This window comes from Streptomyces sp. NPDC100445 (genome assembly GCF_044759735.1).
In the GTDB taxonomy this organism is placed as follows: Bacteria; Actinomycetota; Actinomycetes; order Streptomycetales; family Streptomycetaceae; genus Streptomyces.
The window spans coordinates 1,023,821-1,078,283 of the sequence record NZ_JBIVZV010000001.1; the positions used below are offsets into that span (position 1 = coordinate 1,023,821).

Sequence of the window (54,463 nt, forward strand, 5' to 3'; positions counted from 1 at the left end):
TATCCGGGCCTCACCTCCTGCCCACAGGGACGATCGTCCGGCTGAAGCCCTGTGGAGCGTCTCGCCGCGAGGCGACCGCCGTGCGTACCCACCTCTGACCGCCCCGGTCGTGATTCCCCCGTCACGGCCGGGGCTCCTCACTGTCCGGCGTCCGGTCACCGGCCGGCGCGGCCGGCCCCGGCGGGTACGGCCGCCCGCCCGGCCACGGGGCCGAGGAACTCCCGCAGGTCCGCCGTGAGCAGCTCCGCGTGGGTGGTGAACAGGCCGTGCCCGGCGTTCTCGTACACCTTCAGCGTGCCGTCCGGCACCAGGCGTGCCGCGCGCTCACCGGTGAGGGCCAGCGGCGCCGAGGCGTCGTGGGTGCCGTGCACGACCAGCACCGGGACCCCGACCGTGGGCAGCTCGGCGGTGAGGTCCAGGCCGGCGACCACGGCCCGGACGGCGTTCGAGGCGCGCGGGGTGGCGGTGAGGCACCGGTCGATGAGGTGACGGACGTACTGGGGCGACACCTCGTTGCCGGGCCGGTGCGCGGCGAAGAAGTCGTCGGCCGACGCGGTGAAGTAGGCCGCCCGGTCGCGCCGGAACACCTCGTCGTCGGCCTGGACGAGCGCCGGGTCCAGGCCCGTCGGCAGGCCCGGCGAGCGGACCAGACCCGGACTGACGCCGGCGACCAGCGCGGCCCGGGCCACCCGCGCGGTGCCGTGCCGGGTCAGGCAGCGGACCACCTCGGCCGTGCCGACCGAGTGCCCGACCAGGGTGACGTCGCGCAGGTCCAGGTGGTCGAGCAGGGCGTGCAGGTCGTCGGCGAGGGTGTCCAGGTCGTACCCCGTCCAGGTGTCCTCGGACCGGCCGTGGCCCCGCCGGTCCAGGCCGACGCAGCGGTAGCCGGCCTCGGCGAGCGGCAGCGTCTGGTGCTCCCACATGTCGTGGCCGAGGTAGGCGCTGGCGGCGAAGACGGCGACGGGCCCGGTCGCGGGACCGTGGTCGGTGTAGTGCAGACGGGCGCCGTCGACGGGGGCGGTGAAGTACGGCATGGGGACCTCCTGGGGTCGCGGTGCGGACCGGCGGCGGGGCGGGGCGCCCGCCGTGCTCGGTGATCCGATCGTTCCGCGCGGAGGGTGGTGCGGTCGATTACCCGTGACGTCATGCCGACGTGTGCGGGCACGGTGCCCGGGTACCCGGCCGCTCGTCCCCGCCCCCGCCGTGACGACGAGAGGAGCCGAAGGTGAGCAGCTCAGTGGGCAGCAGGGTCGTCGTGACCGGCGCCACCGGCAATGTCGGGACGAGCGTGGTGCGCCTGCTCTCGGAGGACCCCGCCGTCAAGTCGGTACGGGGACTGGCCCGGCGCACACCCGACTGGTCGGCGGAGAAGACCGAGTGGTCCGCCGTGGACATCGCCTCGGACCGGGCGAACCTCGCCGAGCGCTTCGAGGGCGCCGACGCCGTCATCCATCTGGCCTGGGCCTTTCAGCCCACCCACGACCCGGCCACCACCTGGCGGACCAACGTCCTCGGCAGCATCCGGGTGTTCGAGGCGGTCGCCGCGGCCCGGGTGCCGGTGCTGGTGCACGCCTCCTCCGTCGGGGCGTACTCACCCGGCCCCAAGGACCGCGAGGTGAACGAGAGCTGGCCGACGCACGGCTGGCCGGACGCCGCGTACTGCCGGGAGAAGGCGTACCTGGAGCGCACCCTCGACGTGTTCGAGCGCGACCACCCCGAGGTGCGGGTGGTCCGGATGCGCCCCGCGTTCCTGTTCAAGTGGCAGTCGGCGAGCGAGCAGCGGCGGATCTTCGGCGGGCGGTTCCTGCCCGGTCCGCTGGCCCGGCCGGAGCTGCTGCCGTTCCTCCCCGACGTCCCCGGCCTGCGGGTGCAGGCGCTGCACACCGACGACGCCGCCGAGGCCTACCGGCTCGCGGTGCACACCGACACCGCCCGCGGCCCCTTCAACCTGGCCGCCGATCCCCCGCTCGACGCGGGCGTGCTCGCCGAGCTGCTCGGCTCACGGCCGGTGCGGCTGCCGCGTACGGCGGTCCGGTCGGCGATCGCCGCCGCCTGGGGGCTGCACCTGCTGCCCGCCTCACCGCACCTGTTCGACGCGGTGCTGCGGCTGCCGATGATGGACAGCGGCCGGGCGCGCGCCGAGCTGGGCTGGCAGCCCCGGTACACGGCGACCGAGGTCATCCAGGAGTTCCTGGACGGCCTCCAGAAGGGCGGCGGCATGGAGACCGAGCCGATGCGCGGCCGCAAGGTCGGCTGAGCGCGCGTCCCCCCGACCCACAGTCCGATACGAGAAGGAGCGGAGAACACGATGGCGGTGCAGGAACCCGGTGCCACTTCCGGGGACGGGCAGCGGCCGGTCCCCAGGGACATGCCCGATCAGCAGGCCGGTCCCGGCGAGGACCCGCTGGACGTGGCGCCCGGGCACACCCCCGGCGACACGCCGGACGAGGACGCCGTACCGGACACGGACGAGGCGGGCAGCGGCCCGCAGGGCGCGCCGCGGCAGGGCACGGTCCATCCGGAGCACCCGGGGGCGCAGGAACCGTCCGACTGAGGCGCCCGCGCGGGCGGCGGCTCAGCGCGGGGCGCGTTCCTGGAGCGCGGTGCGCCAGGCGGGCAGCCGGACCTCGCCGGCCGGCTGCGGACGCCGGCCGCCGCTGGCGAAGAACCCGGCCAGCGGCAGGATCGCGGCACCGACCGTCACCGCATCGGGCCCCAGCCGGCCCAGCTCGACGGTCACCTTGTCGGCCGGGTGCCGCAGGGCGTACGTCGCCGCGTGCTGGCGTACGGCGGGCAGGAAGCGGGCGCCGAGCTGGAGGCCGGCCCAGCCGCCGATGAGGATGCGCTCGGGCTGGAAGAGATTGATCAGGTCGGAGAGGCCGGCCCCGAGGTACTCGGCGGTCTCCTCCAGGACGGCCAGCGCGACCGGGTCGGCCGCGGCGCCCTCGGCCGGGTAGGCCGCGGCGAGCATCGCGGTGAGCGCGGTCTCCTCGTCGGTGTCCGCCGGCGGCCGGCCGCCCTCCTCGCGCCACCGGGCGAGCAGGGACTCCGCGCCCGCGTACGCCTCCAGGCAGCCGGGCGCGCCGCACCGGCAGCGGCGTCCGCGCACCCGCACCGTCAGGTGCCCCCACTCCAGCGCCCGCCCGTGCTCCGCCTCGGGGGTGACCAGGCAGGCCCCGACACCGGAGCCGAACAGCACGACCACGGCGTTGCGGGCCCCGCGGCCGGCACCGAACCACATCTCCGCCTGGCCGAGGGTCTTGGCGCCGTTGTCGATGAAGTACGGCACCTCGTCGGGGAGCGGCGACGCCGAGCGCAGCAGCAGCTCCAGCGGGACCGCGTCCCAGCCGATGGTCTGCCCGTGGACCACGGCGCCGCGGTCCGCCGAGTGCTCGACGATGCCGGGGACGCCGACGCCCACGCCGAGCAGCCGGTCGGGGTCGGCCCGCCCGACGGTGAGCACCTCGGCGATCCCGTCGCGGATATGACCGGCGATGACGTCGACGTCGTAGCCCTGGGGAGTCAACGGCCTTTCGGTACGAGCGAGTTCGGTGAGGGCGAGGTCGAACAGCTCGACCCGGACGCGGGTCTCGCCGACATCGACGCCGATCAGCTGGCCGCTGTGCGGGGAGACGCGCAGCAGGGTGCGGGGCCGGCCGCCGTCGGAGTCGACGCTGCCGGCCTCCTCGACCAGGCCGTCGGCGACCAGGTCGGCGACCACGTTGCTGACCGAGCCGGAACTCAGTCCGGTGGCGGGGCCCAGTTCGAACCGGCTGAGCGGGCCGTCGAAGTACAGGCGCTGGAGCACCGCCGTGCGGTTGCCGCGCCGCAGATCGCGTACCGTGCGTCCGTTCCGCCCCGTCATGTGGTTCCTTCCCCTCCCCTGCCCGACCTGCAACATACCTCCCGGCAGGGACCGGACGCGACTTCGCGCCACCCCTTATTTCAAACTGTGAGTGAAGCAGGCGGAGAGGGTCGGCGAGGGGCTCCGGGGCGCGTCCGTCCGGCGCGCCCTTCCCCCCGCGGCTCAGCCGGCGGCGTACACGTCCTCCAGATACCGCCCGTCCGCCCCCAGGTGTCGAGCCGGCGTCCGGCCGCCGTCGCGTCGCCCGCCCGACCGTCCCGCCGCCCTGTCGGCCGCACGGCGGCCGTGCACCGCCTGCTCACCGACCCCGCCCGCGGAGTGTGTGGATGCGGCCGGTGGAGTGGGTGGGGGCGGCGGGCGGAAAAGTGTTGGCCCGCCGACCCGCCCGCTGCCTAGGCTGAGCGGGAACCTAGACCCCTTAGGTTCATGGCACACCGAATCCGGAGGACTTCCCCCATGAAACCCGTCAGCGAGCAGGACATCCGCGCCTCGTTCGTCAACTGCTCGAAGGGCGAGGCCAAGCGGCTGGCGGTCCCGCGGGACCTGGAGGAGCGCCCCTGGGACGACCTCGACTTCCTCGGCTGGCGTGATCCCGGGGCCCCCGACCGCAGCTTCCTGGTGACCGAGCGGGACGGCCGGCTGATCGGCGTCACCCTGCGCTACCCCGCCTCGCAGCGCGGCTTCCTGCACCGCAGCATGTGCTCGTTGTGCCTGACGACGCACCGCGGTGGCGGGGTGTCCCTGATGACCGCCCGGAAGACGGGGACGGCGGGCCGCGAGGGCAACTCGGTCGGGCTGTACATGTGCACGGACCTGGCCTGTTCCGTGTACGTGCGGGGCAAGAAGGCGCCGGACTCCGGCGCCCGGTTCGAGGAGAGCCTGACCGTGGAGGAACAGATCGCCCGCATGACGGGCAACCTGGCGGCGTTCCTCGACAAGCTGTACGCCTGACCTTCGCGCGGGCACATCCGGTGCCGGTGCGGACGCCCGCCGCTCGGCCGGACGGCACAACGCCCGGCCCCCGAGGGCGACGATGTCCCGGGGGCCGTACCCGCGTGCCGGGGCTCACGAGCGCACCCGGAACTTTGCGGACAGGAACGGTCGGTCAAGCGATCATGTTCGAGGCGCCCGGTGAACGGGAACAGGCCAAGGGATGCTCGACGTACGGAAGTGGATCACGGGACTGCTGCGACTGGTGCAACGCCACCGGGAGCCGGTGGTCGTCCAGACGCTGCGGTCGGCCACGGCCGCGACGATCGCCTACGTCATCGCGCTCCGGCTGAGTCCGGAGCCCGCGCCGCTCACGGCGCCGCTGACCGCCCTGCTGGTCGTCCAGGTGACCTTCTACGCCACCCTGACCAACGGCATCCGCCGGGTGAACGCGGTGGTCGCGGGCGTGCTGGTGGCCATCGCCTTCAGCGTGCTGGTCGGCCTGACCTGGTGGAGCCTGGCGCTGCTGATCGTGGCCGCGCTGGGCGTGGGGCACCTGGTGCGCGTCGACGAGTACGTCGCCGAGGTGGCGATCAGCGCCATGCTGGTGCTCGGGGTCACCACGGTCGGTTTCACGGCGTGGGCGCGGATCGTGGAGACACTGATCGGCGCGGTCGTCGGCACGGCCTGCAACCTGTTGCTGCCGCCCCCTGTCTGGGTGGACGAGGCCGGGCGGTCGATCGAGGACCTGGCGCGCCGGCTGCGGCAGCTGATGCTGCGGATGGGTGAGGAGGCCGCGGGCCGGACACCGTGGGAACAGGCGGCCGAGCGGCTGCACGAGGCACGCCGGCTCGACCACGACATCGTCCAGGTCGACGCGGCGCTGCGGCAGGCGGAGGACAGCCTGCGACTCAATCCGCGCGTCAAGGAGGGGCTGCTGCACCGGGTGGTGCTGCGCACCGGCCTGGACACGCTGGAGATCTGCACGGTCGTGCTGCGGGTGCTGGCCCGCTCGTTCACCGATCTGGCGAAGGCCCGCACGTCCGACGAGATGTTCCCCCCGCAGGTGGGGGCCACCATGGAGCAGCTCCTGTCGGAGATCGCCGACGCGGTGGTCAGCTTCGCCGTGCTCGTGACCACCCATCTGAGCGAGAACGCGGAGTCGGCGGAGTCCCGGTTGACGGCCGAGCTGCACACCGCGGCCGGCACCCGCGACCGGCTGGCCGAGCTGCTCCAGGAGGAGATCCGCAAGGACTGGGAGCACTGGCAGCTGCTGGGCGCCGTACTGACCGAGACGACCCGGATCATCGACGAGCTGAACACCGAGCACCGCACCCGCCGGCTGCTGGAGGAGCTGGACCGGGTCTCGCGGGACCAGCGCAAGAGGCTGCCCCGGATGTCCCGGCTGCGCGAGCGGCTCGGCATCCAGGAGGAGCTGTGGCGGAACCGCGCGGGGTTCGGCGAACGTTCTGGGTGAGAGGGCGCCGGGCGGGCCGGGGCGGGAAGCGAGGGGCGGGCGGATGAGCGGTTCAGGGGTCCGGATCGAGGGGAACACCCTGCGGTTGCCGGGCGGGGTGGCGGTCCGGTTCGTGCGCACGCTGCGGCTGCCGGAGACGGGTACGCATCCGCTGCCGCCGGGGCTGGGCGAGTTCCCCGTCCGGCGGGTGGCCGACTACGCCGACCGGGTGCCGGAGCAGTGGCGGGCGCGCGGCGGTGTGATGCTGCCCGTGTATCTGCGCGAGGCGATGTGGCTGAGTTTCGCCGGTACGACGGAGCCGGCCGCCCTCCAGGTCGGTGCCGGCAAGGTGTGCGCGGTGTCCGGGGAGCGGTGGAGCGACCGGCTGGCCCGGCGTCCGCAGAACTACCTGGTGCTGCCCCGCCAGCCCTGGCTGGACGGCATCAACTCCGGGAAGGGCACCGTCCGCCAGTTCGTGGCCGTGCCCCTGGGGATGGGCGCGACGGTCGAGGGGCAGGTCACCGGCGAGGAGGTGTGGGGCGGCATCCAGCTCCGGTCGTTCCCGCTGCGGGACGACGCCCTCGCGCGGTGGCGGCGGGAGCGGGAACGGGAACGGCTGGCGCGGGAACGGACGTCCGGAGGGTTCGGCGTGACCGGTGGGTACGGCGCGGCCCCGCCGCCCATGGTGGGGGGAGCCCCCGGGGCGGCGGGGCCCATGATGTCGCCGCCCGCGCCGGGCGGCGCCGTACCGCCGGCCGCGGCCGGTGGCGCGCCACGGCGGGCCGCGGCCATGGGGCTGGGGGTGGGCGGGTCGATGCGGCAGGAGGTCTACCGGGACGACCGGCCGCTCTCGGACTGGTCCGAGGAGCCGGCCGGCCGGGTGTTCGTGCACCTGGTGACGCCCCCGGAGTGGCGCCGGATCACCGGCGAGGCCCCGCCGCCGTCGCCGGTGGACCGGGCGGCGTACACCCGGGCGGGCCTGCCCTGGTACGACTACTACGACGCGGACGCCGAGGACCTCGCCCCGACGGACACCCTGGAGTCGGTCCGGCCGGTCGGTGACTGGCTCGGCAGCGACCTGGACCCGTGGCAGGCGCCCTCCGCCGACCAGATCACCCCGCTGAAGGACCCGCCGGGCAAGCCGGTGGAGGACGGCGAGTGGTGACCTGCCGGCCGTGACCGGACGGCGGTGCCGGCACTCGTGAGACCGTCGGCACCGAACTCCGCCCCTCCCCCGCGTGCGTTGCACCACACGCAACGCCCGTTGCCGGTCTTGCCCTTGGGGGCGGGTGGGGGTCAAGGTGACTTGTCACGAACGGGAGACCGACGACCTGGGGTGCGGCATGGACACGGAGGCACGGGCGGCGCGGCGGGGTTCTCCCCCGGCCGGGAACGACGGTGGGCACGGGGGCGGCTGGAGCAGACGCCGGTTCGTGGGAGCCGCGGCCGGCACGGCGGCCGTGGTGGCGGTGCCCTCCCCGGCGGCCCCACCGGCGGACGGCCGGGGCGCCCCGCGCGAGCGGGCCGCCGCCCCGGTGCCGCCCGGGGAACCTTCGGGCCCCCGCCCGCTGTACGTGGGCACCTACACCTCCGCCGACGGCGGCGGCACCGGCATCGGACTCGCCTCGTACGACGCGAAGTCGGGGCTGATCACCGGCTCGGGCACGCTCACCGGGGTGCCCGACCCCTCGTACCTCACCGTGCACCCGGACGGCCGCACGCTGTACGCGGTGGACGAGCGGCAGGACGGTGGGGTGACCGCCGTACGCCTGCGGGACCGGCGGGTGCTCGGCACCCGGAGCACCGGCGGCGCCGCCCCCTGCCACCTGTCGGTCCACCCCGGCGGCCGCTGGCTGTTCAGCGCCAACTACGGCTCGGGGAGCGTCGCCGTGCACCCGGTCGACGCCTCCGGCGCGCTGGGCGCGCGGACCGGGCTGGTCACGCACTCCTCCCCGCGCCCCGGCCCCGGCCAGACGGGCCCGCACGCCCACCAGGTCGTGACCAGCCCCGACGGCGGCCACGTCCTCGCCGTCGACCTCGGCACCGACACCGTCTACACCTACCGGCTCGACCCGGCGAGGGGCACGCTCACGGAGGTGGCGCAGGCGTACACCAGGCCCGGCGCGGGACCGCGCCACCTCGCCTTCCACCCCGGCGGCCGGTACGCCTACCTGGCCAACGAGGTGGACGACACCGTCACCGTCTGTTCCTACGACCCGGGGTCGGGCCGGCTGAGCGTCGGCGAGCCGCAGCCGACGGGCGCCGACGGCGGCACCAACTACCCGGCGCAGTTCCTGGTGACGGCCGACGGCCGGTACGCGTTCCTCGCCAACCGGGGTCACAACAGTCTCGCCCGGTACGCCGTCGAGGACGACGGGGCCCGGCTGCGGCTGCTCGGCACGGTGCCGGTGGGCGGGGACTTCCCGCGGCAGATCGCGTTCTCCCCGGACGGCCGGCTGCTGTTCGCGGCGAACCAGCGCTCCGGCACGGTCACCGTCTTCCACATGGAGGACGGCGGTGGCCTGCGCTCCACGGGCGCCGCGTTCCCCTCACCCCTCGCCGTCTGCGCGCTGCCGCTGTAGCGCCGGGCCGGGGATCAGGCGAGGACGCCCAGCAGAGCGCGGGCGCACAGGTCGCGCACCTGGTCCCGGGTCGGTTCCCCCTCACCGCGCAGCCACTCCAGGCAGACGGCGGTGGTGAAGGCGAGCCAGCCGCGCACGGCCAGCCGCACCTGGGGTTCCGCCTCCCGCGCGGGCCCGAACTCGGGATCGGCGGCGAGCGCGGCCAGGATCTGCTTCTCCTGCGCGGCCAGCGCCCGCTGGTAGACGCGGCGCACGGCCTGGTCGCCGGCCGCGTCGGCGCGGTGGAAGGCGCGGAAGCCGTGGGCGTGGGCCTCCACGTAGCCGAGGTAGGTGTCGAGGCCGGCGGCGAGCTGCTCACGCACCGGCACGCCGGGGACGGCCGCGGTCATGCGCAGCATCCGCGCGCTCTCCCGCTCCACGACGGCGGCGAAGAAGTCCCGCTTGTTCGGGAAGTAGTGGTACAGGAGCCCGCGGGAGACCCCGGCGATCTCGGCGACGCGCTCGATGCGCACCTCGTCGTAGGGGCTCTCCGAGAACAGCCTCGCGCCGACGGACAGCAGCTGCTCACGGCGCTCCTCGGTGCTGAGGCGGCGCCGGGCGCGTTCCCCCTGGTTCGCGGGCATGGCGTCACTTTACTTGACGCCGGTTCAACAAGAGCACCACACTGGAAGCGTTATTGAACCCACGTACAACACGTGTGCGTCACAGCATCGACCGTCCGCTGGATCAAGGGAGATCGCGTCATGGCGGAGACGACCGAGAGCGGGCTGCCGAAGGGGTTCCGGGGCGCCGAGCAGGGCTGGCCCGAGCTGCGCCGCATTCCGCATCCCCCGCGCCGGCTGCCGCTGCTCGGCGACGTGCTCGGTGTCGACCGGCGCCGGCCGGTCCAGGACTCGATGCGTTTCGCCCGCGAACTGGGACCGGTCTTCCGGCGCCGGGCCTTCGGCAAGGAGTTCGTCTTCGTCTGGGGGCCAGATCTCGTCGCCGACCTCGCCGACGAGACCCGGTTCGCCAAGCACGTGGGCCTCGGCGTCGCCAACCTGCGGCCGGTGGCCGGCGACGGGCTGTTCACCGCCTACAACCACGAGCCGAACTGGCAGCTGGCGCACGACGTCCTGGCACCCGGCTTCGGCCGGGAGGCCATGGAGGGCTACCACGGCATGATGCTGGCCGTCGCCGGGCGGCTCACCGACCACTGGGACCGGCGGCTCGCGGACGGGCACACGGTCGACGCGCCCGGGGACATGACCCGGCTGACCCTGGAGACGATCGCCCGCACCGGCTTCGGGCACGACTTCGGCTCCTTCGAACGCGACCGGCCGCACCCCTTCGTCACGGCGATGGTGGGCACGCTCAGCCACGCACAGCGGCTGAACAGCGTGCCCGGTCCGCTGGCCCCGCTGCTGCTGCGCGCGGCCACCCGGCGCAACGCGGCCGACATGGCCTACCTCGACCGGACGGTGGACGCCCTGGTCGCCGAGCGCCGCAGGTCCGGGGGCGGGGAAGGGGACCTGCTGGACCGCATGCTCGCGACGGCGCACCCGGTGACCGGGGAGAAACTGTCCGCCGAGAACGTCCGCCGGCAGGTGATCACGTTCCTGGTCGCGGGCCACGAGACCACCTCGGGCGCGCTCTCCTTCGCCCTGTACCACCTCGCCCGGCACCCGGAGGTCGCCGCCCGGGCCCGCGCCGAGGTGGACCGCGTCTGGGGCGACGTCGACCGGCCCCGCTACGACCAGGTGGCCAAGCTCCGCTACGTCCGCCGGGTGCTGGACGAGTCGCTGCGGCTGTGGCCGACCGCACCGGCCTTCGCCCGGGAGGCCCGCCGGGACACGGTCCTCGCCGGGGACCACCCCGTGCGCCGGGGCGGGTGGGCGCTGGTGCTGACGCCGATGCTGCACCGCGCGCCGCAGGTATGGGGCGAGGACGCCGAGCGGTTCGACCCGGACCGCTTCGAGGCCGCCGCCGTACGGGCCAGGCCGCCGCACACCTTCAAGCCGTTCGGCACCGGCGCGCGGGCCTGCATCGGGCGCCAGTTCGCGCTGCATGAGGCGACGCTGGTCCTCGGCCTGCTGCTGCGCCGCTACGAACTGCACGTCGACCCCGGCTACCGGCTGACCGTCACCGAGCGCCTGACGCTGATGCCTGAAGGGCTGCGGCTGCGGCTGGAGCGGCGGCGCGCGGCGTCCGCGCGCGCGGCCGGGGCCGTCGCGGAGCCGTCCGGCGGGTCCCCCGAGGCGGACGCCGGCTGTCCGGTGACCGGCGCCCGGGTGCCGGCCACGGCTCCCGAGGGGGCCGGATCAGGCGGCCGGTGTCCAGTGCGCCGGCCGGCGGACTGACGCCGGCAGCCGGGTGCCGACGCTGCCCCGGGCCGCGTCGACCTGCGGCTGGGTGAGGAAGAAGGCGCCGGTGAGGTCCGCGTCGGTCAGGTCGGCGTCCCGCAGGTCGGCACCGATCAGGTCGGCGGCGCGCAGGTCGGCGCCGGTGAGGTCGGCGGCGATGAGACAGGCGCCGCGCAGGCTCGTCCCGCGCAGGTCGGCGCCCCGCAGCCGGGCGCCGATGAGGTCCGCGCCCCGCCGGTCCCTGCCCCCGCCCTTCTTCTTCCCCCTGCCGCCGACCGCGGCGCCGGCCCGGACCAGCTCACTGGTGCGCAGCAGCAGCGCGTTGACGTCCTGCCGGTGCGCGGCCACGTCCAGCGCGGCCAGCTCCTCAGGGGTCCCCCGGGTGAGCCGCTCGGTCTCCTCCAGGGCCTCCCGCAGCCCGGGGTGGACGGGGGCGGCGGCGGGCAGGCCGAGCGCCTCCGTCAGGTACCACAGCAGTTCGTGGAGCTGCCGGACGACCGGGAACGCGTCGAACATGCGGCGGGCCCGCTCCGGGGAGGCGCCGCGCCAGTCCTGTCCGCCGAAGGTGACCTGGGAGACCTTCTGCCCGGCGCCGAAGCAGTCGTACACCGTGCAGCCGGTGAAGCCCCGTGGGCGCAGCTCGGTGTGGATCCCGCAGCGGTGGTCCCCGCCGAGGTTCGGGCAGGGGGTCCCGGCCGGCTTGTCCAGCGCGAAGTCGGCGGAGCGGGCGAAGGGCAGGGCGACACAGCACAGCCCGAAACAGCGCGCGCAGTCCCCGCGCAGCTCCGGGGCGGCAGCTATCTGATCGGACATGACACACACCCTACTGACCTGCGCGGGACGCCCGGTCCGCGGCCGCCGCGCCCCGCGCGACGGCCGGACGGGGGCGGTCAGCGCAGGCGCCGGGCGAGCCCCTTGACGAGGTCGGTCCGGGCGACCCGGAGGGCGAAGTGCTCCGGGGACCCGGCGGCCGGACGGGCGTACCAGGGCAGGGCCCGGCGCCACCACTTGGCGGGCGGCAGGTCCGCGGGGAGCGCCGGCAGCGGTACCGCCCACGGCCCCAGCCGGAGTTCGCCCGACCAGACACCGGCCGGAAGGGTCCCGACGGGCACGGTCACGTGGAAGGCCCCGGGCGCGGCGGTCTGCCGGACCGGGAACTCGACGGTCGTGCCGCTGTCATCCGTCAGCGCCAGCACCAGGGCGTCCGGCGGGTGCTCGGCCAGCTCGCAGCGTCCGCCGCACAGCAGCGCGGCGGGCGTCCCGTCGCTCCACCGGACGTCACCGGCGGGGCGCAGGAGGGGCCGCACCCGGTGTTTGGTCTCGCCCAGGTCCAGCGTGAAGTTGCCGTGCGGCCTGGTGGTGTAGAGGGTCACGGCGCGCAGCCCCGCCGGGGTGGCGACGACCCGCGTGGCGGCGGCGCCGGAGACTCCCTCGGCGCGCCTGGAACCGATGCGGACCTCCTTGGTGAGGCCCTGGGCGCCGACCGCGAGGGAGATGTCCCACAGTCCGTCGGCGAGCGGCCCGCCGTCGGCGGCGGTGGCGACGTCGACGGTGGCCTCGAACCCGGCGAGGCCGTAGTCGTACCGGCCCTCGTCGTCCTGGGCGCCGAGCCCGGGGGTGGCCGTGCGGGTGACGGGCAGCCGGTACTCGGTGCCGCTGTCGCGCTCGCGCAGGACCAGCTCGGTGGTGACGTCCCGGGTCTCCACGCGGTGCACGTAGCCGTGGCCGGCCAGGCGGAGCGTGCCGCCGTCCGTCTCGGCACGGGTGACGTGGTGGCGGACCCCCAGCTGGTCGGTGACGTCGTAGCAGAGGTCGGGGACGGCCCGGACGGGGTCGCGCAGGAACGGGTAGCGGGCCAGGGCCCGGCCGCCGTCCACGAGGACGGGGGTGGCCGCCCCGGACCTGGCGAGCCGTTCCTCGAACTCCACCAGCTCCAGCACCTCGTCGAGCATGCGGTGGCGTACGAGGTGCAGCCGCAGCCGGGCCATGGCCGACAGCCGTCCGTTCATCCCCTCGTGCCACAGCGGCTCGATGATGTCGGCGAGCTGGTCCAGCATCTTCTCCTGCGTCTCGCGCGGCTCGTGGACGAGCTGGTCGGCGAGCAGCTGCTGGACCTCCACGGTCAGGTGCCGGTGTGCCAGGTGGTCGCGGCCGGGACCGGCCGGGACGTTGTCCAGGATCAGGTCGACCATGCGGGGCAGGAACCGGAGCCGGAGTCCGGAGCCCTTGAGCCGGCGGGTGATGTTGCCCTCGTCCTCGCGCAACACCCAGTACAGGCAGTCGTAGTCGGCGACCACGGAGACACCGGAGGCGTGCAGATAGGCGGCGCCGACGAACAACTGGTCCTCACCGATGGCCAGATCGGTGGGGAAACGCAGCCCCAGCCGCTCCAGCAGCTCCCGCCGGAACAGTTTCATCGGATTCAGCGTCCAGTACACGCGGGAGGAGAACACGTCCGTGCGCGGCTGGTTTCGCCGGAACATCGATGTGGGCGCCCCGCGTCCGCCTACCCCGACCATCTTGCCGAGCACGATGTCGGTGCCGTTCTCCTCGGCCGTCGCCACCATGCGTTCCAGCGCCTCAGGGCCGAGATGGTCGTCGGCGTCCAGGAAGAACACGAACGTGCCGGTGGCGTGGTCGAGCCCGGTGTTGCGCGGCACGGACGGACCGCCGGAGTTCTCCTGGTGGAAGACGCGCAGCAGACCCGGGTGGACGGCGGCCAGGCGGTCCAGTTCGGCCGCCGTGCCGTCCGTCGAGCCGTCGTCCACGACGATGATCTCGAGCCGTTCGCGGCCGATACTCTGCTCGGCGACCGAGGTGACGCAACGTGTCAGATACGGCATCGCGTCATAGGCCGCGATGATGACCGAGACGGTGACGCCGGACATGGGAACGCACTCCATAATTCACTGCTCGGCGATGCTTTCGGGTTTCTGTGAACCTACCATGTACCCGAATCGCCCCAATTAGTTGCGCAGTGAAATAACTCCGGGGCCCGCCGGGGGAATACCCGATTCCGCGCGCCGTTCCCAGGCGTGGCGGGCCCCGGCGGGCGAAGTCCCGTCACGCCTCGTCGCGGGCGAGGGCCAGCAGCCGGTCCAGGACGTGCGGGGCGCCGACGCGCAGGCCGTCGTGCTCGTACTCGTTGGTGACCCAGGGACGCAGGCCGCGGATCGCGGCGGCCGTCTCCAGCGCGTGCGCGGTGTCGACGTACATGTCGTCGTGGTAGACGGCGGCGGCCACCGGTACCTCGTTGACGGCGAGGCGGGCGGGGTCGTACAGCGGACCCCAGTCGGTGCGGGCCGCGAGCAGTTCGGCGGTCTCGCGCAGGGGGCGCAACGCCGGGTCGGTGTCGAACATCCAGGGGTGGATCGTCTCGCCGGTGAAGAGGACGGGGGCGTCGCCGGCGAGCGCCTTGGCCGCGTCGAACTGCGGGAACTCCGCGCGGACGCGTTCGGCGGCCCAGGCGGTGGGGCGGGAGTCCTGGCCGTAGGTCGCCTCGTGGACGAGGGCGTACAGGGGGTGGCCGGCGAACGACAGCAGGGCCCGCGCCTGCTCCTGGAAGGCGTCGGACAGCTCGTGGCCCGCCGGGGTGCGCACGAAGGCGTCCTCCAGCAGGTGGTGCAGACGGTGGCTGCCGTCGCTCGTGCCGAGCATCAGGCCGAGGGACTGGAAGGCCTCCACGGTGAGGCGGTAGCCGCCCGGCAGGACGACGTCGTGGCCGAGGAGGTGGTCGGCGATCCGGCGGGCCCGCTCGACGTCCTGCGGGTAGCGGGCGTAGTGCGCGGCGACCTTGCGCTCGACGCGCGGGTAGGCGGCCCGGTAGACGTCGTCGGCGTGGGCGTGCAGGGAGGGCAGGCCGCCGGTGACGATCGCGGTGTCGACGCCCTCGGGTGCCAGCGAGAGGTAGGTCACCGTGCAGAAGCCGCCGAAGCTCTGGCCGAGCACGGTCCAGGGGGCGCCGCCGGTGACCTGGGGGCGGATGGCCTCGCAGTCACGGACGATCGAGTCGGCGCGGAACCGGGCGAGGTGATCGGCCTGTTCGGCGGGGCCGCCGCGCAGCGGCAGCGTCTGCCGGGTGGCGGGCGTGGAGCGGCCGGTGCCGCGCTGGTCGAGCAGGAGGACGCGGTACTCCTCCAGCGCCCGGCCGAGCCAGGCCTGCCGTCCGACGAAACGATTCGCCCCGAAGCCGGGACCGCCCTGGAGGTACAGCAGCCAGGGCAGGTCCTGCCCGGCCTTCTCGCTCGCCACCACCTCACGGGCGTACAGCTCGATGGTCTCCCCGCCCGGATCGGCGTGGTCGAGGGGCACGGTGAAGTGACGGTCGGTGAGGACGACACCGGGCTGGCGGTAGCTGAGGCTCAACGGGTCTCCCGGGACGGATGGGACGGACGCGTCCCAGTTCAGCACATGCGGGCGCCGGAGCCGACCCCCCGGATCATGGTTTGTCACTGAACGACCGTTCAACGCGGGCCGTGTCGGCGAGACGGGCCAGCGGCGCCGGGCCCCCCGCGCCGTCGGCTCCCGGCCCGGCTGTCCGTCTCCCCTCCGGTCCTCGGCGAGCGGACTTCCCATGCCCGGGAGCGCCCACTGCCCCGCGCCGCCGCGCCCGGGTGCCCGTCGGCGCACTACCCTGCTTGGGTCCGACGATGTCACCGAGGAGAGCGCGATGCGTGTCGCCCTGTTCCTGACCTGTGTCAACGACACGCTCTACCCGGACACCGGCCGGGCCGTGGTGCGGCTGCTGAACCGGCTCGGCGTCGACGTCGACTTCCCGACCGGTCAGACGTGCTGCGGACAGGCCCACTACAACACCGGCTACCGGCACCAGGCGGAACCCCTCGCCCGGCACTTCGCCGAGGTGTTCGGCGGGTACGAGGCGATCGTGACCCCGTCCGGGTCGTGCGGGGCGATGGTCCGGGAGCTGTATCCACGGCTGGGTGAGCGGGCACGGGCCGAGGAACGCGGTGACGCGCTGGCGCGGACACTGGCGCCGGTGGTGCCGAGGACGTACGAGCTGACGGAGTTCCTGGTGGACGTGCTCGGCGTGACGGACGTGGGGGCGTACTACCCGCACAAGGTCACCTACCACCCCACCTGCCACGGTCTGCGCGGCCTCGGTCTCGGCGACCGGCCCCGGCGGCTGCTGACGGCCGTCCGGGGACTGGAACTGGCCGAGCTGCCCGGCGCGGACGAGTGCTGCGGCTTCGGCGGCACGTTCGCGGTGAAGAACCCCGACGTGTCGGCGGCGATGGGCGCGGACAAGATCCGCAACGCCGAGGCGACGGGCGCAGAGGTGCTGTGCGCCGCCGACAACTCCTGTCTGATGCACCTCGGCGGCATGCTGAGCCGGCTGCGGACGGGGCTGCGGCCGGTGCACATCGCGGAGATCCTGGCGAGTACGGAGGAGGAACCGGCCGCGTGAGCGCGACATTCATCGGTATGCCCGCGTTCCCGGAGGCCGCGCGGCGGGCGGTGCGCGATCCGGTGCTGCGGGAGAACCTGCGGCACGCGACGCACACCATCCGGGCCAGACGCGCCCGGGCGGTGGGCGAGTTGTCCGACTGGGCGGAGCTGCGGGAGGCGGGCCGCCGCATCAAGGAGCACACGCTGCGCCATCTGGACCGCCACCTCGTGCGGTTGGAGGAGGCGGTCACCGCGGCCGGCGGCACGGTCCACTGGGCCGCCGACGCGGACGAGGCCAACGCCGTCGTGACCCGGCTGGTGAAGGAGACCGGCGAGTCGGAGGTCGTCAAGGTCAAGTCGATGGCCACGCAGGAGATCGGGCTCAACGAGGCCCTGGAGGCCGCGGGCGTCCGCGCCTACGAGACCGATCTCGCCGAGCTGATCGTGCAGTTGGGCAGGGACCGGCCCTCGCACATCCTGGTGCCGGCCATCCACCGCAACCGGGCCGAGATCCGGGACGTCTTCGTGCGCGAGATGGGCGCGTGGGGCCGCCCGGCCCCGGAGGGTCTGACGGACACGCCCGCCGAACTCGCGGAGGCGGCGCGGCTGCACCTGCGGGAGAAGTTCCTGCGGGCCAAGGTCGGCATCTCCGGCGCCAACTTCATGGTCGCCGAGACCGGCACCCTCGTCGTGGTCGAGTCCGAGGGCAACGGGCGGATGTGCCTGACCCTGCCGGAGACGCTGATCTCGGTCGTCGGCATCGAGAAGGTGGTGCCCACCTGGCGGGACCTGGAGGTCTTCCTCCAGACGCTCCCCCGCTCCTCCACCGCCGAGCGCATGAACCCGTACACCAGCATGTGGACCGGCACCACCGACGAGGACGGGCCGCGCGCCTTCCACCTCGTGCTGCTGGACAACGGCCGCACCGACACCCTCGCCGACGAGGTGGGCCGCCAGGCGCTCGCCTGCATCCGCTGCTCGGCCTGCCTGAACGTGTGCCCGGTGTACGAGCGGGCCGGCGGACACGCCTACGGCTCGGTCTATCCGGGGCCGATCGGCGCCATCCTCAGCCCCCAGCTGCGCGGCACGGGCAGCGACATCGACGCCTCGCTGCCGTTCGCGTCGAGTCTGTGCGGGGCCTGCTACGAGGTGTGCCCGGTCGCCATCGACATCCCCGAGGTGCTGGTGCACCTGCGGGAACGGGTCGTGGAGGGCGGCCCGGCGGTACGGCGGGGCAACCGGGTCGTCCTCCAACCGGCCCGGGGACACGCGGCCGAGCGGGCGGCGATGCGGGCCGCGCGCTGGGCCTTCGCCCGCCCCGGCGCCCTCCGCGCCGGCCAGCGGCTCGCCTCCCGCACCCGCGGGCTGGCCCCTCGCACGCTGCCGGGCCCGGGGCGGGCCTGGAGCGGCACCCGGGACCTGCCGGCCGTACCGGCGGAACCCTTCCGGGACTGGTGGCAGCGCACCCGTGGCGGGAAGGACGGCGCCGAGTGAACAGCAGGGAACGCGTCCTCGGCCGGGTCCGGCGCGCCCTCGCCGACGTCCCGCCGGACGAGCGGCCGTACGAGGAGGCCGTGCCCCGGCGATACCTGCGCGAGCACGGGCGGCGGACCGCCGAGCGGACGGTGGAACTGCTCGCGGAGAACCTGGCCGACTACCGGGCGACCGTGCACCGCTGCGCCGAGGGGGAACTGCCGGACCTGGTGGCGCGGCTGCTGGACGAGCGGGGCGCGCGGGAGGTGCTGGTGCCGCCCGGGCTGCCACCGGAGTGGCTGTCGGCGACCGGCGCCGCGCGCCTGCCCGACCGGGCGGTGAGCACGGCGCACCGGCTGGACCGGGTGGACAGCGTGGTGACTGGCTGCGCCCTGGCGATCGCCGAGACCGGCACGATCGTGCTCGACGGCTCCCCGGACCAGGGCCGGCGGCGCGTCTCGCTCGTCCCGGACCACCACATCTGTGTCGTCCGCGTCCCCGATCAGGTCGTCGCGTCCGTTCCCCGCGCCCTGGAACGCCTCGACCCGACCCGTCCGCTGACGTGGATCTCCGGCCCGTCGGCGACCAGTGACATCGAACTGGACCGGGTGGAGGGCGTGCACGGCCCGCGCACGCTGGAAGTGGTGCTGCTGGGCTGACGAGCTCGCGCACAGCAAAGGCATGTTGACACAGGCAGGGGGTGCTGGTGCGCGGGGCGGCGGCGGGCAGGTCGAGCACGGGCACGGCGAAGTCGCCGAGTGCGGTGGTGACCGTCCGGCACAGGAACTGGTCGCCGCGGTCGACCCGCACCCGGTCCGGGAGCCCGCCGACCGCGGAGAGCAGGGCATCGTCGCGGGCCAGGGCCATCCGCAAGGCAGCGGAGAACGCGTCCCGGCTCGGGGCGTGCGCCGTTGCCGCGGCACCGGGGATGGCGCTGGTCGTGCATCGAAGGACCAGGTCACCCTGGCGGTGACCAGCTCGCGGTCAAGGTCCACCTCGACGGGCAGATGCTGTGGTCCCTCCCACCTCGCGGTGGGGGTGGGAGGGCGGCCGCTTGCCGAACACGCCCGCGGGCGCGCCGTGCCGCGGCCTCGGCCTTCAACCCGGCCCGCTCACCGCGGGTCAGATCCCGGTTGATCGCCCGGTGCGGCGTGGACAGCGACGGCGCGGACGGTTCGGCACGGGAGCACCGCACCATGCCGTTGCGGCGGGGCGATGCGTGACCGAGTGGCCGCGGTCGCGGGAATTCGAAGCAGGCAGCGGCGGCCGTCGGTGTCAGCGCCGGCTGTTGTCGACGCGCGTGCTGGCGTCGACATCCGAACTGGTGCCACATCGGTTGCTGTTCGCCGACTGCGAGGAGCTGGAAGTAACCTCGCCCCCGGCGCCTGTGTCGACCGCGCTGGCGTTCCCGCCGTTGTTCGTAGGACCGCTGACGGGCGAGTTCGCGCCCGCTGTGGTACCGAGGAGGGAGATCAACTGACTGAGCAGCGCGTCCCCGCCGGACGCATCGACGGCGGAGATGCTCGTCGGGTTGTTGCACTGGATGATGACCGGGGCATGTTCGGATCCGGAGTCTGCCGTAGCAGCACCGGCACCGATTCCCGGTACGCCGAGGGCAAACGCGATGACCGTGAGGGTACGAACGAAAGATCTCACTGGTTTCCTTTCGGTAGGGCGCCGATGTCAACTCTTGACCGAAGTGAGTTGCTTTCCCCGAAGCAGGTTCCGGGACGCCCCCCTACTTCACTCAGTTGCCGCACAGCACCGACGAGGACGAGCAACGCCGCGGTTGACGACAGCCGGTTCCTGCTCACCGCAGCCGGTGTCCAGGACTCCGCCGCGGGCCGGGCCCCCTCCGGACGGCTCAGCGGCAGCGCGGCCACTGCGATCAGCGCCCGACAAGGCGAGCCTGATCGAGTGGCCGCGGTTGCGGGAATTCCGAGCAGGCCGCGGCGGCCGTCGGTCTAGCGCCGACTGTTGTCGATACGCGTGCTGGCGTCGACATCCGAACTGGTGCCACATCGATTGTTGTTCGCCGACTGAGAGGAGGTGGAGCCAGCTTCTCCCCCGGCACCCGTGCCGACCACGGCGGCGTTGCCACCGCTGTTCGCGGGACCGCCGCTGATGGGCGAGTTCGCGCCCACTGTGGTACCGAGGAGGGAGATCAACTGACTGAGCAGCGCGTCCCCGCCGGACGCATCGACGACGGAGATGCTCGTCGGATTGTTGCACTGGATGATGACCGGGGCATGTTCGGATCCGGAGTCTGCCGTAGCAGCACCGGCACCGATTCCCGGTACGCCGAGGGCAAACGCGATGACCGTGAGGGTACGAACGAAAGATCCCACAGATTTCCTTTCAGCAGGGCGCCGATGTCAACTCTCAACCGAAAGAAGTTCCTTTCTCCGAAGCAGGTTCCGAGACGCCCCCTTACTTCACTCAGTTGCCGCACAGCACCGACGGGGACGAACCGCCGCGGTGTGACGACCGTCCGGCGGCGGACGTGGCCACCGCAGCATCCGGTCGCTCCTGCGACCCGGCCGGCCGTCCAACGTCGCCTTCAGCACGCGGCCTGCGGCACACCGAACCCGGGAAGGCGGGCCCTCCCGTGTACAAGCGCCCAGCACGCGTGTCACCAACGTCCCGGGACGGCACACCCAGGGCCTCTCGTTCGGATCATGCCGGGCTCGCGGGCCCTGGCACCGCTCCCTGATCCGGCCCGATCCGAACGAAAGACCCTAGGCGGTGCCGGTCGGGCCCACGCCGGCCGCGTCCAGCAGGGCGGTCGCCGTCGCCGTGGCGAGACCGTCGGCCAGTCGCTCCACTCCGGCGCCGGCCCGGGCGCTGGCGCCGTCGAAGACCAGCAGGAGCTGGCGGGCGAGCAGTTCGGGGTCGCGGGCGCCACCCCGGGCGGCCTCGTCGCGGAAGGCCGCCGCCAGGCGTTCCTTGACCGCGCGGGCGACCTTGCTCGCCGGGTGCTCCGGGTTTTTCAGCTCGACCAGCACGGCCAGGTAGGGGCAGCCGTGGTATCCGGTGTCCTCCGAAGCCCGTTCCAGCTGTTCGAAGACGTACAGGATCCGCTCGCGGGGGCTCGCGGCCTGGGCCGCGGGGTGGGTGAAGCGGGCCTCGTACCACGGGATGCCGCGTTCCAGGCTGGCGGCGAGCATCGCTTCCTTGCTGTCGAACAGCTGGTACATCGACCGCTTGGACACGCCCGCAGCCCGGCACAGGGCCTCGATGCCGATGGAGACGCCCTCGCGGTAGGAGAGCCGGGCGGCGGCGTCGAGCAGCCGGTCGCGGGGGGACGCCTTCTGCGATGTGGCCATACCGCGAGATTACCTCGGCACGACAGGAGGGGAAACCGATCGGTGTGGCCGCAGGTGCGCATGTTCGGTCCGCGGTCCGGGACCCGCGCCCGTGAGGAGAGCGACCGCGTGACAGGAGTGCTGAACAAGCGCTTAGATAGGCCGCCGAAGGACGCACCGCTCCCCGACCGGCCGGAGGCCCCGTTGTTCACATCCGTCGACGACGTCTCCGCCCGTCTGGCCGAGACCGGCTACCTCGCCTCCCCCGCCGTCGCCACCACCGTGTTCCTGGCGGACCGGCTGGGCAAGCCCCTCCTGGTCGAGGGCCCCGCCGGGGTGGGCAAGACCGAGCTGGCCAAGGCCGTCGCCCAGGCGGCCGGGGCCCGGCTGGTACGCCTCCAGTGCTACGAGGGCGTGGACGAGTCCCGCGCCCTGTACGAGTGGAACCACGCCAAACAGCTCCTGCGGATCAGCGCGGCCCGCGACGAGAGCTGGGACGAGACCCGCACCGGCATCTTCAGCGAGGAGTTCCTCCTCCCCCGCCCCCTGCTGACCGCCATCCGCGGCGACGAGCCGACCGTGCTGCTCATCGACGAGACCGACAAGGCCGACGTCGAGATGGAGGGGCTGCTGCTGGAGGTGCTCGGCGACTTCCAGATCACCGTCCCCGAGCTGGGCACGGTCACCGCGACCCGTCGCCCCTTCGTCGTCCTCACCTCCAACGCCGCCCGCGAACTGTCCGAGGCGCTGCGCCGCCGCTGCCTGTTCCTGCACATCGGTTTCCCTGAGGAGGAGCTGGAGCGGCGGATCGTACGGCTGAAGGTGCCCGGCCTCGGCGAGGCGCTGACCGAGTCGGTGGTCCGGGTGGCCGGGGCGCTGCGCGCCATGGACCTGCGCAAGGCGCCCTCCGTCGCCGAGACCGTTGACTGGGCCCGCACCCTGCTGGCCCTGGGCGCCGGCACGCTGGACGAGACGGTCGTACGGGCCACTCTCGGGGTGATCCTCAAGCACGAGGAGGACATCCGGAAGGCGGCGGCCAAGCTCGACCTGGAAGCGCTGTGAGCGCCGTCGCCGACCGGATCACCGGCCTGGTCGGGGCGCTGCGCGCGCACGGGGTGCGGATCGGCACCGGGGAGAGCGTGGACGCGGCCCGCGCGGTGGAGGCGTTGGGGTTCGCGGACCGGGAGCTGCTGCGCGAGGGACTGGCCGCGACCCTGCTGCACGGTCCGGGACAGCGGCCGTTGTTCGACTCCGTCTTCGACCTGTACTTCCCGCGCGGCGTCTGCGCGCCCGACGGCACCCCCCGGGACCGGGAGGCGCTCCGCGACCGGCTCGCGCGGGCCCTGGCCGACGACGACCGGGCATTGATGGCCCGGCTGGCCGCGGAGGCGGTCGACGCGCTGGGCGCGTACGGCGGTTCGCCGGGCTCGGACGGCTGGTCGGCGTACCAGACCCTGGACCGGCTGCGTCCCCAGACCCTCCTGGCGCGGGTCCGGGCCGACGTCCGGGGCCGGGACGGCGACGGACCCGGTTTCGCGGACCGGCTGCTCGACGACGAGATCCGGCGGCGCGTCGAGGAGTTCCGGCGGATGGTCGGCGCGGAGGCGCGGCGCCGGGTGGCCGAGCGACGGGGCCGGGACGAGATCGCGCGGCGCGCCGTCCGCCCGACCGCCGACCGGGTGGACTTCCTGTCCGCGAACCGGGACCAGCTCGCCGAACTGCGCCGGGTCGTACGACCGCTCGCCCGCAAGCTGGCCACCCGGCTCGCCGCCCGCCGCCGCCGGGCCGCGCGCGGCACGATCGACCTGCGCCGCACGCTGCGCTCCTCGCTGTCCACGGGCGGCGTGCCGATCCGGCCGGTGCTGCGCCGGCGCTGCCCGGTCCGGCCCGAACTGGTGCTGCTCTGCGACGTCTCGGGCTCGGTGTCCGGCTTCTCCGACTTCACCATGCTGCTGGTGCAGGCGCTGCACGACCAGTTCGGCAAGGTCCGGGTGTTCGCCTTCGTCAACCGCCTCGACGAGGTGACCGGCCTGCTCGACCACGGCCGCGCCGACCCGGACGGGCTCGGCGCCCGCATCCGCGCCGAGGCCACGCTGACCGGCTGGCACGGCAGCAGCGACTACGGCGTGGCGCTGGGCGAGTTCACCGAACGGTACGGCGGCGCGGCCGGCCCGCGCACCACGGTGTTCGTCCTCGGGGACGCCCGGACCAACATGAGCGACCCCAACCTCCCCGCCGTCCGTGAGCTGGCCGGGCGGGCCCGCCGCGTCTACTGGCTGAACCCCGAGCCCCGCGAGCGGTGGGGCACCGGGGACTCGGCCGCGCCCGCCTACGCGGAGCTGGTGGAGATGCACGAGTGCCGCACGGCCCGACAGCTCGGCGCGCTGATCACCCGCCTGCTGCCGGTGTGACGGCATGGCTTGCGCACATACCGGGGCCGGGGACGGAGAGGCTGCCGCCCGCGGTGCCCGGTGGCCGTGATCGACTGGACCGTCACGCCGACCACTCATCCGAGGACGCCGCCATGAGCCACCCGCCCGTGCCGCTCGGCACCTTCCCCACCCCCGTCGAACCGGCACCCCGGCTCGCCGCCGCGCTCGGTCTCCAGCCCGGCGACCTGTGGGTGAAACGCGACGACCTGACCGGTCTCGGCGCCGGCGGCAACAAGATCCGCAAGCTGGAGTGGACGGTGGGCGCGGCCCTGGCCGAGGGCGCGGACACCCTCGTCACCACGGGCGCCGCGCAGAGCAACCACGCCCGGCTGACCGCCGCGGCGGGCGCCCGGCTCGGCCTGGACGTCGTCCTCGTGCTGCGCGGCTCGCCCGGCGCCTCGCACTCCGGGAACCTGGCCCTGGACGGCCTGTTCGGTGCGCGGCTCGCCTGGGCCGGCGAGGTGGACCGGGCCGGGCTGGACGCGGCGGCGGCCGAGGTGTGCGGGCGGCTGCGGGCGTCCGGTGCCCGTCCGGCGCTCATCCCGTTCGGCGGCTCCGGCACCCTGGGTGCCCAGGGCTACGTCCGCTGCGGCGAGGAGCTGCGCGAGCAGGTGCCGCGACTGCGGACGGCCGTGGTCGCCCTCGGCTCGGGTGGCACCATGGCGGGGCTGGTCGCGGCGCTGGGCACCGGGTCGGTGCTCGGGGTCGACGTCGGCGCGCTGCCCGACCCGGCGGCGGCGGTCGCGGAGTTCGCGGCGCCGCTCACCCGGGAGACGGTCACGACGGCAGGGCTGCGGGTGCGCCGGGACCAGGTGGGCGAGGGGTACGCGACGCTGACCGACCCGGTGCGCGCGGCGCTGCGACTGGCCGCCCGCACGGAGGCGCTGGTGCTGGACCCGACGTACACCGGCCGTGCCCTGGCGGGCCTGCACGCGGCCGTCCGGGACGGCACCGTGCGACCGGGCGACACGACGGTCCTCGTCCACACCGGCGGCCTGCCGGGCCTGTTCGGCCACGCGGAGGCAGTTGCGTACGCGGAGGACGGGGCGGAAGCCTTCGGAGGCTGACGACTCCGCCCGCGATCGACCGCGTGCCGACCGCGTCCAGGGGGCCCGGGCGGAGCCCGTGCCCGGGATGCCCGGGGAGGCCGTGCCCGGGATGCCCGGGCGGGACCCGCGTCCAGAGTGCCCGGGGCGGGGTCTGTGCCCGGGATGCCCGGGGAGGCCGTGCCCGGGATGCCCGGGCGGGACCCGCGTCCAGGAGGTCCGGGCGCTGCCCGTGTCCGGAGTGCCGCGGCGGGCCCGTGTCCGGAGTGCCCGGGCGGAGCCCGCGTCCGGAGTGCCCGGGCAGGACCCGCGTCCGGAATACCCGGGCGGAGCCCGCGTCCAGAGCGCTCGAGGCGGGGTCTGTGCCCGGGATGCCCGGACGGAGGCCGTGCCCGGGATGCCCGGGCGGGACCCGCGTCCAGGAGGTCCGGGCGCTGCCCGTGTCCGGAGTGCCGCGGCGGGCCCGTGTCCGGAGTGCCCGGGCGGAGCCCGCGTCCGGGATGCCCGGGCGGGACCCGCGTCCGGAGTGCCCGGACGGGAGCCGTGCCCGGAGTACCCGGGCGGAGCCCGTGTCCGGAGTGCCCGGACGGAGCCCGTGCCCGGAGTACCCGGGCGAGGCCCGCGTCCAGGGAGCCCGGGCGGGACCCGCGTCCGGAGTGCCCGGGCGGGGCCCGTGCCCCGGGTGCGCGGGTCGGGGCCCGTGTCCGGTCGGGTCAGCTCTTCGCGTACTCGTTCGCCATGGTCCCGGCGAAGTCGTAGACGACGACCGGTTCGTCGCCGACGACCCAGGCGTCGTGGCCGGGCGCGCACACGAACACGTCGCCCGGGCCCACCTCGGCCTCCCCGCCGTCGTCCATCCGGAGGTGCATCCGTCCCCGCGCCACGTACCCGTTGTGGTGGACCATGCAGCTCCCGGTGCCCGCGATCGGTGCCACGGACTCCGACCAGCGCCAGCCCGGTTCGAACGTGCCCACCGCGAAGTCGAGTCCGCTGAGGTGGAGCGCCTCGATGTGGCCGCGGGGGAAGTCGCGCCGTTCGTCCGGCTTCTCGACCGTCTTCACTTCCAGCATGACAGTGCCTCCTTCCGGCCGCGGACCGCGGCCGGGGCCGGCCTCCGTCCCCCGGCGGCCTCGGACGGCACCGGCGCTGCGGCGGCGGCCGTACCCCACGGCTCCATCGTCGGCCCCGCGGGTCACCGGCGCCATCCGGGGTACGGGCCGGTCACCAGGCCGGGGCCGCCCGCAGCAGCAGGGCACGCACCCGGGCCACGTCCGGGTTGTCGCAGGCGCCGGGTCGCTGGACGAGGAAACTGGTGTTGATGGGCGGATCCTCCGGCTCCAGCAGCGCCACCAGCGCGCCGGAGGCCAGCGGGTCGCGGCAGAGGTAACGGGGCAGCACGGCGAACCCGGCGCCGCCGGCCACGGCCGCGAGGACGCCGCGCAGGTCGGGCACGGTCACGGCGGCGGTACGGGACAGCCGCCGGCCGAAGACGTGCCGCCAGTACCGACGGGTGATCGGCAGGTCCTCGGCGTACGTGACCAACGGGACGCCGTGCAGCACGGCGGGGTCGAGGAGGGCGGCGGAGCCCTGGCCGGGACTTCCCGGGCTCGGCGCCCCGGGGCCGACGGGGCCGGCGGAGCCCGCGGTGGCGTGGTCCGCGCCGGCAGCGTGCCGTTCGCCCTGCCGCCGCGGCAGCAGCCGCTCGGCCCAGGCCGGGGCGGCGACCAGGACGAACTCCTCGTCGGCGAGGGGCACGGAGAGCAGCGTGCGGCCACGCGGCCGGGTCGTGGCGATCACCAGGTCGTGGCGGCCGGCGCGCAGCTCCTCCAGCAGCGGATCGGTCAGCCCCGTCGACACCCGCAACCGCAGGCCCTCGGCGACCAGCGGGGCGAGAGCCGGCAGCACGGTGGTGCAGAGGAACTCCGCCGGACCCGCCAGGTGGACGGGCTCGGCGCGGGCACCGGCCGGCGGGGTGGGACCGGCGACGGCGGCCAGCTCGTCGAGCGGCGCGGCGATCCGGGCCGCCAGTTCGTCGGCCACCGGGGTGGCCGACACCCCGCGCGGCAGCCGTTCGAACAGCTCGCGGCCGGTCTGCCGTTCCAGCGCGCGCATCTGCGCCGTCACCGTCGGCTGCGACAGTCCCAGCAGGCGGCCCGCGCCGGTGAAGGAACCGGAACGGTAGACCGCGAGGAAGGTGCGCAGCAGGTTGAGGTCGAGTGAGGGGGTCTCCACGGGTCCGAGTATCGCCGTCCGGCCCGTTCCGCCCGAGCCATAGGCTGCCCTATGACAGTCATTCGCGACCGCATTGGATCTCTATGGGTCCGGTCGCCTACGTTCGGTGTCACACGTCCCAGCCCTCCATGAGAACCCGGGAGACCCCCATGTCGAAGATCCTGTTCGTGATGACCGGCGCCGACCACTGGACGCTCGCCGACGGCACCGCCCACCCCACCGGGTTCTGGGCCGAGGAGGCCGTCGTCCCCTACCGCGCCCTCAGGGCCGCCGGTCACGAGGTCGTCGTCGCCACTCCGGGCGGCGTGGTGCCGCCGGTCGACCGGGCGAGCCTCGCGGCGGAGGTGAACGGCGGTCAGGAGAAGGCCGACGAGATCGCCCGCGCCGTGGAGGAGATGGCCGAGCTGCGGACGCCGGTGAAGCTCGCGGAGGTGGACCTCGCCGACTTCGCCGCCGTGTTCTACCCGGGCGGTCACGGCCCCATGGAGGACCTGGTCGTGGACACCGACTCCGGCAGGTTGCTGGTGGCGGCCCTGGAGTCGGGCAAGCCGCTGGCCGTGGTCTGCCACGGCCCGGCCGCCCTGCTCGCCGCGGTGCGGGCGGACGGCACCAACGCCTTCGCCGGCTACCGCGTGGCGGCCTTCACCAACGAGGAGGAGACCCAGGGCGGTCTCGCCGGACAGGCCAGGTGGCTGCTCGAGGACCGGCTCACCGAGGCCGGCGTCGAGGTGCGGGCGGGTGAGGCGTGGGCGCCGCACGTGGTGGTCGACCGCACGCTGGTCACCGGGCAGAACCCCGCCTCCTCCGCGCCGGTCGCCGAGGAGCTGCTGAAGCGGCTGGGCTGAGGCGACCGGCCCGGCCCGGCGCGGTGGACGGGGCGCGGCGGGGCCGGCGGAGAAATTCGTCGGCCCCGACCCGCAACCTTCACCGGGGTCGGACGTCTGTCGGGGTGGAGGCCTCCACCTCGATCAGATGTCCGACCCCGAGCCACCGAAGGAACCCATGTCCCCGCACCGTGCCCCGCACCCGTTCCGCGCCCGCAGGCTGCGCGCCGTCCTGGGGGTCTCCGCCGTCGGCGCCGCCCTGGCCGTCACCGGCACCCTGACCGCCCGCGCGGCCCAGGACGACGGCCACCCGGCGCACCGCGCCCGTCCCAGCGCGGCCCCGACCGGGGCCCCGTCCCCGGCGAAGACCCACGCGACCCCGTCCCCGGTGCCGTCGTCCCCCGTCCACACGGGCACCCCCTCCCCCGTACCGTCCACGGCCACGCCCTCCCCCGTGCCGTCCCCCGTCCGCACGGGCACCCCCTCCCCCGTACCGTCCACGAGCGCGCCCTCCCACGCTCCGGCCACCCCGCGGCCCGCACCGTCCAGCGGCACTCCCGCGCCCCGGCACCCGGTGCCCGTTCCGGCACCGACGCGTCCGGCTCCCGTACCGCACCACCGGCACGCCACGCCGACGCCCGTTCCGCAGCAGCACTGAGGCAGGCCCGGTGCGGGGAGCCGTCGCGCGGCCGCTCCCCGCACCGGGCCCGGGAGATCCATGACGACAGCGACACCGGTGGCGGCACCCTGGCCGGCCCCGCCACGGCACCCCGCGGACCGGGCGGACGCCCCGTGGCGCCCGCCGGCCCGGCGGCGTCGGCTCCGCGCCCTGCGGGACCGCTTCCTCGCCCGTACGGGCACCGGTACGGGCGCGGGCACGGCGGGCCCCGCCGCCCGGGCCGTCACCGACGCCGAACGCCCGCCCGTCTTCGAGGAGTTGTACCAGCACCGCCGGCTGCCCCTGGTGCGCCTGGCGGTGCTGCTGGTGGACGACCTGCCCACGGCCGAGGACGTCGTGCAGGACGCGTTCACCGCGCTGTTCCGGCGGCACGGTCACCGGCTGGCCGCACTGGACGACCCGGAGGCGTACCTGAGGACCAGCGTCGTCAACGCGGCCCGGTCGGTGCTGCGCCGCCGCCGGACCGTACGGGCCCACGTCCCCGGCCCGGAGGAGCACGTGCCCGCCCCCGAGGAGGGCGTCCTGCTGCACGAGGACCACCGCGAGGTGCTGGCGGCGCTGCGCACGCTGACCGGCAGACAGCGGGAGGTGCTGGTGCTGCGCTACTGGTCGCACCTGACCGAGGCCGAGATCGCGGCGACCCTCGGCCTGTCCCGGGGCACCGTCAAGTCCACGGCCAGCAGGGCGCTGGTCGCCCTGGGCCGGCGTCTGGAGGGGCTGCGATGAGGGAACCCGGCACGGGAACCACGGCGGCACCGGTAGAGGAGCGGCTGCGGGCCGCCCTGGCCGCCCGTGCCCGGTCCGTCGGCCCGGGCGACCTGCGTCCGCTGCGCCCGCCGGTGACGGCGGTCCGCCGTCACCGCGTGCTGCGGCGGACGGCGGCGGGCGTCCTGGCCCTGGCCGCCGTGGCGGCCCTGCTGTTCCTCGCCCTGCGGGACGGCCCGCCGCACCGGGCCGAGCCGGCCCGCATCCCCCGCCCCGGCCCGAGCCGGCCGGTGACCGGCACGCCGTCCCCCGTGCCCGGCCCGGTCACCCCGTCGCCGTTCCGGCCGTCTCCGAGCACCCGGCCGCCGGGAGGCTGACCGGTCCCCGCACCCGCATCCGGGTTCCCGGCGATGGGGCCGCCCCGTGCCATGGTGGGGAACGCCGGGCCACCGGGAGCGGAATCCCGGACACCGCACGCACCGTCGGACCCGCGCACCGCTAAGTTGGGCGACATGAGCAACCTTGACCGCGCACCCGTGCCCAGCGTCTGCGGTGGCCGCGGCTTCGTCGTCGCCGAACCCGTGCGGGAGCTGCTGAGCCCGCGGCACGTGAAGCTGGGTGAGTCGACCGAGGTACGCCGGCTGCTGCCGAACCTCGGACGGCGCATGATCGGCGCGTGGGCCTTCGTCGACCACTACGGCCCCGACGACATCGCCGACGAGCCGGGCATGCAGGTGCCGCCCCACCCGCACATCGGGCTCCAGACGGTCAGCTGGCTGCACGAGGGCGAGGTGCTGCACCGGGACTCCACGGGCAGCCGGCAGACGATCGGGCCCCGACAGCTGGGCCTGATGACCTCGGGCCGCGCGATCAGCCATTCCGAGGAGACCCCGCGCCCGCACGCCCGCTTCCTGCACGGGGCCCAGCTGTGGGTCGCCCTGCCCGACGAACACCGGCACACCGACCCGATGTTCGAGTACCACGCCGAGCTGCCCCAGGTCACCGCGCCGGGGCTGACCGGCACCGTCATCCTGGGCGAGCTGGACGGTTCCCGGTCACCGGGTACGACGTTCACCCCGATCGTCGGCGCCGACCTCGCGCTCGCCCGGGGCGCCGACGTACGCCTGCCGCTGGAACCGGACTTCGAGTACGGCGTGCTGGCCATGTCCGGCGAGGTGCACGTCGACGGGGTGCCGGTGCTGCCCGGTTCGATGCTCTACCTGGGCTGCGGACGCACCGAACTCCCGCTGCGCGCCGAGTCCGACGCCGGGGTCATGCTGCTGGGCGGGGAGCCGTTCGCCGAGGAACTCCTCATGTGGTGGAACTTCGTGGCCCGCACCCAGGCGGAGATCGAACAGGCCCGCGCGGACTGGATGGAGGGGTCCCGTTTCGGCGAGGTGAAGGGCTACGACGGCGCCCCGCTGCGCGCGCCCGAGCTGCCGCCGGTCCCGCTGAAGGCCCGGGGCAGGGCCCGCTGACCTGACGGCGGGGGTGCGCCGCGGGGTGGGGCGGCGGCGGACGGCGGGACGCGGCCGAAGATGCACCCCGCCCCGGTCGGTGACACGGTGGTGGTGCGGCTCAGGACCGGCCCCCGACGGCTCGGCCACGTACTCGCCGGAGGCGGCATGATGCCGCGTCTTTCGTCAGCGCCCGACTCCTGCCGGTCCGGCAGTGGCGGTGACCGGCGTGTCCGCCGGTCCGGTGGGCGCCGGGCCCGTGTCGGCCGGGCCGGTGTCCGCCCGCCGGTGGGCGTAAGGACGCGCAGACCGCCGACGTACCGCCCCGCACGCGTACCGGGGTCGGGGGCCGTCATCGACCGGGAGCCGCCACCACCTGTCCCTGTCACCGTGGAGGCACTGCCATGACCGCCGAGATCCGCGAGAACATCCATTCCCCGGCCCCCGACCCGACGTTGTGCGGGCTCACTTCGGACGACGACACCCTCTGGAAGATGGCGTGGCAGTGCGAGGAGAGACCCAGGGGCAGCCGTTGGCTCGTGGCCAAGGGGCAGCAGGGACACCTTCTGGTGCCCACGGACCGCGTCCGGGGTATCGAGTGCCCGGAGCTCGTGTCCGGGCTCTACTCCGACAAGGACCACAACTACTGGCAGGTGGCCTGGGAGAAGGCCTACGAGTGGTTCTCGCAGCCGCCCCGGGGGACCTACGGGCTGGGTGTCAACGCGGCCGGCTCACGCTCCCACGACCAACTGCACGTCCACATGTCCGTCGTCGGCCAGAGCAAGAACGTGACCGCGGAGCTCGACCGTGCCCGCACGGCCGGCACGGTCGCCAAGGACCTGAAGAGCTGGCCCAAGCAGTTGACCACGGTCACCGGCTGGGACGCGCTGAAGCAGCAGGCCGACCCGCGGAGCTATCGCGTGGTCCACACGGCCGATCTCAACTTCAACCTCTTCGCCGCGCTCCACGCCTGGCTGACTGCCCCGACGGGGGAGAACATGGCCGACCAGACCCTGATCGTCCTCGCGGCGGGGTCGAGCCAGGCGGACGGCTACTACCTCCTGAACAGCCGCAAAGGTCTTACGACCCCTCCGGCCGCCCCGGGAGTCGGCTACTGCGACTCCCTCCTGGTCTGCAAGTGACCGAGTGAGGGGCAGCGAGCCCGGAGACCGTGGCCGGCCGGCGTGCCCGGCCGGTCACGGCTCCGAGCCGTGGCCGGCCGTGGCCGCGACCGCTTCACCAGTAGTGGCGTCGGCCTCCGACGGCGTGCCCGACGGATCCGAGGATCCACAGGATCGCGCCGATGACCAGAAGGATGATTCCGATCGTCCACAGGATGGAGAGGTGGAACAGGAACCCGAGGATGAGTAGCACAACGCCGAGAGCGATCATGATGTCCCTCCAACGTGAATGAGCCGGCGGCTCTACCAGGCGTATGCCCCGCCGACGGGCCTGCACGCACGTGCGGCCCGCCCTATCCGTGTCCCCCTTTTCCGGCATCTCACCCGGCCCGACTTTCACCGGGCCGCGGCCCGGATCCGCGACACCAGCCAGGGCCGCAGCCGGCGCACGCCCTCCGGGGTGAGGTGGACGCCGTCGCCGCGCATCCGCACACCGTCCACCTGCCAGGTGAAAGCGCCGTCCGGACAGAGCCGGCGCCCCGGGTCGAGGCTGTCGGCCGTGCCGCGGTGCCGGGCGGCGACCTGCCGGAGCAGCTGGTTCCAGTGGTCGACGCGCTGCGGTTGGTCCTCCGGCCACACACCGCCGTCGGGGCGCTCACGCCGGTGGTTGTAGGGCTCGGTGGCGGCCTGGAGCCGCGGCTCGGCCTGCCCGTGCTCTTCACGGTGCTGGCCGTCTCCATCGCGCTGCTGGGGCCGGCTCCCGGCGCCCCGCCCGCGGTCGTCGCCTCGGCCGTCCTGCACGGGGCGGCCTTCATGGCCACATCGTCGCTGCTCGCGCTGTGCGGTTACCGGGTCTTCCCCGAGCAGCCGTCGACCGGGTTCGGCGCCGCCGTCCTCGCGCTCGGGGCGGTGGCGGACCACTCGGGCCCGCGCACCGCGTTCCTCGTGACCGCCACCGTGACTCCGGTGCCCCTGGCCGACGGCACCGCGCGGCACCACCCGGTCGGAGGACGGCCTGCCCGTCGGGCCTCGCGCCCAGGTCGCGCCCTCATCGCGGACGTCCTGCCCACCGGGGGTACGGGCACCGCGAGGGCCGGCCGGTCCCGGTGGGGGCCGGGGCCGGCCGGCCCGACGGGTCGTCCGGTCAGCTCTCCCGGTTGGACGCCTTCGAACGGAAGCGGCGGTACAGCACGGTTCCGCCGACCAGCGAGGCCAGGCTCGCGGCCGCCGTCATCCAGGGGCTGTCCGCTCCGGTGTGCGCGAGGGTGCCGGGGGTGTGCTCCTGCACGACCGGGGCGGGCCTCGGCGTGGAGCGGGCCGGGGGCGTGCGGTGCGGGGGCTCGGAGCGCACCGGCGGCTCGTGGTGGGGCGGGGTCCGGCGCTGCGGCTCGTCGGGGCGCTCGGGCGAGCCGTTCACCGACGTGTTGCCGAAGACCGGGTTGCCGATGCCCACCACGTCGACGCTGTTGCCACTGACGTTCACCGGCAGGTCGACGGGGAGCTGGACGCCGTTGCCGGACACCACGCCCGGCGAGTTCTGTGCGACGTCCCGCGCCGTGGCCCCGGAGCCGGACCGCGACGTGGAGTGCTCCTTCCCGGCCGTGCCGCCGCCCACGTTGGCGCAGCGGTTGCCCATCGCGGGGTTGAGCAGCCCGACCACGTTCACGGTGTTCCCGCACGCGTTGATCGGGACGCTCACCGGCAACTGGATGCCGTTGCCGGAGATCAGCCCGGGGGAGCCGCTCTCGACACCGCTCGCGGTGGAGTCGGCGTGCACCGGCCCCGCCACTGCCATCGCGCCGGATACTGCGGCGAAGGCGATCACACTGTTTCGGGTAGCCCGTTTCATCGGTTCCCAGCCCTTCAGACACGGTTGCGGGCACTCACCCGCATCCGGTCAAACGGCCGGGAAACCGCACAGGTTATGGCCGCTCAGCCTTTTGCCCGGCACGAGGGACACCGAAGGCGGCGGAACACGCCCCCGAGGACGGCGGCGGAGGGTGGTTCCGGGCGCCCGCCGGCCGGTGGGCGCCCGGTCAGCGGACGGCTGCCGCGCGCACCACGGCCGGGTCCTCGCCGGTGAGTTCGGCGATGCGGTGGGGGGCGACACCCGCGGCGACCGCCCGGGCGAGCAGTTCGTCGCGGCCGTGCGCGCACTCGCGGTAGGCGAGCAGGTCGGTCTCGACCTCGGACAGCGACTCGGGGGTCGTGCGGTGCCGCAGCAGGCTCAGTTCCTCGTCGCTCAGCGGGACGGGCAGCCGCTCGGCTCCCTCCGGAATGGCCGTGGTGTCCTCCGGGGGCACCACCCGCAGCCGCGGGGACGTCGCCGACACACCCTGGGCGTCGAGCCACGCGCGCACCGCCGAGGTGTCCATGCAGGAGAGCGGTTCCGTCGCGGCCGGCGGCACGCCGAGCGTGTCGGCCGGGTCGTCCGCGAGAAACAGGTAGGCGTCGTCGGTCATGGTTCGCTCCTCGTCACAGACAGGTCGGCCGGTCGCCGTCCCCTTACCCCGTTCACGCCCGCCTAGCGCGGCGGGTCCGCCATCCGGGGGGTGGCGGACCGCGCCGCCGCCGCGAGGGGGGCGGGGGCGGCGCGGTCACGGGGTGGGGGCGGTGTCCGTGGGGCCGGGGCGAGGAGGGTCAGCCCAGGTCGAGGGCGCTCACGACGCGCTCGGCCATCCGCCGCTCGCCGAGGGCGTTGGGGTGGACCGGGACGATGTTGGTGCCGAACAGGAGCGGCTCGATCCACCGGGTGCCGACGGCCGCGCACGCGTCGTGGCCCTCGGACGCCTGGGCGAGGTCGACGTAGGTCGCGCCGGTCTCCTCGGCGGCGCGCCGGACGGCGGCGTTGAGGTGGGTCTGGAGGGAACGCAGGTAGGGGATGTCGCCGGCGGCGATCGGCAGTTTGACGAAGCAGGACGGGTCGGCGGTGGCCGGGGTGATCCACGGGTAGCCGAGCACGGCCACGCGGGCGCCGGGTGCCTTGGCCCGCACGGCGCGCATCGCGGTCTTCAGCGCCGGATAGGTGTTCGCCTCGATGGCGTCCTCGAAGGAGCTGCCGTACTTGTCCTCGCAGGGGCTGCCCGTGCCCCCGCTGAGCACGCCCGCGGTGCCGCAGGCGAGCACCGCGTTGATGAAGGTGCCGTTGTCGTTGCCGCCGATCGTGAGCGTGACGAGGTCGGTGTCGGGGGTGACGGCGTCGGCCTGCGGGGCGACCCCGGGGTACTGGGACCCGGTGAAGTCCTTGGTCTGGGCGGCCCCGCAGGTGACGTCCGTCAGCCGGGCCCCGGTGCGCGCGGCGATGACGTGCGGGTAGTCGGCGGTGGAGCGCAGACAGAGCAGGTTGGTGGGGTCGACGGGCAGGACGCCGGAGGCGGCGCTGTAACTGTCGCCGAGGGCCGCGTACTTGAGGGGTGCCGTGGCGTGCGCCTGGGTGGGTGCGGCGGTCAGGCCGAGGGTCAGCGCGCCGGTGATCGCGGTGGCCGCGGCGAGGACGCGCCGCAGGGCGGGGCGCAGGGCGGGCAGGGGCATGGGCTCTCTCTTCTCGTGGTGGGGAACACGGGGCGTGCAGGCCTGGGGTGCCCGCGCGCCGGTGCGCGAGAGTGCGGCGGCTCGAGCCGGGGGGAGCGCCGGCCGTCGGGGCCCGGCAGGGCAGGCGTACGTACGACGACGGCCGTGAGGTACCGGTCGCGGGATTACCGCGGGTACTACCGATAGGTAATGTGCGGGCGGTGGTTCGCCCAGTCAACGGTGCTGACCGAACTTCTTGGAAGGTTCACCCATCTCGGCGGCGTCGCCGTGCCCGGCTTCCGCACGGGGGCCGGCGCGGGCATGGCCGTGGCCCTGCGGGTACTCGGCCTCCGGTCCCGGCGACGCTCGCCGGACCGCCTCCCACGTTCCAAGGAGCCCTCGATCATGACGGACGCAGCGAACACGGGTCCCGCCCCCGGGGACGACCGCGGGATCCTCACCAACCGGCAGGGCCACCCCGTGTACGACAACCAGAACCAGCGCACCGTCGGGGCCCGCGGGCCGGCGACGCTGGAGAACTACCAGTTCCTGGAGAAGATCAGCCACTTCGACCGGGAACGCATCCCGGAGCGGGTGGTGCACGCCCGCGGTGTCACGGCGTACGGCTTCTTCGAGGCGTACGGCGCCTGGGGCGACGAGCCGATCGGCCGTTTCACCCGGGCGAAGCTGTTCCAGGAGCGCGGCGGGCGCACCGACGTCGCCGTCCGCTTCTCCACGGTGATCGGCGGCCGCGACTCCTCGGAGGCCGCACGGGACCCCCGGGGTTTCGCCGTCAAGTTCTACACCGGGGACGGCAACTGGGATCTGGTCGGCAACAACCTGGGCGTGTTCTTCATCCGCGACGCCATCAAGTTCCCCGACGTGATCCACGCGTTGAAGCCGGACCCGGTGGACTTCGAGCAGAAACCGAACCGGATCTTCGACTTCATGTCGCAGACGCCCGAGGCGATGCACATGCTGGTCAACCTCTTCAGCCCGCGCGGTATCCCCGCCGGCTACCGCCATATGCAGGGCTTCGGCGTGAACACGTACAAGTGGGTGAACGCCGAGGGCGCCACCGTGCTCGTCAAGTACCACTGGATGCCGAAGCAGGGCGTGCGCTCGATGACCGAGGAGGACGCCGCCCAGGTGCAGGCCGACGGGCTCGGACACGCCACGAAGGACCTGTACGAGGCCGTCGGGCGCGGTGAGTACCCCGAGTGGGAGCTGCTCGTGCAGCTGATGGAGGACGGGGAGCACCCGGAGCTGGACTTCGATCCGCTGGACGACACCAAGACCTGGCCGGAGCAGGAGTTCCCGCCGAAGCCGGTGGGCCGGATGGTGCTGGACCGGATGCCGGAGAACTTCTTCGCGGAGAACGAGCAGATCTCCTTCGGCACGGGCGTCCTCGTCGACGGGCTGGACTTCTCCGACGACAAGATGCTCGTCGGCCGGACGTTCTCCTACAGCGACACCCAGCGCTACCGGGTCGGCCCGAACTACCTCCAGCTGCCCGTCAACCAGGCGAAGCACGCGCGGGTGCGCACCAACCAGCGCGACGGGCAGATGACGTACCACGTCGACGGCGGCGGGGAGAACCCGACCGTCAACTACGAGCCGTCGATCCGCGGCGGGCTGCGCGAGGCGGAGTACCCGACCCACGACGAACAGGGCCCTGAGATCCACGGCCGGCTCACCCGCAAGCGGATCCCCCGCACCAACGACTACCTCCAGGCCGGCCAGCGGTACCTGCTGATGGAGGAGTGGGAGCGCGACGACCTCGTGCGCAACATGGTGGGGCAGCTCTCGCGGTGCGACCGCCCGATCCAGGAGCGGATGGTGTGGCACTTCCTGCTGGTGGAGAACGACCTGGGGCTGCGGGTCGGCGAGGGTCTCGGCATCGGCCCGCAGGACGTCTCGGACCTGGGGCCGCTGGCGAGCCAGGACCTCACCGAGGAGGACCAGGAGCGGCTGGCGAACCTCGGCAAGAACCCGCCGCGGGACGTGGAGGGCCTCACCATGACGCACTGCGTGCCCGACGAGCGGCATGTCGTGACCCGCTGAGCACCCGGCGTACGGGCGTCGTCCCGGCCCCCTCCCGGACGGAGGCGGGCCGGGACCGCCGGGTGTGCGCCGGTCAGATGGCGACCGGGACCGCCCCGTGCTCGGCGGACAGGCGGGCACGGCCGCCGTGCGGGCAGTGCACGACGCGGTCGCCGAGACCGAGCCGGCCGGCCTCGGTGAGGAAGGCGGACAGCGGCGAGCGCATCACCGTGTAGTCCCCGTAGTGCACGGGCAGCACGGCCCGGGGGTCCAGGCGCCGGGCCAGTTCCGCGCCCCGCGCGCCGTCCATGGTGACCACGAAGCCGCCCGGCAGGCGGGTGCCGCCCAGGTGCAGGACGGCCAGGTCGGCGGCGGGGAACCGGCGGGTGATCTCGTCCAGGCCGGCGAAGGGCATCGTGTCGCCGGAGACGTACAGCCGGAGCCGCGTCGGTCCGTTCACGGGCCCGAACTCGATCATGCTGCCCATCACCGGCGGCAGCAGCCCGCTCAGCACCGGGTGCCCGGCGTGCCGTGCGGGCAGCGCCGTGATCGTGGCCCGGGCCCCGCCCCGCCGGAGGGTGAGCCCCTGCCAGGTCCGCAGTCCCGCCGTCCGCTCGAACCCGTGCAGGACTTTCAGCCGGCGGGCGGCGTGCGGGGTGCTGATGACCGGTACCGCGTGGTCCAGGTGCCGTCGCGCGCGGCGGTCCCAATGGTCGCCGTGCAGGTGCGACAGCACGATCCCGTCGAGGCGGGGCAGCTCCCAGGGCTGCACGGCGGGCTCGGTCAGGCGCCGGGTCAGCAGGCCGTGGCCGAGGTAGGCGTACTGGCCGCGGTGCAGGAAGTTCGGGTCGGTGAGCAGGGTCAGCGGGCCGTAGCGCAGCAGCACGGTCGCGTTGCCGATGAAGTGAAGGTCGACCGTGTCGTCGGTGAGGCCGTCCGTGGTCCCGGGCATGTGATCAGCCGCCTTCCGTCCGCGCCGGGGCACGGCCCGCGCGGTGCCGCGGGCGTGCCGGGTTGTTCCCGTCGGCGGGCGGGTACCCCTGGCGGGCGGAACAGCCCCGGAAACGGCCGGGACGGTTGCGCGGCCGAGGGACGGCGAGAGCGGAAGGGGTGGCCGGTGTTCGAGGGTTTCGAGGTCAGCACGGTACGGACGGACGGCGCGTCGGTCTTCGTACGGCACGGCGGCGAGGGTCCGCCCGTGGTGCTGCTGCACGGTCATCCGCGGACGTCCGCGACCTGGCACCGGGTCGCCCCGGCGCTGGTGCGCGACGGCTTCACCGTGGTCTGTCCCGACCTGCGCGGCTACGGCCGCTCGCGGGGCCCGGCGCCCACGGCCGACCACACCGGGTACTCCAAGCGGGCCGTCGCGGGTGACGTGGTGCAGGTGATGCGCGCGCTCGGCCACGAACGGTTCGCGGTCGCCGGACACGACCGCGGTGGTGCCGTGGCGCTGCGGCTGACGCTCGACCACCCCGGCGCCGTCTCCCGGGTGGCGCTGCTGGACTGCCTTCCGATCAGCGAGCACCTGTCGCCGCTGACGACCGCGTTCGCCACGCAGTGGTGGCACTGGTTCTTCTTCGCCCAGCCGGACGTCCCGGAACGGGTCATCAACGCCGATCCGGACAGCTGGTACCGCGGCGACCCGGACGTCATGGGGCGGGAGAACCACGACGAGTGGCGGGCGGCCACCAGGAAGCCGGAGGTGGTGCGGGCCATGCTGGAGGACTACCGGGCCGGGCTGACGGTCGACCTGCGGCACGAGGAGGCCGACCGCGCCGCCGGGAACCTCCTGCGGTGCCCCGCGCTGGTGCTGTGGTCCCTCCGGGACGACCTGGAGGAACTGCACGGCGATCCGCTGCGGATCTGGCGGCGGTGGGCGGTGGACGTGCGCGGCCACGGCATCGACTCCGGGCACCACATGGCCGAGCAGGCACCCGAGGCGCTCGCGTCCGCGCTGGGCGACTTCTTCGCCGGGCGGACGGACTGACGGAGCGCGACACCCCCCGAGAGCGTGCGGTCCCGGCCACCGGCGCGCCCGCGTCCGCGGATGGCCGAGCGTGCCGCAGCGCCGGGGCCGGTGAACTGGTAGCTGTCGGTGGGGCCGCGGATACGGGGAAGCGGCCCCACCGAGGAACGACCCGATGGACCGACCGAGACGAGGAGCGATGGCGACCACCGTGCGCGCGAGCGGGACCGAGACCGCGGCACCGAGTCTTCAACTGCCGGGGACACTGCTGGGGGTGGGGCTCGGCGGATTCGTCGACGGCATCCTGCTGCACCAGTTGCTGCAATGGCACCACATGCTGACCAGCACCGACCACGACCACATCGGGGTCCGGTACTACGACCCGAACACCGTCTCCGGGCTGCGGATGAACACGGTGTGGGACGGCGTCTTCCACACCGTGTGCTGGCTCGCCGTCCTCGGCGGCCTCGCCGTCCTGTACTCCCGGGTGACCACCGGCCGGCGCCAGGTGTGGACGTCGCGGGTGCTGTGGGGCTGGGTCCTGGCCGGCTGGGGTCTGTTCAACCTGGTCGAGGGCCTGCTGGACCACCAGATCCTCGGCATCCACCACGTCCACGGCGGCCCGTACCAGGTCTGGTGGGACATGGGCTTCCTGCTCCTCGGCGCGATCCTGCTGGCCGGTGGCTGGCTCCTCCGGCGCGGCGGGCGCTCCGTCGACCCGGCCGCCCCGCGCGCCGGCCGAGCGGACCGCGCCCTCTGATGGACCACGGCACCATGCACACGCATCCCGGCGTCCACCACCACGGGTCCGGCGGCCCGTCGGCGGTCCTGCTGCCCGCCCTGGCCCTGCTGGTGTGCGCGGGCGGGTACCTGCTGCTGGTGCGCCGGGCGCGCCGCCGCAATCCGGTACGGGGCTGGAACCCCTGGCGCACCGCCGCCTTCGGCACCGGCCTGGTGCTGCTGGCGGCGGCGCTGCTGCCGCCCGTCGCCGGCCTGGCCCACCGTGACTTCCGCGGCCACATGGCCCAGCACATGCTCATCGGCATGTACGCGCCGCTCGCCCTGGTGCTCGGCGCGCCGGTCACGCTGCTGCTGCGGGCGCTGCCGGCACCGCGGGCCCGCCGGCTCACCGCGCTGCTGCACAGCGGCCCGGCCCGTGTGCTCGCGCACCCGGCGACCGGGCTGCTGCTGTCCACCGGCAGCCTCGTGGTCCTGTACTTCACCCCGCTCTACGGCACCGCCATGGCCCATCCGGCCGGGCACTGGCTGCTGCACGCCCACTTCCTGCTGTCGGGCTGCCTGTTCGCGTACGCCGTGGCGGGTCCGGACCCGGCGCCGGCCCGGCCCGGTGTGCGTACCCGGCTGGTGTACCTGGGGTGCGCCATCGCCGTGCACGCGGTCGTCGCGCAGCTGATGTACGGCGGCTTCTGGGTGGACATCGACGCTCCCGTTCCCGAGGTCCAGGGCGGCGCGATGATCATGTACTACGGCGGGGACATCGCCGAGCTGCTGCTGGCGGCGGCTCTCGTCGCCACCTGGCGCCCCGGTCGCCGTGTGCTGCCCCGGCCGCGTTCCGGCCGGCCGGCCACCCGGCCGACGTAGTGGAATATTCAACAACTGTGCTCCGTTGTGGCCGCGAGAGGGAGGCCGGAATGGAGACGCAAGTGGAGACCACGTACTACGACCACGGCACCGCCGCCGAACGCTGGGAGCGCGCCGGGCGGTTCTTCGCCGCCAAGGACTACGCGGGCGCGGCCCGGGTGCTGGCCCGGCTGGTCGAGGAGGCGCCGGAGCAGACCGGCCCCCGGCTGCTGCTGGCCCGCGCCTACTACCACTCGGCCCAGCTGCGGCGCGCGGAAGCGGAGTTGCGCGCCGTCGTGGAGCGGGACCCGGTCGAGCACTACGCCCGGCTGATGCTCGGCCGCACCCTCCAGCGGCAGGCCCGGCACGAGGAGGCGGACCGGCACCTGCGGATCGCCTCGGCGCTCGCGGGCGACCTGCCGCGGCCGTGAGGCGACCGGACGCGGGCGGCCGGCGGAGCCCGGCGGCCCGCGTCCGGACGCGGCCGGGCCGCCGGACCGGCCGACGCGGTCGGCCACGAGCAGCGGTGCGCGGGCATGGCATCCTGACGCGATGGCACTCCCCCGTGAACACGCGCCGCTCGCCGAACGGGTCGAGGAACTCCTCGCCGCCGGCGGCCCCCTGCCCCTCGTCGCCGCCGGAAGGCCGGTGCTGCGGCGCGGCACCGAGCCGTACGACGGCCAGCTCGGGCCCGCCCTGCTCGCCCGGTTCGTCGAGGCGCTGCGGGTCACCATGCACGCGGCACCCGGCGTGGGACTGGCCGCGCCGCAGGTCGGCGTCCCGCTGCGGATCGCGGTGATCGAGGACCCGGCGCCGGTGCCCGAGGAGGTCGCCGTGGTCCGGTGCCGGGTCCCGCAGCCCTTCCGGGTGCTGGTCAACCCGGTGTACGAGCCGGCCGGCGACGCCCGGGCCGCGTTCTTCGAGGGCTGCCTCAGCGTGCCGGGCTGGCAGGCCGTGGTGGCCCGGCACGCCGAGGTGCGGCTGCGCGGCGAGGACGAACGGGGCCGCGCCCTGGACGAGGTGTTCACCGGCTGGCCCGCCCGCATCGTGCAGCACGAGACGGACCACCTCGACGGCACGCTGTACCTGGACCGCGCCGAACCGCGGTCCCTGTCGACCGACGAGGCGGTGGCGGCCCTGTGGGCGCAGCCGTCGCCGGAGGCCGCGGCCGAGGCCCTCGGCTTCCGGCTGCCCTGAGGACTCCCGTCCGGACCACGCGGGACTCACGGGCCGGCGGGCTCCGGTCCCGGCGGGACGGGGGGCACGGGGCCCGGGGTCCGGTCAGTTGTCCCGGTAGGCCTCCAGGAGCCGCAGCCACACCTCGCTCAGCGTCGGGTAGGACGGGACCGCGTGCCACAGCCGGCCCAGCGGGACCCGACCGGCGACCGCGACGGTGGCCGAGTGGATGAGTTCGCCGACGCCGGGGCCGACGAAGGTGACCCCGCGCAGAATCTCGTCCTCCAGGTCCACGACCATCCGGGCGCGGCCCTGGTAGCCGTCGCCGTACAGGCCCGCCCCGGCGACGGAGGAGAACGCGACGTCGACGGCGCGGACGCGGTGGCCGGCCTGTTCCGCCTCGGCGAGGGAGAGGCCGACCGCGGCGGCCTCGGGGTCGGTGAAGACGACCTGGGGCACGGCGTCGTGGTCGGCGGTGGCGGCGTGCGCCCCCCAGGGTTCGTCCAGCAGGGGGCTGCCGGCGGCGCGGGCGGTGATGGCGGCACCGGCGACGCGCGCCTGGTACTTGCCCTGGTGGGTGAGGAGGGCACGGTGGTTGACGTCCCCGACGGCGTACAGCCAGTCGGTGCCGGTGACCCGCAGGCTGTCGTCGACGTCCAGCCAGGAGCCCGGTTCCAGGCCGACGCTGTCCAGGCCGAGGTCGTCGGTGCGCGGGAGGCGGCCGGTGGCGAAGAGGATCTCGTCGGCCTCGACGCGGTCGCCCGCGGAGGTGACGGCCACGACCGTGCCGTTCTCCCGGGTGACGGACTCGACGGAGGTGCCGGTGCGGATGTCGACGCCGGCCTCGGTGAGCGCCTCGGCGACCAGCTCGCCGGCGAACGGCTCCATCCGGGGCAGCAGCCCCTTGCCCCGGACCAGCAGGGTGACCCGGGAGCCGAGGGCCTGCCAGGCGGTGGCCATCTCGGCGGCGACGACACCACCGCCGACCACGATCAGCCGGCCGGGTGCCGCCGGGGCGCTGGTGGCCTCGCGGCTGGTCCACGGGCCGACCTCGGCCAGACCCGGCAGGTCGGGCAGCTGGGCGCGGGTGCCGGTGCAGACCGCCACGGCGTGCCGGGCGGTGAGGGTGGTGACCGTGCCGTCGGGTGCGGTGACGGCGACGGTACGGGGGCCGGCCAGGCGGCCGTGACCGCGGTAGAGGTCGGCGCCCGTCCCCTCCAGCCAGGCGACCTGGCCGTCGTCCTTCCAGTGGGAGGCGTACTCGTCCCGGTGGGCCAGCACCGCCGGGGAGTCGAGCGGACCCCGCACGGCCTGGCGGAGCCCGGGCAGGCGCCGGGCGTCTGCCTGGGCGATGACCGGCCTGAGCAGGGCCTTGCTGGGCATGCACGCCCAGTACGAGCATTCGCCGCCGAGCAGTTCGCTCTCCACGACCGCGGTGGTGAGACCGGCCGCGCGGGTGCGGTCGGCGACGTTCTCGCCCACGGGGCCGCCACCGAGCACCACGACGTCGTAAGCGATGGATTCCGTTTCCGTCATGGGGTCAGTCTGGTGGGTGGTGTGCGCGGTGGCCACAGGGGTACGCGCGCGGAACACGGGCGTGCGCGCGTGGAATAGGCGGACCGGCGGCCGTGTTTCCGCCGTCGGCACACCCCTACACCAGGAAGAGGGAATAACGCCATGAGCAGCACCGTGGAGCTGACCAAGGAGAACTTCGACCAGACGATGAGCGAGAACGCGTTCGTCCTCATCGATTTCTGGGCGCCCTGGTGCCCCCCGTGCCGGCAGTTCGCGCCCGTCTACGAGAAGGCGGCGGCGGACAATCCCGATCTGGTGTTCGGCAAGGTGGACACCGAGGCGCAGCCGGAACTGGCCGCCGCCTTCGACATCCAGTCGATCCCGACGCTGATGATCGTCCGCGACCAGGTGGCGGTCTTCTCCCAGCCGGGCGCCCTGCCCGCCCCCGTCCTGACGGATCTCATCGGGCAGGCCCGCGGCCTCGACATGGACGAGGTCCGCAAGAGCATCGCCGCCCAGCAGGGCGAGACGCAGAAGTAACGAGCGCGGGGCCTCGGCGCCGGGTCAGGTCGACTCGCGCCGCACCACCGAGGCCCCCAGCACGGTGTGCGCCTCGGGCGCGCCGCCGGGGTCGCGCACGGCGCGGTCGACCAGCCCGGCGAGGTCGCGGCCCGAGGGCAGCTCGATGTGGACCGTGCTGAGCCGCGGGCGCAGCAGCCGGCCCAGCATCAGGTCGTCGGCCCCGATCACGGCGACGTCCTCGGGGATGCGTACGCCCTCGTCCATCAGGGCGCGCATCAGGAGCATCGCGTACTCGTCGTTGTAGGCGAACACCGCGTCCAGGGCCGACTCCGGCCAGCGGGCGGCGACTTCGGCGGCGGCCTCCTCGGTGTGGGCGAGCGGCAGCTCCGTCACGGTCGCGTCGGTGCCGCTCAGTGCCTGGCGGACGCCGGCGAGCCGGGGCCGCGAGTACGCCTCCAGCCCGGCCTCCGCGGGCACGACCACACCGATCCGGCGCCGGCCGCGCGCGTACAGGTGGGTGGCGGCGCAGTGACCGACGGCGTCGTGGTCCATCAGCAGGGCGTGCGCGCCCTCGACGCGCACGGGACCGAGGGTGACGACGGCCCGGGCCCCGGACCGCTTGAGGACCGCGACACCCCGCGGGCCGAGGCCGGTGCCCGGCACCAGGACGGCGACGGGCCGCAGTTCCGCCCAGGCGCGGGCCGCCTCGTCGCCCTCCAGGCCGACACTGCCGTACTGCACGACGGTGTAGTCCAGGCGGCCGAGCGCCCACTGGAGTTCGTTGAGGAACGCGCTGTAGAGGGGTCCGGCGGGGACGGCCGGGGCGGGCATGAGGACCATGCGGCTGTGGCCGGCGCGCAGGCTGCGGGCGGCGGCGTGCGGCACGTACCCCAGTTCGCGGGCGGCGTCGCGCACGCGTCGGCGCGTCGGCTCGCTGATGCGCACCGCGCCGGTGTTGTTGAGGACGTAGGAGACGGTCGCGCGGGAGACGCCTGCCAGGCGGGCCACATCGGCACTCGTGGGCGTGTTCGGTATCTGCACCATGACAGACCGCATCCTGGCAGAGGCCCGGACGCCGGGATCGGCCGGGTCGAGGTGGTCCACCGTTGGACGAGTTCGGCGCCCGTACGCACGCCGCGCGGACGAGATTCGGGGGCGGGAACTAACGGGGCGCCCCGGTGCGGGTCACCCGGGCGACCAGGTCCGTCCAGCCGGTCTCCAGGCGTTCCAGGGGCATGCCGCACCCCCGGGTCAGGTGGTGGATCAGCGCCGGGTCCAGCGAGGCCATCAGCGTCTGGGCGAGCAGGTCGCAGTCGCCGTCCGGCACGATCTGCCGGAGCAGCATCGTGACGTGCAGGCGCAGTGCCTCGGCCGCGGGGTGGGCGTACCGGCGGGCCGGTTCGGGCTGGGCGGCGAGCTGGAGGTCGAGTTGCTCGGCCGAGCGGTGGAGCACGGCAACGCCGAAGGCCCGCAGCCGCTCCAAGGGCGGCGCGCCGGGGCCGAGCGGCGGGGGGCCGGCCACGAAGTCGGCCTGGAGCTGCCGGGCGGAGTGGTCGAGCAGGGCCATGAGCAGTCCGGTGCGGTCGCCGAAGCGCCGGAAGACGGTGCCCTTGCCGACCTGGGCCGCGGCGGCGACCGCCTCCATCGTGACCCCGGCGACGCCGTGTTCGGCGATCAGCCGGGCGGCGGCCTCCAGGAGCCGGGCCCGGTTGCGGGCGGCGTCCGCGCGCAGGCACGGTTCGTCGGACGCGGTGCCGACCTCCAGCAGCCGGGGTTCGCCGAGGGGCTCCTCGGAGCTCGGGAGGGACGGCAGCGCGCGGGACATGAAGACAGCGTAAAGCATCGGGAAGAAAACTGGACCGCGGTCCGTTTCGAGTGATAGAAACATAAACGGACCTCGGTCCGGATCCTGCCCGCGACGTTTCAGCCTCTTGGAGTTCTCATGTCCGTCCGCATCCTCGCGCTCGTCGGCAGCCTGCGCGCCGGTTCGCACAACCGCCAGCTCGCCGAGGCGGCCGCCAAGCTCGCGCCCGAGGGCGTGGAGGTCGAGCTGTTCGAGGGCCTGGCCGACGTCCCGTTCTACAACGAGGACATCGACGTCGAGGGCGACGTGCCCGCCGCCGCCGCGAAGCTCCGCGAGGCCGCCGGGTCCGCCGACGCGTTCCTGTTCTTCTCCCCCGAGTACAACGGCACCATCCCCGCCGTGCTGAAGAACGCCATCGACTGGCTGTCCCGCCCCTACGGCGCCGGTGCCTTCGGCGGCAAGCCCGCCGCCGTGGTGGGCACCGCCTTCGGCCAGTACGGCGGCGTGTGGGCACAGGACGACACCCGCAAGGCCGTGGGCATCGCCGGCGGCAAGGTGATCGAGGACATCAAGCTCTCCATCCCGGGCTCGCTGACCCGCTTCGCCGCCACCCACCCGGCCGACGACGCCGAGGTCGCCGCCCAGCTGACCGAGGTCGTGGCCCGGCTGCACAGCAACGTCGGCGAGGTCGCCGCGGCCTGACCGCACGACCCGCCCGAAGGGCCGGAGCCGGCACGCGGCTCCGGCCCTTCGCCGTCCCCATCGCCTCCGCCGTCTGCGCCGTCCCCGCCGTCCGCACTGTCCGGCGGGCCCGGCCGGCGGCAGGTGGCGCAGGTGAGCCGGCCACGGCGGGGTAGGCGGGTCGTGACCGCGTACGCCGGACGTCTCACGGGAGGAGAAGGCATGCCCCTGGTTCCGCCGCCGTTCGACCCGGAACTCGCCGCCGTGCTGGAGCGGTACCGGGAGGTGCTGTCGCCCGGGTTCACCCTGGACGACCTCGACGGCGCCCGGCAGGGCGCGGCCGCCGAACTGGTCGACCCCACCCTGGACGGCGCCTTCGAGACGGAGGACCGCACGGCGCCCGGCCCCGCGGGCGCCCCGGACGTCTCCCTGCTCGTGTGCCGCCCCGCGTCGGCGCCCGCCACGACGGCCCTGCCGGTGATCTACCACATGCACGGCGGCGGCCTGGTCGCCGGCAACAACCGGGCCGGGGTGACCGAAGCCCTGGCGTGGGCGGAGGAACTCGGCGCGGTGGTCGTGTCGGTGGAGTACCGGCTCGCGCCCGAACACCCGCACCCCGCCCCGGTCGAGGACACGTACGCCGGGCTGGTGTGGACCGCGCGGCACGCGGCGGAGCTCGGCGGCGACCCGGACCGGATCGTCGTCGCGGGCGCCAGCGCGGGCGGCGGCCTGACCGCGGCGCTCGCCCTGCTCACCCGGGACCGGGGAGGCCCGCGCCCGCTCGGCCAGCTGCTGATGGGCCCGATGCTGGACGACCGCAACGACACTGCGTCCAGCCGCCAGATGGCGGGCCTCGGCGTCTGGGACCGCACCGCCAACGACACCGCCTGGACGGCGCTGCTGGGCGACCGGTGCGGCGGCCCGGACGTCTCCCCGTACGCCGCGCCCGCCCGCGCCACCGACCTGTCCGGGCTCCCGCCGGCCTTCCTCGACGTGGGCTCGGCGGAGACCTTCCGGGACGAGGTCGTCGCCTACGCGTCCGGCATCTGGCGGGCCGGCGGGGAGGCCGAACTCCACGTCTGGCCGGGCGGCTGCCACGGCTTCGACGCCCTGGCCCCGGAAGCGGCCCTGTCGCGGGCGGCCCGTACCGCCCGGATCGACTGGCTGCGACGCCAGCTGGCGGCCTGAACCGGCGTCCCACCGGGACCGCTCGCCGGGGGGCTCAGCCGGACGCCACCGCCTCCCGGCCGGCCGTCCGGCGCGCCGGCGTGTGGTCGAGGTGCACCAGCACCGTGCCGAGGAAGTGCTGGACGGCCTGGTCGACGCTGCGGATGAAGCCGGTCTCGGCACTGCCCCGGCCGCTGCCCATGCCCTTGAACAGCGACAGGCGGAAACCGGTGATGCGGGCACCGGCGGTCCGGGGCAGGAGGTCCGCCGGTTCGGGCCGCAGCCGCTCCAGTGTGCCCCGCGGGCCCGCGGTGTCACCGTCGACGAGGGTCTCCACGTGCAGGTCGGCCGGCGCCTCCGCCAGCCGCCGGACGAGCCGTTTCACCCAGGTGAGGGGGTAGCCCTGCTCGGGCGCGGGCAGGTCGGTCGCGACGCGCAGCTTCCCGGTGCGCAGGTCGGCGGCGACGGAGAGCACACCCGGCGCCCCGTCGATGCGGAGTTCGGCCTGGAGCCGCCCCTCCAGGCAGAGCCGGTCGGCCTGCGCCTGCCGTCGTTCCCGGGGGTCGCCGCCGCGTCTGCCCCGCTGCACCGGGAGCACCTTGCGGCCGAGTTCGCCGCCGAGCCCCAGGGACACCTGGCGGATGAGCCGCTCCCAGCTCTCCACCACTTCCAGCGTCCTCGGGTCGCCCTGGCACAGGGTCTCGTCGTCGATGCCGTTGCGGACCGGGACCCAGGCGGGGCCCATGTTCTGGAAGCCGTGGCAGCCGGAGTTCTCGTGCTGGAGGTAGTGCAGCAGTTCCTGGAGCAGCCAGGCGTGCGCGGCGTTGCCGACGCCCTCGTGGCGGATCAGCACCTGCGCCTGGTAGGCGACCTCCGCCCAGGACAGGTGCCACAGGGCCACCTTGTGCTTGCGCCGGCCGTCCACCTTGACGTCGACGAGCGGGGTCCCCTCCAGGGCGACGTCGTTCGACAGGGTGATCACCGCCTCGTAACCCCGGCGGGCGGCGATGTCCATGTACGCCTGCACCTGCTCGGCCTTCAGCGCGTTGCCGTTGGTCTTCGTCTCGACCAGGGCGGTCCACAGCTTGCCCGCCCGCTCCACGCGGACGACGCCGTCCGGGCGCCGCGGTGTGTCGCCGTGCGGCAGGGAGACCTCCGCGAACGTCTCCATGCGGCCGGCCGGCGCGCCGAACGCCGCCATGAGCCTCCTGCCGAACTCGGGTACCTGGGCCATCACCGACAGCAGGACGGAGGTGGCCCGGGTCTCCCGGTCCCGGTCGCTCTTGAGCGCGGAGACGGGGAACAGCCTGGCCTCGCGCCAGGAATCGTGCCCGGCGAGCGACGGCCCGGCCGCCCGGGGCAGCGTGATCTTCCGCTTGGCCGTGCGGGGCCGCGCCGTCGCCCTGGGCGCCCGGGCCACCTCCTCGGAGCGGCGCGGCGAGGGTACGGCGGGCAGCGCCGCCCCGCCGTCCGGTGTGCCGGCACCCCCGTCCGCCGCCGGGACGGGGGCGCCGGACGGGTCGTCGAGGACGGACTCCAGCGCCACGTCGTCGTCGATGTCGACGCCGAAGTCCTTGGCCAGGGCGGCCAGTCCGTCGGCGTACCCCTGCCCGACGGCGCGGAACTTCCAGGTCCCGTCGCGGCGGTACAGCTCGCCGAAGATGAGCGCGCTCACCGATGCCGCGTCCTCGACGGCGAACCGGAGCAGACCCTCACCGGTCGCGTCGGACAGCGTCAGCGTGAGGTCCTCCAACTCGCCGAAGGAGGCGCCCTCGTAGCGGCTGGCCGTCACCAGCATCCGGTGGACGTCGTCCGGCACGGCCGTCAGGTCGAACCCGATCCGGTCCTCGTCGCCGCGCTCCGCCGAGATCTTGCCCAGCAGCTGCACGCTTCCGTCGGCGGCGACCGGGTGGTTGTAGAAGTAGAAGTCCGTGTCGCCGCGGACCCTGCCGTCCGGGCCCAGCAGCAGGACCGACACGTCCGCGTCGCCCTCGCCGCTCGGGCTGGCCCAGCGGAGGCTGACGATCACCGACGCGACATGATCACTGAGCTCAGGCAGTGTCGCGTTGGCACCCTTCACCATCTCACGCATGCTCAATCCCCCCAGACTGCTGCGGTTACGCGTGAACAGGGGCCCTCACCAGCACGCCCGTCGCGGCTGTGACGTGGCCCACAGGGGAAACTGTAGCGTTCAAGTATCCCGATGGCGGCCCCCGTGCCGAATTCCGGGCCGCCCGGGTGGTGGCCGTGGGCCACGGGGCTTGCCGCGCGCGACTCCGGCGCGAAATCCCCGCGCCGGCCCCCGCTCCGACGTTACCGTGCGGTAGACAGCGTGCCCGGAGCCTTGCGGAGGTGCCCCCATGACGCCCGACCGCGCCGCGGGTCTCGCGGACACCCGACGCGCCCTCGCCGACGGGGAGGTGTCCTGCCGCGCGCTGGTGGAGCGGACCCTCGCCCGGATCGAGGCCGCGCAGCCGTCGCTGAACGCCTTCCGGATCGTGCGCGCCGAGGCCGCCCTCGCCGAGGCGGACGCCGCCGACCGGGAGCTGGCGGCCGGGGTGCGGCGCCCGCTGCTCGGCGTACCGGTGGCGGTGAAGGACGACATGGACGTGGCCGGTGAGCCGACCGCGTTCGGCTGCCGGGGCGAGTTCCCGCCGGCGGCGGCGGACAGCGAGGCGGTACGGCGGCTGCGCGCGGCCGGCGCGGTCGTCGTCGGCAAGACCAACACGTGCGAGCTGGGGCAGTGGCCGTTCACCGAGGGCCCGGCGTTCGGCGTGACCCGCAACCCGTGGCACCCCGGACACACCCCCGGCGGCTCCTCCGGCGGTTCGGCCGCCGCGGTGGCCGCCGGGCTCGTCCCGGCCGCGCTCGGCTCCGACGGCGCGGGGTCGGTGCGCATCCCGGCCGCCTGGACCCACCTCATCGGCATCAAGCCGCAGCGCGGCCGCATCTCGACCTGGCCGCGCGGGGAGTCCTTCCACGGCATCACGGTCAACGGCACGCTCGCCCGGACGGTCGCCGACGCGGCCCTGCTGCTGGACGCGGCGAGCGGCAACCACGACCGGGACCCGCACCGGCCACCCCCGCTGACCGTGGCGGACTGGGCCGGCCGGGACCCCGGCCGGCTGCGCATCGCCCTCGCCCTGAAGCCCCCCTTCACCGCCGTACCGGCCCGGCTGGACCCGCGGATCCGTGCCCGGATGGTGGAACTCGCCGAGAGGCTGACCGCGTTGGGGCACGAGGTCGAGGAGGCCGATCCGCCGTACGGGCAGATCGGGCTGGCCTTCCTGCCGCGGGCCACCGCCGGGATCGCCGAGCGGGCCCGCGAGGTCCCCGATCCCGCACTGCTCGACCCGCGCACCCGGGAGACCGCCCGGCTCGGGCGGCTGCTCGCCGGGGCGCCGCTGCGGGCGGCCCGGCGCGCCGAGGCCGTGCTGCATCGGCGGATCGGCGCGTTCCTCAGGTCGTACGACGTGGTGCTCGCGCCCACGACCGCCGCTCCCCCGCCCCGGATCGGCGCCCTGGCGGGGCTCGGCGGGCCGGCCACCGAGCGCGCGGTGATCGCCGCCTGCCCCTACGCGTGGCCGTGGAACGTGCTGGGCTGGCCGGGCTTGAACGTGCCCGCCGGTTTCGTGGGGCCCGGCCTGCCGGTGGGTGCCCAGTTGCTCGGCCCGGCGCACGGCGAACCCCTCCTGGTGTCACTGGCCGCCCAGTTGGAGGCGGAGCTGCGCTGGCACGAGCGGTGGCCGCCGCGACGGACCGGGGCGGACCGGCCGACCGGGTGACGACGGCGCCCGTACGCTGGGAGGCATGGGCGACGCGTCGATGGTCGGGTTGATGGGTCGGGTGACGGGGACGGTCGGGCCCGGTCTGGTCGGCGAGGTGATCGTGCGGGTGCGCGGCGGAGCGGAACACTTCCTCGCCCACCCGGCCGACGGCACGGGCCGGCTCACGCCGGGCACGGTGGTGATGGTGGTGGAGTACCTGCCGCCGCGGACCGTCTACGTCACGGCGGCGTACGGCGGTTGAGCCTGTTCGGCCCCCGGACGAAGGTCCGGGCGTCAAGATGGTGACAAGGTTCGGCCGGCGTCTTCTCGCGCGGCCGGCGCGGGCGCACACTCCCTTCACCGGTGCCGGAGGGGCACCATGCAGAGGGGGGCGTGTGCCGATGATGGTCGGCGTCGTTGCGGGGGCGGTCGTGGCAGCCGTCCTCGTCCTGATCGGTGTGTTCAAGATGATGTGGCGGGTCGCCGAACCCAACGAGGCGCTCGTCATCTCCGGGTCGACGCACCGTACCGAGGGGGTCGAGGCGGGCATGGGCTTCCGCATCGTCACCGGGCGCGGCACGATGGTGGTGCCCGGGGTGCAGGCGGTGCGCAAGCTCTCGCTCGACCTCAACGAGACCGAGTTGCACGTGGACTGCGTGACCCACCAGGGCATCCCGCTGAAGGTGCGGGGCGTGGTCATCTTCAAGGTGGGTGACGACTTCGTGTCCATCGCGAACGCGGCCCGCCGTTTCCTGGACCAGCAGAAGCTGATGGCGGAGCGGGTGCACAACGTCTTCGCCGGTCACCTGCGTTCCATCGTGGGCGGGCTGACGGTCGAGGACATGATCCGGGACAGGGAGAAGCTGACCGGGCAGACCCGGGCGGCCTGCGGTACGGAGATGGAGAAGCTCGGTCTGATCGTGGACTCGTTGCAGATCCACGAGATCGAGGACCCGACCGGGTACATCCAGAACCTGGCGATGCCGCACGCGGCGGCGGTGCAGCGGGACGCGCGCATCGCGCAGGCCGAGGCGAACCGGCTCGCCACCGAGGCCGAGCAGCAGTCGATGGCGCGGATGGCGGAGGCCACCCGCGACAGCGAGATCCTCCAGGCCGGTTACCAGGCCGAGCGGGACAAGGCGGCGGCCAAGGCCCACCAGGCGGGGCCGCTCGCCGCGGCGGCGGCCCGGCAGGAGGTCGTCGTCCAGGAGACGCGGGTCGCCGAACTGGAGGCGAACCGGCGCGAACAGCAGCTTCAGGCGGACGTCCGCAAACCGGCGGACGCCACGGCGTACGAGAAGCGGACCCTCGCCGAGGCAGACCGGGACGCGCGCATCTCGGCGGCCCAGGCCAAGGCGAAGGAGACCGAGCTGGCGGCGGCGGCCGAGGCGACCCGGGTGAAGGCCGCCGCGGCGGCCGAGGCCGAGTCGATCAAGACCCGCGGTGCGGCGAGCGCCGCCACCACCCGGGCCACCGGTGAGGCCGAGGCCGCCGCCGCGCAGGCCAAGGGCCTGGCGGACGCTGAGGCGACCCGGGCCCAGGGCCTGGCGGAGGCGGAGGCCATCAAGGCCCGGGCGGCCGCCCTCGCGGAGAACCAGGAGGCGGTCGTCGCCCAGCAACTCGCCGAGAGGTGGCCGGAGATCGTCCAGGCGGGCGCGTCCGCGTTCGGCAACGTGGACAACATGGTCCTGCTCAACGGGGCCGAGGGCATGGGCGAGTTGTTCGCCAAGGCTCTCACCATGGGCGGTACGGGCCTCGGGCTCGCCAGGAAGCTGCTCGCCTCGACGGGCGACGGCGGACAGCCGGCCGCCGGGGCGCCGGCCCCGCACAACGGTGTGGTGTCGCAGAAGGTGCCCGTGGAACGGGAGGGCTGACCCGGCGGTGGCCCGCGCGGCCGGGGCCCGCCTCAGGGGCCCGGCCGCGGGGTCACACCGTGAGCAGGGTGATTCCCAGGACGAGCAGGGCCGCCGCCTTCAGGACCTCCAGGGCCACGTACCACAGGTGACCGCGCGAGCGGGGCAGTTCCTCCCCGGCGAGCACCCGGTCGGACCTGCGGTTCAGACGGGGCCGTACGACGGCCAGCTGGACGAGGAGGAGCACGCCCACCGCCACCGCCGGCACGACGACCGCGACGGGCGCGTCCCCGGCGGCGACCGCGGCCAGCACGACGACCGCGAGGACCGCCTCGACGGCGTTGAGCGCGCGGAACACCAGGCGGCCTATGCCGAGGCCTACGGGGATCGTCACGCCCGGGGCGCGGAACTTCAGCGGCGCCTCCAGGAAGGAGATCGCCAGCACCATGCCGAGCCACACGAAGGTGACCGCGCTCGCGGTGGCGGCGGACGTGGCGTTCATCCGGTGAGGAGCCTTTCTCCGTCGGGGGTGGGGGGTCCGGACGGGACCGGGGCCAGGTGGGCCACGCAGGAATCCGGTGCGGCGAACGGTTCCAGTACGGTGACCGTCAGCGGCGCGTCCAGCTCCGCCAACGCGCCCTGCATCAGCCCCAGATGCAGGGAGCAGACCAAATCCCCGTGCTCCTCGGCCAGTTCCAGGAAGGGGCAGTGCCGCAGGCGGATGCGCCGGACCGGGTGACCGGCCCCGGTGTCGCCGTCCGGCCGCGGCGCGAAGCCCAGTTCGTCCAGCAGGGCGAGCAGCCGGGCCACCGCATCCCCGGCCGACCCACGCTCCCCCGGCGGCGAGTGCGGCAGCGCGCCCTGCGACGGCGGGTCCTGCGGCAGCGACCTCCGTGGCGGCGGATCCTGCGGCGCCGGGCCCACCAGGGAGCGGCCCCAGGCACGCCCCGTCTCCCGTGCCTCCGCCCGCGCCCCGGCCGGGCCGGCGGCGGCCCACCGGGCGAGCAGGACGCCCGCGAGGAG

At 74.5% G+C, this 54,463-nt stretch carries 54 protein-coding genes (1 of these 54 only partly in view); 31 read left to right on the forward strand and 23 right to left on the reverse strand.

Annotated features, from left to right (window positions below; all coding sequences use genetic code 11):
- Positions 1-155 precede the first annotated feature (155 nt).
- On the reverse strand, positions 156-1,034 hold the full coding sequence (locus ACIQVT_RS04415; protein ID WP_403747262.1) for an alpha/beta fold hydrolase: 879 nt from the start codon (positions 1,032-1,034) through the stop codon (positions 156-158).
- A 191-nt stretch (positions 1,035-1,225) separates the two neighbouring features.
- On the opposite strand from ACIQVT_RS04415, the gene ACIQVT_RS04420 reads away from it, so the two are divergent.
- Both ACIQVT_RS04420 and ACIQVT_RS04425 read left to right on the forward strand, forming a co-directional pair.
- The gene (locus ACIQVT_RS04420; protein ID WP_403747266.1) at positions 1,226-2,257 is read left to right on the forward strand and encodes an SDR family oxidoreductase; all 1,032 of its coding nucleotides are present in this window, start codon (positions 1,226-1,228) and stop codon (positions 2,255-2,257) included.
- Between the two features lie 51 nt (positions 2,258-2,308).
- A complete protein-coding gene (locus ACIQVT_RS04425; RefSeq protein ID WP_403747268.1) occupies positions 2,309-2,554 on the forward strand; it encodes a hypothetical protein in 246 nt (81 codons plus the stop codon).
- Positions 2,555-2,575: 21 nt separating this feature from the next.
- Here ACIQVT_RS04425 and ACIQVT_RS04430 read toward each other — a convergent pair whose 3' ends face one another.
- Positions 2,576-3,865, reverse strand: a complete 1,290-nt coding sequence (locus ACIQVT_RS04430) for an ROK family protein (RefSeq protein WP_403747271.1) — start codon at positions 3,863-3,865, stop codon at positions 2,576-2,578.
- A 456-nt stretch (positions 3,866-4,321) separates the two neighbouring features.
- Between ACIQVT_RS04430 and ACIQVT_RS04435 the strand changes: the two genes are divergently transcribed.
- From ACIQVT_RS04435 to ACIQVT_RS04450, 4 genes are all read left to right on the forward strand, one after another.
- On the forward strand, positions 4,322-4,816 hold the full coding sequence (locus ACIQVT_RS04435; protein ID WP_403747273.1) for an FBP domain-containing protein: 495 nt from the start codon (positions 4,322-4,324) through the stop codon (positions 4,814-4,816).
- Positions 4,817-5,018: 202 nt separating this feature from the next.
- A complete protein-coding gene (locus ACIQVT_RS04440; RefSeq protein WP_403747276.1) occupies positions 5,019-6,272 on the forward strand; it encodes an aromatic acid exporter family protein in 1,254 nt (417 codons plus the stop codon).
- 43 nt (positions 6,273-6,315) lie between these two features.
- Positions 6,316-7,416: a hypothetical protein gene (locus ACIQVT_RS04445; RefSeq protein WP_403747279.1), complete on the forward strand. Its 1,101-nt coding sequence runs from the start codon at positions 6,316-6,318 to the stop codon at positions 7,414-7,416.
- Between the two features lie 178 nt (positions 7,417-7,594).
- Positions 7,595-8,833, forward strand: a complete 1,239-nt coding sequence (locus tag ACIQVT_RS04450; protein ID WP_403747283.1) for a lactonase family protein — start codon at positions 7,595-7,597, stop codon at positions 8,831-8,833.
- Between the two features lie 14 nt (positions 8,834-8,847).
- Here ACIQVT_RS04450 and ACIQVT_RS04455 read toward each other — a convergent pair whose 3' ends face one another.
- A complete protein-coding gene (locus ACIQVT_RS04455) occupies positions 8,848-9,456 on the reverse strand; it encodes a TetR/AcrR family transcriptional regulator (protein ID WP_403747285.1) in 609 nt (202 codons plus the stop codon).
- A gap of 120 nt (positions 9,457-9,576) precedes the next feature.
- Here ACIQVT_RS04455 and ACIQVT_RS04460 point away from each other — a divergent pair, with 120 nt between their 5' ends.
- Positions 9,577-11,172, forward strand: a complete 1,596-nt coding sequence (locus tag ACIQVT_RS04460) for a cytochrome P450 (RefSeq protein ID WP_403747287.1) — start codon at positions 9,577-9,579, stop codon at positions 11,170-11,172.
- Here ACIQVT_RS04460 and ACIQVT_RS04465 read toward each other — a convergent pair.
- The 3 genes from ACIQVT_RS04465 to ACIQVT_RS04475 all read right to left on the reverse strand — a co-directional run bounded on the left by ACIQVT_RS04465 (position 11,134) and on the right by ACIQVT_RS04475 (position 15,540).
- Positions 11,134-11,988, reverse strand: a complete 855-nt coding sequence (locus ACIQVT_RS04465; RefSeq protein ID WP_403747289.1) for a pentapeptide repeat-containing protein — start codon at positions 11,986-11,988, stop codon at positions 11,134-11,136. The two genes, ACIQVT_RS04460 and ACIQVT_RS04465, sit on opposite strands and share 39 nt — an antisense overlap.
- 77 nt (positions 11,989-12,065) lie before the next feature.
- Positions 12,066-14,063: a glycosyltransferase gene (locus tag ACIQVT_RS04470; protein ID WP_403747291.1), complete on the reverse strand. Its 1,998-nt coding sequence runs from the start codon at positions 14,061-14,063 to the stop codon at positions 12,066-12,068.
- A 175-nt stretch (positions 14,064-14,238) separates the two neighbouring features.
- Entirely contained in the window at positions 14,239-15,540 is a 1,302-nt protein-coding gene (locus tag ACIQVT_RS04475; RefSeq protein WP_403747294.1) for an alpha/beta fold hydrolase, read from the reverse strand.
- Positions 15,541-15,844: 304 nt separating this feature from the next.
- On the opposite strand from ACIQVT_RS04475, the gene ACIQVT_RS04480 reads away from it, so the two are divergent.
- Genes ACIQVT_RS04480 through ACIQVT_RS04490 form a run of 3 tightly spaced genes read left to right on the forward strand, consistent with a single transcriptional unit; the run spans position 15,845 to position 18,713 of the window.
- Positions 15,845-16,600, forward strand: coding sequence for a (Fe-S)-binding protein (locus ACIQVT_RS04480; RefSeq protein WP_403747296.1), 756 nt, complete (start codon positions 15,845-15,847; stop codon positions 16,598-16,600).
- Positions 16,597-18,075: a lactate utilization protein B gene (locus ACIQVT_RS04485; RefSeq protein ID WP_403747299.1), complete on the forward strand. Its 1,479-nt coding sequence runs from the start codon at positions 16,597-16,599 to the stop codon at positions 18,073-18,075. The genes ACIQVT_RS04480 and ACIQVT_RS04485 overlap by 4 nt, the downstream gene beginning before the upstream one ends.
- Positions 18,072-18,713, forward strand: coding sequence for a lactate utilization protein C (locus ACIQVT_RS04490; protein ID WP_403747301.1), 642 nt, complete (start codon positions 18,072-18,074; stop codon positions 18,711-18,713). Before ACIQVT_RS04485 ends, ACIQVT_RS04490 begins: the two co-directional genes overlap by 4 nt.
- A gap of 616 nt (positions 18,714-19,329) precedes the next feature.
- On the opposite strand, the gene ACIQVT_RS04495 is transcribed toward ACIQVT_RS04490, so the two are convergent.
- The 3 genes from ACIQVT_RS04495 to ACIQVT_RS04505 form a co-directional block, all read right to left on the reverse strand.
- Entirely contained in the window at positions 19,330-19,710 is a 381-nt protein-coding gene (locus tag ACIQVT_RS04495; RefSeq protein ID WP_403747305.1) for a hypothetical protein, read from the reverse strand.
- Between the two features lie 308 nt (positions 19,711-20,018).
- The gene (locus tag ACIQVT_RS04500; protein ID WP_403747308.1) at positions 20,019-20,402 is read right to left on the reverse strand and encodes a hypothetical protein; all 384 of its coding nucleotides are present in this window, start codon (positions 20,400-20,402) and stop codon (positions 20,019-20,021) included.
- A gap of 390 nt (positions 20,403-20,792) precedes the next feature.
- Positions 20,793-21,380 carry a TetR/AcrR family transcriptional regulator gene (locus tag ACIQVT_RS04505; RefSeq protein WP_403747310.1) on the reverse strand — a complete coding sequence of 196 codons (588 nt, stop codon included), beginning with the start codon at positions 21,378-21,380 and terminating at the stop codon, positions 20,793-20,795.
- Positions 21,381-21,563: 183 nt separating this feature from the next.
- On the opposite strand from ACIQVT_RS04505, the gene ACIQVT_RS04510 reads away from it, so the two are divergent.
- From ACIQVT_RS04510 to ACIQVT_RS04520, 3 genes are all read left to right on the forward strand, one after another.
- Positions 21,564-22,421: an AAA family ATPase gene (locus ACIQVT_RS04510; protein WP_403747312.1), complete on the forward strand. Its 858-nt coding sequence runs from the start codon at positions 21,564-21,566 to the stop codon at positions 22,419-22,421.
- Positions 22,418-23,770, forward strand: coding sequence for a VWA domain-containing protein (locus ACIQVT_RS04515; RefSeq protein WP_403747315.1), 1,353 nt, complete (start codon positions 22,418-22,420; stop codon positions 23,768-23,770). The genes ACIQVT_RS04510 and ACIQVT_RS04515 overlap by 4 nt, the downstream gene beginning before the upstream one ends.
- Before the next feature lie 113 nt (positions 23,771-23,883).
- On the forward strand, positions 23,884-24,858 hold the full coding sequence (locus tag ACIQVT_RS04520) for a D-cysteine desulfhydrase family protein (protein WP_403747318.1): 975 nt from the start codon (positions 23,884-23,886) through the stop codon (positions 24,856-24,858).
- A 692-nt stretch (positions 24,859-25,550) separates the two neighbouring features.
- Here the strand turns inward: ACIQVT_RS04520 and ACIQVT_RS04525 are convergent.
- A complete protein-coding gene (locus tag ACIQVT_RS04525) occupies positions 25,551-25,907 on the reverse strand; it encodes a cupin domain-containing protein (protein WP_403747321.1) in 357 nt (118 codons plus the stop codon).
- A 151-nt stretch (positions 25,908-26,058) separates the two neighbouring features.
- Entirely contained in the window at positions 26,059-27,069 is a 1,011-nt protein-coding gene (locus ACIQVT_RS04530; protein WP_403747326.1) for a LysR substrate-binding domain-containing protein, read from the reverse strand.
- A gap of 149 nt (positions 27,070-27,218) precedes the next feature.
- Here ACIQVT_RS04530 and ACIQVT_RS04535 point away from each other — a divergent pair, with 149 nt between their 5' ends.
- From ACIQVT_RS04535 to ACIQVT_RS04560, 6 genes are all read left to right on the forward strand, one after another.
- On the forward strand, positions 27,219-27,914 hold the full coding sequence (locus tag ACIQVT_RS04535; RefSeq protein WP_403747328.1) for a type 1 glutamine amidotransferase domain-containing protein: 696 nt from the start codon (positions 27,219-27,221) through the stop codon (positions 27,912-27,914).
- Between the two features lie 157 nt (positions 27,915-28,071).
- Complete coding sequence (locus tag ACIQVT_RS04540; protein ID WP_403747331.1) at positions 28,072-28,551, forward strand: hypothetical protein; 480 nt, start codon at positions 28,072-28,074, stop codon at positions 28,549-28,551.
- A 60-nt stretch (positions 28,552-28,611) separates the two neighbouring features.
- On the forward strand, positions 28,612-29,298 hold the full coding sequence (locus tag ACIQVT_RS04545; RefSeq protein ID WP_403747333.1) for a SigE family RNA polymerase sigma factor: 687 nt from the start codon (positions 28,612-28,614) through the stop codon (positions 29,296-29,298).
- Complete coding sequence (locus tag ACIQVT_RS04550; RefSeq protein ID WP_403747337.1) at positions 29,295-29,654, forward strand: hypothetical protein; 360 nt, start codon at positions 29,295-29,297, stop codon at positions 29,652-29,654. Before ACIQVT_RS04545 ends, ACIQVT_RS04550 begins: the two co-directional genes overlap by 4 nt.
- Before the next feature lie 135 nt (positions 29,655-29,789).
- Positions 29,790-30,755: a pirin family protein gene (locus tag ACIQVT_RS04555; RefSeq protein WP_403747339.1), complete on the forward strand. Its 966-nt coding sequence runs from the start codon at positions 29,790-29,792 to the stop codon at positions 30,753-30,755.
- Between the two features lie 383 nt (positions 30,756-31,138).
- Positions 31,139-31,876: a CDP-diacylglycerol diphosphatase gene (locus ACIQVT_RS04560; protein ID WP_403747342.1), complete on the forward strand. Its 738-nt coding sequence runs from the start codon at positions 31,139-31,141 to the stop codon at positions 31,874-31,876.
- Between the two features lie 94 nt (positions 31,877-31,970).
- Here the strand turns inward: ACIQVT_RS04560 and ACIQVT_RS04565 are convergent, their stop codons facing one another.
- From ACIQVT_RS04565 to ACIQVT_RS04585, 5 genes are all read right to left on the reverse strand, one after another.
- The gene (locus ACIQVT_RS04565; RefSeq protein WP_403747345.1) at positions 31,971-32,126 is read right to left on the reverse strand and encodes a DUF6131 family protein; all 156 of its coding nucleotides are present in this window, start codon (positions 32,124-32,126) and stop codon (positions 31,971-31,973) included.
- Positions 32,127-32,251: 125 nt separating this feature from the next.
- Positions 32,252-32,656 (reverse strand): SGNH hydrolase domain-containing protein, encoded by a 405-nt coding sequence (locus tag ACIQVT_RS04570; protein WP_403747347.1) that lies wholly within the window; start codon positions 32,654-32,656, stop codon positions 32,252-32,254.
- A gap of 343 nt (positions 32,657-32,999) precedes the next feature.
- Positions 33,000-33,650 carry a chaplin gene (locus tag ACIQVT_RS04575; protein ID WP_403747350.1) on the reverse strand — a complete coding sequence of 217 codons (651 nt, stop codon included), beginning with the start codon at positions 33,648-33,650 and terminating at the stop codon, positions 33,000-33,002.
- Between the two features lie 241 nt (positions 33,651-33,891).
- On the reverse strand, positions 33,892-34,317 hold the full coding sequence (locus tag ACIQVT_RS04580) for a DUF6003 family protein (RefSeq protein WP_403747353.1): 426 nt from the start codon (positions 34,315-34,317) through the stop codon (positions 33,892-33,894).
- Positions 34,318-34,495: 178 nt separating this feature from the next.
- The gene (locus ACIQVT_RS04585; RefSeq protein ID WP_403747356.1) at positions 34,496-35,386 is read right to left on the reverse strand and encodes an SGNH/GDSL hydrolase family protein; all 891 of its coding nucleotides are present in this window, start codon (positions 35,384-35,386) and stop codon (positions 34,496-34,498) included.
- 384 nt (positions 35,387-35,770) lie between these two features.
- Between ACIQVT_RS04585 and ACIQVT_RS04590 the strand changes: the two genes are divergently transcribed.
- Positions 35,771-37,429: a catalase gene (locus ACIQVT_RS04590; protein WP_403747361.1), complete on the forward strand. Its 1,659-nt coding sequence runs from the start codon at positions 35,771-35,773 to the stop codon at positions 37,427-37,429.
- Positions 37,430-37,502: 73 nt separating this feature from the next.
- Here the strand turns inward: ACIQVT_RS04590 and ACIQVT_RS04595 are convergent, their stop codons facing one another.
- On the reverse strand, positions 37,503-38,360 hold the full coding sequence (locus ACIQVT_RS04595; protein ID WP_403747364.1) for an MBL fold metallo-hydrolase: 858 nt from the start codon (positions 38,358-38,360) through the stop codon (positions 37,503-37,505).
- 165 nt (positions 38,361-38,525) lie between these two features.
- Between ACIQVT_RS04595 and ACIQVT_RS04600 the strand changes: the two genes are divergently transcribed.
- The 5 genes from ACIQVT_RS04600 (at position 38,526) to ACIQVT_RS04620 (ending at position 42,152) form a co-directional block, all read left to right on the forward strand.
- Positions 38,526-39,395 carry an alpha/beta fold hydrolase gene (locus ACIQVT_RS04600; RefSeq protein WP_403747367.1) on the forward strand — a complete coding sequence of 290 codons (870 nt, stop codon included), beginning with the start codon at positions 38,526-38,528 and terminating at the stop codon, positions 39,393-39,395.
- A 178-nt stretch (positions 39,396-39,573) separates the two neighbouring features.
- Complete coding sequence (locus ACIQVT_RS04605; RefSeq protein ID WP_403747369.1) at positions 39,574-40,134, forward strand: DUF2243 domain-containing protein; 561 nt, start codon at positions 39,574-39,576, stop codon at positions 40,132-40,134.
- Positions 40,134-40,976 carry a cytochrome c oxidase assembly protein gene (locus ACIQVT_RS04610; RefSeq protein ID WP_403747372.1) on the forward strand — a complete coding sequence of 281 codons (843 nt, stop codon included), beginning with the start codon at positions 40,134-40,136 and terminating at the stop codon, positions 40,974-40,976. The genes ACIQVT_RS04605 and ACIQVT_RS04610 overlap by 1 nt, the downstream gene beginning before the upstream one ends.
- A 62-nt stretch (positions 40,977-41,038) precedes the next feature.
- Positions 41,039-41,386, forward strand: a complete 348-nt coding sequence (locus tag ACIQVT_RS04615; protein ID WP_403747929.1) for a tetratricopeptide repeat protein — start codon at positions 41,039-41,041, stop codon at positions 41,384-41,386.
- A 121-nt stretch (positions 41,387-41,507) separates the two neighbouring features.
- Positions 41,508-42,152: a peptide deformylase gene (locus ACIQVT_RS04620; RefSeq protein ID WP_403747374.1), complete on the forward strand. Its 645-nt coding sequence runs from the start codon at positions 41,508-41,510 to the stop codon at positions 42,150-42,152.
- An 84-nt stretch (positions 42,153-42,236) separates the two neighbouring features.
- On the opposite strand, the gene ACIQVT_RS04625 is transcribed toward ACIQVT_RS04620, so the two are convergent.
- The gene (locus tag ACIQVT_RS04625) at positions 42,237-43,667 is read right to left on the reverse strand and encodes a dihydrolipoyl dehydrogenase family protein (protein WP_403747376.1); all 1,431 of its coding nucleotides are present in this window, start codon (positions 43,665-43,667) and stop codon (positions 42,237-42,239) included.
- A gap of 141 nt (positions 43,668-43,808) precedes the next feature.
- Here ACIQVT_RS04625 and ACIQVT_RS04630 point away from each other — a divergent pair, with 141 nt between their 5' ends.
- The gene (locus ACIQVT_RS04630; protein WP_403747378.1) at positions 43,809-44,186 is read left to right on the forward strand and encodes a thioredoxin family protein; all 378 of its coding nucleotides are present in this window, start codon (positions 43,809-43,811) and stop codon (positions 44,184-44,186) included.
- Positions 44,187-44,210: 24 nt separating this feature from the next.
- Here ACIQVT_RS04630 and ACIQVT_RS04635 read toward each other — a convergent pair whose 3' ends face one another.
- On the reverse strand, positions 44,211-45,212 hold the full coding sequence (locus ACIQVT_RS04635; RefSeq protein ID WP_403747379.1) for a LacI family DNA-binding transcriptional regulator: 1,002 nt from the start codon (positions 45,210-45,212) through the stop codon (positions 44,211-44,213).
- A gap of 118 nt (positions 45,213-45,330) precedes the next feature.
- Complete coding sequence (locus ACIQVT_RS04640) at positions 45,331-46,011, reverse strand: TetR/AcrR family transcriptional regulator (protein WP_403747381.1); 681 nt, start codon at positions 46,009-46,011, stop codon at positions 45,331-45,333.
- 99 nt (positions 46,012-46,110) lie between these two features.
- On the opposite strand from ACIQVT_RS04640, the gene ACIQVT_RS04645 reads away from it, so the two are divergent.
- Together ACIQVT_RS04645 and ACIQVT_RS04650 are read left to right on the forward strand one after the other, a co-directional pair.
- A complete protein-coding gene (locus ACIQVT_RS04645; protein ID WP_403747383.1) occupies positions 46,111-46,674 on the forward strand; it encodes an NAD(P)H-dependent oxidoreductase in 564 nt (187 codons plus the stop codon).
- 201 nt (positions 46,675-46,875) lie between these two features.
- Positions 46,876-47,841: an alpha/beta hydrolase gene (locus ACIQVT_RS04650; protein WP_403747388.1), complete on the forward strand. Its 966-nt coding sequence runs from the start codon at positions 46,876-46,878 to the stop codon at positions 47,839-47,841.
- Positions 47,842-47,875: 34 nt separating this feature from the next.
- On the opposite strand, the gene ACIQVT_RS04655 is transcribed toward ACIQVT_RS04650, so the two are convergent.
- On the reverse strand, positions 47,876-49,912 hold the full coding sequence (locus ACIQVT_RS04655; RefSeq protein ID WP_403747390.1) for a TerD family protein: 2,037 nt from the start codon (positions 49,910-49,912) through the stop codon (positions 47,876-47,878).
- Positions 49,913-50,180: 268 nt separating this feature from the next.
- Between ACIQVT_RS04655 and ACIQVT_RS04660 the strand changes: the two genes are divergently transcribed.
- The 3 genes from ACIQVT_RS04660 (at position 50,181) to ACIQVT_RS04670 (ending at position 53,461) form a co-directional block, all read left to right on the forward strand.
- Entirely contained in the window at positions 50,181-51,605 is a 1,425-nt protein-coding gene (locus ACIQVT_RS04660; protein ID WP_403747393.1) for an amidase, read from the forward strand.
- Positions 51,606-51,630: 25 nt separating this feature from the next.
- Complete coding sequence (locus tag ACIQVT_RS04665; protein ID WP_361993241.1) at positions 51,631-51,849, forward strand: hypothetical protein; 219 nt, start codon at positions 51,631-51,633, stop codon at positions 51,847-51,849.
- A 139-nt stretch (positions 51,850-51,988) separates the two neighbouring features.
- Entirely contained in the window at positions 51,989-53,461 is a 1,473-nt protein-coding gene (locus ACIQVT_RS04670) for an SPFH domain-containing protein (RefSeq protein ID WP_403747932.1), read from the forward strand.
- Between the two features lie 52 nt (positions 53,462-53,513).
- On the opposite strand, the gene ACIQVT_RS04675 is transcribed toward ACIQVT_RS04670, so the two are convergent.
- Positions 53,514-53,942 (reverse strand): hypothetical protein, encoded by a 429-nt coding sequence (locus ACIQVT_RS04675; protein ID WP_403747397.1) that lies wholly within the window; start codon positions 53,940-53,942, stop codon positions 53,514-53,516.
- On the reverse strand, positions 53,939-54,463 hold the 3' portion of the coding sequence (locus tag ACIQVT_RS04680) for a helix-turn-helix transcriptional regulator (RefSeq protein ID WP_403747400.1). 252 nt of this gene lie beyond the right edge of the window; 525 of the gene's 777 nt are visible here — the last part of the coding sequence; the start codon falls outside the window, past its right edge; the stop codon is at positions 53,939-53,941. Before ACIQVT_RS04680 ends, ACIQVT_RS04675 begins: the two co-directional genes overlap by 4 nt.

What these genes read in the sequence shown, in the direction of transcription:
- ACIQVT_RS04415 (WP_403747262.1), bottom strand. Translation starts at nt 1,034, where the DNA reads ATGCCGTACTTCACCGCCCCCGTCGACGGCGCCCGTCTGCACTACACC.
- ACIQVT_RS04425 (WP_403747268.1), top strand. Translation starts at nt 2,309, where the DNA reads ATGGCGGTGCAGGAACCCGGTGCCACTTCCGGGGACGGGCAGCGGCCG.
- ACIQVT_RS04430 (WP_403747271.1), bottom strand. Translation starts at nt 3,865, where the DNA reads ATGACGGGGCGGAACGGACGCACGGTACGCGATCTGCGGCGCGGCAAC.
- ACIQVT_RS04435 (WP_403747273.1), top strand. Translation starts at nt 4,322, where the DNA reads ATGAAACCCGTCAGCGAGCAGGACATCCGCGCCTCGTTCGTCAACTGC.
- ACIQVT_RS04440 (WP_403747276.1), top strand. Translation starts at nt 5,019, where the DNA reads ATGCTCGACGTACGGAAGTGGATCACGGGACTGCTGCGACTGGTGCAA.
- ACIQVT_RS04445 (WP_403747279.1), top strand. Translation starts at nt 6,316, where the DNA reads ATGAGCGGTTCAGGGGTCCGGATCGAGGGGAACACCCTGCGGTTGCCG.
- ACIQVT_RS04450 (WP_403747283.1), top strand. Translation starts at nt 7,595, where the DNA reads ATGGACACGGAGGCACGGGCGGCGCGGCGGGGTTCTCCCCCGGCCGGG.
- ACIQVT_RS04455 (WP_403747285.1), bottom strand. Translation starts at nt 9,456, where the DNA reads ATGCCCGCGAACCAGGGGGAACGCGCCCGGCGCCGCCTCAGCACCGAG.
- ACIQVT_RS04460 (WP_403747287.1), top strand. Translation starts at nt 9,577, where the DNA reads ATGGCGGAGACGACCGAGAGCGGGCTGCCGAAGGGGTTCCGGGGCGCC.
- ACIQVT_RS04465 (WP_403747289.1), bottom strand. Translation starts at nt 11,988, where the DNA reads ATGTCCGATCAGATAGCTGCCGCCCCGGAGCTGCGCGGGGACTGCGCG.
- ACIQVT_RS04470 (WP_403747291.1), bottom strand. Translation starts at nt 14,063, where the DNA reads ATGTCCGGCGTCACCGTCTCGGTCATCATCGCGGCCTATGACGCGATG.
- ACIQVT_RS04480 (WP_403747296.1), top strand. Translation starts at nt 15,845, where the DNA reads ATGCGTGTCGCCCTGTTCCTGACCTGTGTCAACGACACGCTCTACCCG.
- ACIQVT_RS04505 (WP_403747310.1), bottom strand. Translation starts at nt 21,380, where the DNA reads ATGGCCACATCGCAGAAGGCGTCCCCCCGCGACCGGCTGCTCGACGCC.
- ACIQVT_RS04520 (WP_403747318.1), top strand. Translation starts at nt 23,884, where the DNA reads ATGAGCCACCCGCCCGTGCCGCTCGGCACCTTCCCCACCCCCGTCGAA.
- ACIQVT_RS04525 (WP_403747321.1), bottom strand. Translation starts at nt 25,907, where the DNA reads ATGCTGGAAGTGAAGACGGTCGAGAAGCCGGACGAACGGCGCGACTTC.
- ACIQVT_RS04535 (WP_403747328.1), top strand. Translation starts at nt 27,219, where the DNA reads ATGTCGAAGATCCTGTTCGTGATGACCGGCGCCGACCACTGGACGCTC.
- ACIQVT_RS04540 (WP_403747331.1), top strand. Translation starts at nt 28,072, where the DNA reads ATGTCCCCGCACCGTGCCCCGCACCCGTTCCGCGCCCGCAGGCTGCGC.
- ACIQVT_RS04545 (WP_403747333.1), top strand. Translation starts at nt 28,612, where the DNA reads ATGACGACAGCGACACCGGTGGCGGCACCCTGGCCGGCCCCGCCACGG.
- ACIQVT_RS04550 (WP_403747337.1), top strand. Translation starts at nt 29,295, where the DNA reads ATGAGGGAACCCGGCACGGGAACCACGGCGGCACCGGTAGAGGAGCGG.
- ACIQVT_RS04555 (WP_403747339.1), top strand. Translation starts at nt 29,790, where the DNA reads ATGAGCAACCTTGACCGCGCACCCGTGCCCAGCGTCTGCGGTGGCCGC.
- ACIQVT_RS04560 (WP_403747342.1), top strand. Translation starts at nt 31,139, where the DNA reads ATGACCGCCGAGATCCGCGAGAACATCCATTCCCCGGCCCCCGACCCG.
- ACIQVT_RS04565 (WP_403747345.1), bottom strand. Translation starts at nt 32,126, where the DNA reads ATGATCGCTCTCGGCGTTGTGCTACTCATCCTCGGGTTCCTGTTCCAC.
- ACIQVT_RS04575 (WP_403747350.1), bottom strand. Translation starts at nt 33,650, where the DNA reads ATGGCAGTGGCGGGGCCGGTGCACGCCGACTCCACCGCGAGCGGTGTC.
- ACIQVT_RS04580 (WP_403747353.1), bottom strand. Translation starts at nt 34,317, where the DNA reads ATGACCGACGACGCCTACCTGTTTCTCGCGGACGACCCGGCCGACACG.
- ACIQVT_RS04585 (WP_403747356.1), bottom strand. Translation starts at nt 35,386, where the DNA reads ATGCCCCTGCCCGCCCTGCGCCCCGCCCTGCGGCGCGTCCTCGCCGCG.
- ACIQVT_RS04590 (WP_403747361.1), top strand. Translation starts at nt 35,771, where the DNA reads ATGACGGACGCAGCGAACACGGGTCCCGCCCCCGGGGACGACCGCGGG.
- ACIQVT_RS04595 (WP_403747364.1), bottom strand. Translation starts at nt 38,360, where the DNA reads ATGCCCGGGACCACGGACGGCCTCACCGACGACACGGTCGACCTTCAC.
- ACIQVT_RS04605 (WP_403747369.1), top strand. Translation starts at nt 39,574, where the DNA reads ATGGCGACCACCGTGCGCGCGAGCGGGACCGAGACCGCGGCACCGAGT.
- ACIQVT_RS04610 (WP_403747372.1), top strand. Translation starts at nt 40,134, where the DNA reads ATGGACCACGGCACCATGCACACGCATCCCGGCGTCCACCACCACGGG.
- ACIQVT_RS04620 (WP_403747374.1), top strand. Translation starts at nt 41,508, where the DNA reads ATGGCACTCCCCCGTGAACACGCGCCGCTCGCCGAACGGGTCGAGGAA.
- ACIQVT_RS04625 (WP_403747376.1), bottom strand. Translation starts at nt 43,667, where the DNA reads ATGACGGAAACGGAATCCATCGCTTACGACGTCGTGGTGCTCGGTGGC.
- ACIQVT_RS04630 (WP_403747378.1), top strand. Translation starts at nt 43,809, where the DNA reads ATGAGCAGCACCGTGGAGCTGACCAAGGAGAACTTCGACCAGACGATG.
- ACIQVT_RS04635 (WP_403747379.1), bottom strand. Translation starts at nt 45,212, where the DNA reads ATGGTGCAGATACCGAACACGCCCACGAGTGCCGATGTGGCCCGCCTG.
- ACIQVT_RS04640 (WP_403747381.1), bottom strand. Translation starts at nt 46,011, where the DNA reads ATGCTTTACGCTGTCTTCATGTCCCGCGCGCTGCCGTCCCTCCCGAGC.
- ACIQVT_RS04645 (WP_403747383.1), top strand. Translation starts at nt 46,111, where the DNA reads ATGTCCGTCCGCATCCTCGCGCTCGTCGGCAGCCTGCGCGCCGGTTCG.
- ACIQVT_RS04650 (WP_403747388.1), top strand. Translation starts at nt 46,876, where the DNA reads ATGCCCCTGGTTCCGCCGCCGTTCGACCCGGAACTCGCCGCCGTGCTG.
- ACIQVT_RS04655 (WP_403747390.1), bottom strand. Translation starts at nt 49,912, where the DNA reads ATGCGTGAGATGGTGAAGGGTGCCAACGCGACACTGCCTGAGCTCAGT.
- ACIQVT_RS04660 (WP_403747393.1), top strand. Translation starts at nt 50,181, where the DNA reads ATGACGCCCGACCGCGCCGCGGGTCTCGCGGACACCCGACGCGCCCTC.
- ACIQVT_RS04665 (WP_361993241.1), top strand. Translation starts at nt 51,631, where the DNA reads ATGGGCGACGCGTCGATGGTCGGGTTGATGGGTCGGGTGACGGGGACG.
- ACIQVT_RS04670 (WP_403747932.1), top strand. Translation starts at nt 51,989, where the DNA reads ATGATGGTCGGCGTCGTTGCGGGGGCGGTCGTGGCAGCCGTCCTCGTC.
- ACIQVT_RS04675 (WP_403747397.1), bottom strand. Translation starts at nt 53,942, where the DNA reads ATGAACGCCACGTCCGCCGCCACCGCGAGCGCGGTCACCTTCGTGTGG.